This is a genomic window from Candidatus Acetatifactor stercoripullorum, assembly GCF_944382095.1.
Lineage (GTDB): Bacteria > Bacillota > Clostridia > Lachnospirales > Lachnospiraceae > Acetatifactor > Acetatifactor stercoripullorum.
Genome location: NZ_CALWMU010000002.1, coordinates 56,088 through 113,758, shown reverse-complemented (window position 1 = coordinate 113,758; position 57,671 = coordinate 56,088). Strand labels below are relative to the sequence as shown.

The window sequence follows — 57,671 nt, the reverse complement described above, 5'->3', positions numbered from 1 at the left end:
TGAAACACAGTCAGCTCATTGTCCCCGTAGCAGCAGTTCTCCAGGAGCATACAGATTTTTCCCGTGCTCTGACTGGTGTTCACCAAATCCCAGCAGTCTTTTTCACAGTAAGCTCCCCCCACTTCCATACCCACATGCAGTCCCGCCTGCATGGCCTCCAGAGCAATGGGGACATGTGTATTCCAAGTAGTACTCACAATCACAGCGTCTAAAGGACGTTCCAGAAGCTCCCTGTAATTCTTTGTGGCAAAGGGATGCAGCCCGTACTCCTCCTCGCACAGCCTCACATATTCCTCCACCCGCTCCGGATACAAATCACATACTGCTTCCACATGGAAAGCTGAAATTGCCTGAATACTGGGAAGGAGTACCTTTCCCCTTCCTCCAAGCCCGATAATTCCAAGTCTGATTTTTTCCATTTTCTCTCTTATTCTCCCGCCTCCTGCTTCCTGCCAGCCTTACAGACAAGCCTTCCTCTGCGGTATACCTCCTTTACCTTCACGCCCGGAGCAAATCGCACCATATCTGCATATTTTCCCGTCTCCAGGCTTCCGATTTCCCTTTCTCCAAGAGCCCTTGCCGGATTGTATGTCATCATCCTCACCGCCTGCCACAGAGGCACCTGCCCCTGTTCATTCATAACTCTGATGAGCCTGTCTGCGGTAGCCACGCTTCCGGCAAAGGATATCCCATCCTGCAGTCTTGCAATCTCTCCATCCGAGATTACCTCCTGCCCGTTTTTTTGGCTTCCCAGACGGTATCTCCCCGGTCCCATTCCCGCTCCCCGCATGGCATCCGTAACCAATATAATATGTTCCACTCCTTTTGTCTTGACGATCAGCTGCAGCAGGGAGGCCGGAAGGTGCATTCCGTCCGCAATCACTTCCACGTCCAGTGCGTCCATAAGCAGGGAGGCCTCCAAAACCCCGGGTCTTCTGCAGCCGTTTTCCCGGATAATAGTGGACATGCTGGAATACAGGTGCGTCGCCATGGTATAGCCATCCCTTACCGCCTGTTCCACCTCTTCTATTCTGGCGTCACTATGCCCCACAGACAGCAGCACACCGGCTCTCCTGGCCTCTGCGGCAAATGCAGAAGCCCCTGGAAGCTCCGGCGCCGCCGTCCAGATTTTCAGCTCCCCTGCAGCCATTTCCAAAATTTGACGAAAGCTTCCATCCCTGGGGTCCCGGATAAATTCAGCATCCTGGGCGCCCTTCATGGGCTCTGCAATATACGGCCCTTCCATATGCACGCCTAAAATACCGGGGAGGCCTTCTTTTGGGTTTTCCGCCAGCCGCCTCATGGCCGCACTCTGCCCAAAGACCTGTTTCAGTTCCTCCATGGTTGCCGTAAGGGTAGTGGGACACAGTCCGGTAGTCCCATGTGCCAAATGAATTGCCATCGCTTTCCGGAAGCTGTCCTGTGTCCCATCCATAAAGTCGCCGCCTCCGCCTCCGTGTACATGGATATCCAAAAAGCCGGGGGCAAGATAGTCCCCCTCCAAGTCTACAGTCTCATCCGCCTCAAGGGGAATCCTGGTTCCCCCACCCTCTGAAATGATCGCAATCCGTTCTCCCCGGGTAATCAGAGTTCCTCTCTCCACATATCCCCAGGGGGTGATAATACATCCATTGATATATCTTACTGTTCTCATACGATTCCTTTACCTTTCTCCTCTCTCCGGCTCCCCCAGCCTGCCTAGGAGACGTTTTCCATACCACAGTGCAAACAAAAAGCACAGTCCTCCCTGCAGGAGCAAAAGCTGCTGGGAAGGTGACACGCTGATGCCCCCAAGCTGAAGCGGGTTGCAGCAAATCTTCAAAAATGCAGCCGCCGTTCCCTGTCCTGCCAGAGAGCCCAGGGCCACAACCATAAGATGCCAAGACAAAAATACGGTGCGTTTCTCCTTGGGCGTACAGATATAAGCCATATTGCCAAAGCAGAAATTTCCTCCGGCCAGCACTGCCTGATAAAACAAAATGGTCACAGGCAGCATCCAAAGCCAGGTTTGCTCCGTTACAAAGGCATGCAAAACCGGATACAGGGAAAACAGCAGAAACACTCTGCGAAACACCTTAAACCAGCCCTTCTGCATCTGCCATTTCAGCCAGAAAGGCATAACCAGAGCAGTCACAAAAATATTGCAGGTCTGCAGGATGCTGAGAAATGTATAGGATACGCCTACCTCATCCAGCAGATAAGCGTTTGCTGCATATAATGTCATGGTGGAAAATGCCATCCAAGCAAACACCACTATCATGGTCATCAAAAATCTGGGATGTTTTGCCGGCTCTGCCAGCAGAGAAATCCCCTGTCCCGAAGAGGGCGCATAAGGAAATTCTTTGGGGATCAGCAAGGCTGCCAGCTCTAAAAGGGCCAGCACAAAGGCAGCCATGCGCACACACCCAAGCCAAAACAACTCGTTTCCCGAATCCTTTGCCATATCCGAGAGCACACTGGCCGCCAGTGATGCAAGAGCCGTGGAAATGCTGTTAATCATGCCGGAAGCCGCAAAAAAACGTCCTCTGATTTCGTCTGGAAGAAATTGAATATGCCAGGCAGGAAAGCCGCTGGCAACCAACACGTTGGCTACATTTCCCAAAAGAATGGCAAAAATCAGCAGCCCACCCAAAATTCTGCCCTGAAAAAGGAAGGGAAGCAGAGTTACTGCAAAAATATTCAGGCTGTGAAATAGAAAACGAAAGCTTCCTAAAATCGCCTTCCTCTTTTGGAAGCGCTCAAGAAAGAGCGGCGCAATGGGATAGAGAATGCCGGATACCAGGGGGATGGATGTGACAATGCCGATGTCAGCGCCGTCAAACCCTCCCGCCAGCAAAAATCCAGTGAGGAAAACCCCTGTAGTCAGGGCCGTGTAGACAGCCTTTAAAGCTTCCGATACAAGAATACAGACCCTGGCTTTTCCCTCCTGCGTCCCTGTGGAAAAAATCACTTTCCACTGTCCCCGTTTTTCACCTTCCATCTGTTCCTTCCCTTTGTGTCACAAAATCATCCACATCCAGGCATTTGCCGCCCAGCTGACGAGAGCGTTCTGCTGCCAGCGCCATATAATGGCTGGCCAGAGATTCCTCCAATCCCGTAAGGGAATCCCTTCCTTCCCGTCTTGCCTGAAACATTTCCGAAAGCATGTGGTAATCTCCGCCTCCGTGCCCCGATACCGTTTCCTCTACACTCAGGCGAATCTCCTCAGGCTCCTTCCCGAATGGTTTTAACAGGATTTTTTCTTTTTCCAGCTCTCCCCACAGGTCTCCTTTGGTACCCATTACATGAATGGTTCTGTAATTGTCGCTGTTAAGCCCACACATGGCAAAGCTGATGCTGACGCCGTTTTTCATCACCGCGGAAAGTGTCTGGTGATCCACCACATTGTTGTCGCAGCGAAAAACGCAGCGTCCATAAGGGCCCGTGCTCAGAGCCTGGTACAGGCTCTCCCTGTCTCCAGACGGCGTGACCGCTTTCTGCATCCAGCCCGCACCGTTGGCGTCATATCCGGTAAGCGCATCCGTCACGTATATTTTCTCCGCGTCAAAGCAGCAGCTTTCCTTTACCGGGCAGCCCCCCAGACAGTGGGACGGCGCGCCTTCCGGGGCGTTTTCCTTCCGGAAAAACGTAAGCGCTCCAACGGAGGAAACGGTTTTGCAGGTGCTGCCGGTGAGCCAGACCAGAATATCCATATCATGGCAGCTTTTGGCCAGAATCATGGGACTTGTCTTATCCGCATCCCTCCACTTTCCTCTTACATAGCTGTGGGTCTGATGCCAGTAGCCTACGTTTTCCGCAGCTTGAATACAGACCACTTCTCCCAGTTCTCCTCTGTCAATCAATTCTTTGATTTTTTGGTAAAAGGGAGCATATCGAAGCACATGGCATACTGTAACAAACCTTTTCAGCTCCCTTGCTCTTTGATTCAGCTTCTGGCATTCACCGATATCTGCAGATATGGGTTTTTCCAGCAAAATATCATAGCCTGCCTCCATGGCAAGCAGCCCGTGCTTTATATGCTGGTGATCCTGGGTGCAGATAAATGCCATGTCCGCAAACCTGGGAGCAGAAAAAAGCTCCTCTGCAGTGGAAAAGCAATTCTCGAGAGAAAGCCCATATTCCTCCTGTATCATCTTCCGCCGTTTCTCATCAGGCTCTGCCACGCCCACAACCTTCATCTGTTCCGGATATTTTTTTGCATAAGGAGCATAGGTCAGATAGCCCCTTCCACCTGCTCCTATAATGACCACCGTTACCGGCTTTCTGGTTTCCTTGGATTCGCTCATGCCTTTTCTCCTTTCTCCTCTGGGATCCTCAAAGACCCTTGAGCCGGTCAAGCTCCACCAGGTCTGCAATTTTCACAATTTTTCCCTCTTGGATACTTTTGTTGGCGGCAATACCAATCGAAATTGACAGGGCTCCTGCCCTCAGGCCTGCGCGCTGCCCCAGTGGATCGGCTTCTTCTCCGCAGGAATTTTCTGCCCGGAAGAGGTTGTCCAGAAGTTTAGTATCCGCTCCCCCGTGGCTTCCGGTTCCTTTTTTCATATCGTAGGTCATAACGCCGTCTTCTCTGTCAAATACCTTGATATGAAAGCATGTATCCTCCGCCTGGGGGCCTGTGTCAAACTGCTGGGCCTCCAATCTGCCCTCAGAGCCGGTTATGGACAGCTTCCAGCCCTCATAGGGGCCATAGGCAGTCAGAGAATACGTCATAGAAGCCCCCTTGCTGTAGCGCACATTCAGGGACATGGTATCATAAATATTTATTTCAGAATCAAAAACACAGCGGTCTCTGAAATAGCCATCCTCTTTTTCACAGTCAAAATACATTTCCCGTACAGACGGCTCTGATAATCCCGGGTACACAAAGGGGCATGTGGTCTGCTCCGTGCAGGTGCTGCACCGCAGTCCCTTCTGCCTTTTTTCATCCCCATAGAAGCGCAGAGCCCCAAATGCGGACACTTCCTCCGGGTCCTGCTCAATGAGCCAGTTCACAATATCAAAATGGTGGGTGGATTTATGTACCAGAAGCCCTCCGCTGTTTTCTATCCTGCGATGCCATCTCCGAAAATAGTCTGCGCCATGCACGCAGTCCAGCATCCATTCAAAGTGGACGCTGTAAACCTGTCCTACTGCCCCTTTTGCCAGCAGCTCCTTGATCTTTTCAAAATGAGGCATATACCGGCAGTTAAAGGTAACCCTTACATTTTTACCGGTTCTTTCTCTGGCATCCAGAATCTGATTCAGCTTGACTTCATCTATGGTTAAAGGCTTTTCGCAGATTACCTCCACTCCCATATCCAAGGCCTGTACCACATAATCATTGTGATATCTGTCCGTAGTAGTGATAATGGCGCAGTCCGGCTTAACCTCCCGGAGCATTTTGGCAAAATCCGTATACACAGGAATGTCCTGCCCCATCTGCCTTTTTACATACTCTGCCCTCATTTTGTTCACATCCATAATTCCTGCCAGAACGGCACAGTCTGCATACTCATCCCGAATGGCTTTCGCGTACATCCAGTATCCTCTGTTTCCGGCTCCCGCCAGAACATATTTCTTCATGACAATCTCTCCTGTCCGCTTTTTCTGTAATTTTTCCATATTTTCTTTGTCTTTCTATTCTGCTTCCTTGCGGTGCCTTGCAGCCCTATAAGTACTGCCGGAAAAAGGCAGCTGCTTTTTTCCCTGAGAAGGCGTGGCCTCCCGAATGGATATCCTTCCAAAGCTGATCGCCCGCCCCGGCATTCTCATAAATATTTTTTACGCTCTCGTACCCCTTCCACAAATCCTGGAAGAAGAAGCATCTGTCCCCAGTGCCCATTTCCAGAAGAAGAGGTCTGGGTGCAATCAGCCCGGCAATATCCGATGTATCCAGATGGCATCGCAGGCCAGGCAGAATCTGAGAGCCACAGAAATTCCCCCTTGCAATCCCAAAACGGTCCAAGGGGTTGATATAGGCAATGATATCCGCCGCCTTAATTCTTGGCTCCACAGCGGTGGTAAACGCCGTCATGGTTCCCCCCATGCTGAGTCCCATCATGCCGATTCTCTGAGGATTCACATCCTTTCTGGTGCACAGATAGTCAATGCAGCACTTCATATCCCAGATATTCAGCGCCAGTGGATACTTTCCCAAAATTTCTCCCTTCAGAAGGTTTACATTGCAGGTGTCCCTTCCCAGCCAGTCATCTCCGTCTCTTCTCTCTCCAAATCCCCTTAGATCCGGGCATATGGTCAGAAAACCCGCCTTTGCCATCTGCGCGCCGTAATCATAATTCATCTCCGCTATATCTGCCCGGCATTCCGGCGTTCCAGCCAGCCCCGCCACGGGATCCTTGCCAAATTTCCCGTGCCCATGGCAGCACAATATTGCCGGAAATCCCCCCTGGGGCTGCTCCCCTTTGGGAATCAGCACCTGACAGGGAACAGACATCTCTTCCTCCGAATCAAATACAACTCTCTGCCTGATAAAGTCCTCTTCCTCCACGGAATATTCCACATCCGACATAAGAGGAACCCTCTTTGGAAAATCTCCAATCAGCTCCCGGAGCTTTGCGCCGGAAGCCTTTTTCCACTCTGCAAAGTCCCATTCCTCGTTCCAGGAAAGGGCAGGACTTATTTTCTCCGCCTGCATCCGCCAGTAATACTCCATGGAAAACTGATGTCTGCTCATAGTGCTACTCCTTCACCGCCCCAAGGGTCATCCCCGTGGTAAAATATTTCTGCAGGAAGGGATAGACGCAAAGAATCGGAACCAGTGCCACCACAATCACCACATATTTCAGCTGTGTGCTGATCATACTTTGAGCCGCAGAACCCATGGCTCCCCCGTCCACAGCGGATTCGTTATTAATCAATACCTTCATCAAATAAATCTGAAGGGGCTGCAGGTCTCTCCGTCCCGGCAGGTAAATCATTGCGTTGAAATAGCTGTTCCACTGCTGAATTGCATAGTACAAAATCAGAACGGAGATTACCGGCTTTGAAAGAGGCATATAAACCTTCCACAAAATTTTCATTTCTCCTGCGCCGTCAATTCTGGCCGAGTCATACAGGCTGTCGGATATTCCCGAAAAAAAGGTCCGGGCAATAATGATGTAATAGGCGGCCGCTCCTGTTGGAAGCACTATGGCCCAGCGGGTATTGTACAATCCCAGATTATTAATCAGCAGATACATGGGAACCAGTGTTCCCGTAAAAAACATGGATATGGAAAAGAATACCGACAAGGGCTTCCTTAGGCAAAACTGTTTTCTGGAAAGCGGGTAGGCCGCCATCAGGGTCAGCAATACGCTGATAGCCGTTCCCACTACAGTGTACCATATGGTATTGTAATAAGATCTCCATACCTCCATATTGGAAAATACCAGTTTAAAAGCCTGCAGGGAGAATCCCTTGGGCAGAAGCTTCACCGTTCCCGATACCACCGCTTCAGGTCTGCTGATGGACATGCTGAACACATAAATCAGCGGGTAGGCTGTAATGCAGGCAATTATAAAGCAGAGCACATAATTTACAATGGTCACCACTTTGTCCGACACGGACATTCTCTTCATGCTTTCACTCCTTTCTTCCCTTACCACAGCGAGGTTTCCGATACCCTGCGGCTGATTTTATTTGCAGCAAACACCAGAATCAGATTGATAACGGAATTGAAAAGCCCCACCGCAGATCCGAAGCTGTAATTTCCCTCCACCAGGCCGGTGCGGTATACATAGGAGGAAATCACATCCGCCGTCTCCAGGTTCACAGGGTTATAGAGAAGAATTATTTTTTCATAGCCTACGCTCATAAGAGTTCCCAGGTTCATAATGAAGGTAACAATAATGGTGGGCATAATGCAGGGTATGGATACATGCCAGACCTGCCGCAGCTTTCCTGCTCCGTCCACCCTGGCCGCTTCATACAGCTCGGGGTTCACCCCCGTAAGAGCGGACAGGTAGACAATGGCAGACCAGCCAAACCCCTGCCAGATGCCGCTGGCAATAAATACTGTCCGAAACCAGGAAGGCTCCATCAAAAAATTAATGGCTTCCCCGCCCAAAGCCTTGATAATGGAATTAATGATGCCTGAGCTGGGAGACAGAAAATTTACCAGCATACCGCACACAACCACGGTGGATATAAAGTAAGGGATATAGCTCACCGCCTGCACCAGCTTCTTGTATGCCCCAGCCTTCAAATCATTGGTCATCAGCGCAAAAATAATGGGAATGGGAAATCCCCACAAAATACTGTAAACGCTGATTAAAAGCGTGTTGCGCAGCACACGGAAGAAATAAGGGGATTCAAAAAACTGAATAAAGTATCGAAAGCCAACCCAGGGGCTTTTGGTGATACCCAATACGGGTGAATAATCCTTAAAAGCAATGATATTGCCGTACATGGGGTAATAGATAAAGACGAGATAGTGGATCACTACCGGCAGTACAATCAAAATCAGTGCCTTATCCCTTTTCAGCTGCGCCCAAAAGGATTTCTTTTTTATCTTTTTATCTTTCATATTTTCTCACACTGCTTTCTTTTTCGGGCGCCTTTTTGGGGCGCCCGAAATCTGTTTCTATTCCGCCATCGCTTCCTGCAGTCTGTCATACTGAGCCTGCTTTACAGCCAGGAGCTGATCTACGCCAAGGGTATGCACATATTCAACATAGCTGTCCCATTCTGCTTCAATATCGGATACACCTACTGTAAACTTACCGGTCATTTCCCAGATATAAGTGCTTAAGTCACCCGCAATTCCTTCTATGGAAGCGCTCTCCTCCGCTGTAGCGGGAGGAAGCGTAAGGCCCGGCACAATATAGGGTCTTGTAGCGTCGCTGACTTCAATAATGGTTTCTCTCAGCTCCTCCGGATAGCTGAAAAGCATTGCTTCCTCTCTCTTTTCAGATTTGATAAAGGGGCCTCCCACCTGACATCCATAAGCCTCCAGAGCCTCTCTTGCCGACAGGCCGTTTGGATCATTTGTCACCTTTTCTGTAAAAGTATAGGTTCCATCCGCCTCCTTTACATAGGTATCGCCTTCAATGCCAAAATTCAAAAGCTCAGATCCCTCTTCACTCATCAGATAATCCATAAATGCCACTGCAACGTCAGGGTTTTCACAGGAGCTTGTAACTACGTAACCGTTTACAGACATATCGCCAATGATTTCCACCTGCCTTGCGTAAGGACCCTGGGGCGGAATCACAGGGATCAGCTCTGCACCCTCCACGCCGTTTGCCTCAAGGGCCGCTTCAAGCGTAGGGATATTGGACGCATATGCGGTGAACGCTCCTACCTCGTCCCTTGCAACCTTCTCAAACATCTTGCTTTCGTCGCCCAGCGTCAGAAACTCAGGGTCCAAGAGCCCTTCCTCATAAAACCCGTTCAGCCAGGTATAAAATTCCTTTGCTCTGTCGCTGATGAATTCATACTGTATCTGACCGTTTTCGTCAGGATACCAGCCGTCTGACTGGAATAAATGCAGTCCCCAAGCATTTCCCCAGAAGGTTGGATACCAGGCATGTCCGCCTGCAGAATAAGGCACCTCATCATCAGGATTGCCATTTCCGTTGGCGTCCTCATCTCTGAATGCTCTCAGCACCTCCATCCAGTCATCTATCGTGTCAGGAACCTCCAGGCCCAGTCTGTCCAGCCAGTCCTTTCTGATAATAAACGTATAGGGAGAAAAATATGCCGATTCATTCAGCTGATTAATAGAATAAATATGACCGTCTGCCGAGGTAAGCGCTCTTGCATTGGGAAATTCCTCATAAGCCTTCAGAATATTTTCACCATTTGTCTCAATATAGCTCTCCAGAGGAAGAATAATTCCCTGCTCTCCCAGTTCAGAAAGGCTTAAGCCATTGGGAAGCAGCATAATATCCGGCAAATCCCCGCCTCCGGCTGTCACTCTCAGTTTCATTACCTCTACATATTGAGCCGAAGCCGTTACGTCCCAGTTAATTTTGATGTTCGTCCTCTCCTGGATTTCCTGCCATACTGGAAGCTGATCCGCCAGACTGGCCACCGAGCTGTCAGGCGTGGCGATTGTCAATTCCACCTGTTCCGCAAGGGGAAAGGTTATTTTGGAAGCTTCGCTCTCCTGAGCGCCCGCGCTTTCAGCTGCCGCGCTTTCTGTGCCGGCCACAGACTGCGGCTGGCTGTCTGCAGCCTGCTGACCCTCATTACTTCCGCAGGCTGTCAAGCTTCCCGCAGTCATTACGAGTGCCATGGCGCCTGCCAATAGCTTCCATTTTCTGCCTTTTTTCATAAAAAATATACCTCCTTTTATTTTGCCTTCTGCATTCGGTATTTTTCCTCCCGCATCCAGCAGTTTGCTCTTGTGATATGTGAATTGTAAATTTGCAAATGGTTGTTTGCAACAATTTATTCTTGAAAAGCATTTATTTTTTGTATCATATGACCAATCAGCAAATTTTGTATCCCTTGCAAAAAAGCATGGGTTGCCAACCCTGATTGTCTATATTACGCTGAAATTACTGCATGGTCAGTATAAATCAACAATACAACTATTTTAACAAGGAGGAATTCCCTATGAACATCCATATTCAGGAAACAGCACAGCAGCTTGGACAGCAGGCAGCCCATCTTACTGCACAGTATTTAAGAGAAGCCATCTTAAAAACTGGAAGCGCCCGTTTGATTTTATCCACCGGCAGCTCCCAGTTTGAAACTCTGCATGCCCTGGTGCAGGAGGATGTGGACTGGAGCAAGGTAGTTATGTTTCACCTGGATGAGTACGCAGGACTTCCCGAAGCCCATCCCGCCAGCTTTCGCAAATACTTAAAGGAACGGTTTATCTCTCTTGTGCCATTGGGGGCTTATCATCTGGTGGACGGAAACCCTGCGTCCATCCCTGATTTGACCAATGAGCTTCGCAAGGCTCCTATCGATGTGGGTCTGATCGGAATCGGTGAAAATGCTCATATTGCTTTTAATGATCCACCGGCCAATTTTGAGACAAAGGAAGCCTATATCACTGTAAATCTCAATGAAAGCTGTAAGCGCCAGCAGGTGGGAGAGGGCTGGTTTGCGTCCATTGAAGACGTTCCCGCTCAGGCCATTTCCATGACCGTCTTTCAGATCATGCAATGCCGTCATATTATTTCCAGCGTTCCCCACAAGGTTAAGGCCAAAGCTGTATATGACACCTTATGCAGCAGTCAGGCAGTGCCGGAAATTCCGGCCACAATTCTAAAAACCCATTCCAGCTTTGATCTGTTTTTGGATAAGGATTCTTCATCCCTGATTACAGGGCCGGTTGTCTGGAGTCTTTGAGGCTCCTTTGAGCAGCCGCAGTCATAACTGCAGTTTGTTGTGCGCCTCTCTGCCCAGAGCAATAGAAGCAGCTTGCAATCAGGTTTGACAAACTCTGTGGTCTGATATTATGATGACAATGACATCTATTGACGGGAAACGCAGAATAAAAGGAGGCGGTCTCTTGCTGCATAAATATATTACGAAATGGAAAAGTATACCGAAAATTTTTCTTCGGATGTTTCTTTATAACTATATCTTTTTCCTTTCTTTGCTCTTCGTAATCTGCGCCGGCGTCTGGGGCTTTGCCACGCATCAGCGCCGGCAGGTCTTTCGGGAGAGAGCCTCTTCCCATTGTCAGGCTCTCTCAGAATATTTCGACAGCCTTTTTACATCCTTCGACAGACTTTCTGTCACGGTAGGGCATAACGCAAGACTTCGCTCGCTGGCATCCGATCCGGTGTCAGAGCTTGATTTTGATCTGATAGATTCCACTATGCTGTTTTCCGCCCAGCAGGATATGATTACCTCCCTGGCTATAAACAGCAGCATTTCCAATCTGGCCATCTATTTATATGGAAAGGATTATGTGATTTCCAGCTACGGCACTTCCACACTGGAAAGTTTTTACCAGAGCCTCTTCCTTATGGAGCCAAACGCTCTGTCAGAATATCTCCGGCCCCTGGACGCAGGCTCTTTTCTTTTTCTGCCTCGTTCCGAGGACAGCAATTCCGTATTGTCCCAGAACTCTGTTTATGTTATCTCACTGGTTGATACCAATGGAACACGATATGCCAATCTTTTTATTTTTCTGGATGACAGAGAGATCGGGCAGCATCTGGAGCGTTTAGTGGATTCCAGCGAAAACTATTACATTTTCACAAATCAAAATCAAACTGTTCTGACAAATGGGGAAGCTGCCAGTGAGGAGGAGCTGCTGTCATTGGGCCATGCAGCGTCTCAAACGCTCTTTTTACTTGAGAATGCAGATGACTGGAAATTCTATGTGGGAACCTCTCCCGAATATCTGAAAAGCCAAATGCTGCTTATTACACTGGTTCTGGCGGCTTTGTGGTTCGCCGCAGCTTTCATTGGCATTCCTGTAGTATTTACCCTGTGCCGCAAAAATTATAAGCCGATCCGAGAGCTGGCCGATCTTATCTCCCAACAGGCTCAAAATTCCAAAAACGCTTCCTTGGAAAAGAAAACGCAAATGGAGTATGAGACTTTAAAGCTTGCTATTTCCTCTATTTTTAAGGACAAGCATCTTTTAGAGGAGCAGCTTTCCATTTACAAGCCTGTGCTGATCAACAGTCTTCTTCTACAGCTTTTGGAAAATACAGGAAATTCTGACTCTGTGATAAGCGGCCTGGCGGCTCTGGGAGTGCCCATTCCGTATCCATGCTATAAGTGTATCTCCCTGCAGGCCGTCTCCATTCATCAGGAGATTTTTATTAACCGGGCGCTTTCCATGAGAGAGCACGGAGCGCTTTCCTGCCTTTTTATTTCCATAGACAGGCATACCGGATATTATCTGGTAAATGCACCTGACTGTGAAAGCTGTCTTGCAGCGGTTTCATCCCTGACTGCATTGCTGGACAAAACTGCTGGAGTTTCCTGTATCGGGATCGGATGCTGCGTACAGAAAGCCGACAATATTTCCCACAGCTACCGGCAGGCTAAAGAGGCTTTGCGCTATTTAAACTTAAGCGCAGGCAGCAAATGCGTGTCTTGGGAAGTCCTTGAACCCATCCAAGCCCAGTCCGCTTTATTGCCGTCCTTGAGCGCCTTTTCCTCTCTGCTGTTATCCGGACAATTTACCGACGCCGACAAAGAGCTGCAAAAATACTGGAAGAAAAATATCTTGCAGGAATATGTTCCTAAATCCGCTCTGGTACACTTTCAGCAAGGCCTTCTGTCCGTGCTGCAGCAGCTGAAAAAGGATCATGGCTTTTGCTGTGATGATACCTGTATCCATTCTCTGCAGTCCTGGAGCGTAAATATGCCAGAGGCCTTTCCGGAGCTGTGGCAAATTTGGGAAAATATCAGAGAAAGCCTGGCCCGCAGCTTCTCTGATTGGAAGGAGGAACGAGATTCTGAGGATATCCGCCTTTTTCTCGACTATCTTCATGAGCATATTTACGAAGAGGATATGTCCTTAAGTAAGATGGCTGCCACCTTCCATATTTCAGAGAGCACCGTAAGCAGGCGGATCAAAGCCTTCACCGGATACAGCTTCCTTGATTATGTATCCAATAAGCGTATCTCCCATGCCTGCTCCCTCCTTGCCGAAACTAATATGTCCGTCCAGGAAATCGCTGTTGCCACAGGCTATTTAAACGATGTCACATTCCGCCGTCTCTTTAAAAAACAGATGGGAATTACTCCCAGCGAATACCGTCAGATGAATCGAAGATAACGTTATTAAAATATGGAAATTGTTGTTTTTCTTTTGAACGAATGGTATTATAATGAATTTGAAACACTAAAAACAAATCATGACAGGAGGCAGCATTATGAAAATATTGTTTTACGATACCAAAAATTATGACAGGGATTCCTTTGACGCAGCTTTGAAAAAAGCAGAGAATAACCATATTGAAATCGAATATATCAAATCTGATTTAGACCCGAGAACCGCCGCCCTTGCGGAGGGGTGCGATGCAGTCTGCGCCTTTGTAAGCTCTGATGTGGGCGCTAAAACCTTAGAAATTCTTCATGAAAAAAAGGTGGGACTGGTGCTCATGCGCTGTGCAGGCTTCAACAACGTGGATTTGGAAAAGGCGCAAGAATACGGTATCCGCGTTATGCGGGTTCCCGGCTATTCCCCCGAGGCCGTGGCGGAGCATGCCATCGCTTTGGCACTGGCATGCAACAGACGCCTTTATAAGGCTTATAATAAGGTACGGGAAAACGACTTCAGCCTAAGCGGCCTGATGGGCTTTAATTTTTATGAAAAGACCGCAGGCATTATCGGCACCGGAAAAATCGGAGCGGCTATGTGCCGTATCTGCCAGGGCTTCGGCATGCGGGTGATCGCCTATGACGTATATGAGAATCCTGCCTTGAAAGATTTTGTGGAATATGTATCCTTAGACAGGCTGCTTCAGGAAAGCGATTTAATTTCCCTGCACTGCCCGCTCATGGATTCCACTTATCACTTGATAAATATTGACACCATCAAGAAAATGAAGGACGGTGTCATTTTAGTGAACACCTCCCGGGGCGCCCTGGTAAAAACCGACGACCTTATCGAGGGCATTCGTATGCACAAGTTTGCAGGAGTTGGACTGGATGTGTATGAGGAAGAAACGCAGAATGTGTTCGAGGACCGCTCCGACGAAATTCTGGAGCATTCCACCACTGCCAGACTGCTTTCCTTCCCCAATGTAATGATTACCTCCCATCAGGGCTTCTTCACAAAGGAGGCGCTCACCGCCATCGCAGAGACCACTCTGCAGAATGCCAGAGATTACCTGAACGGACATTCCAGCCAGAACGACGTAAAATAAATGCCTGTTTCTTATGGGCGGTGAGGTTACTCATAGCGCAAAGCTTCAATGGGATCCATTTTTGCCGCCTTATTGGCGGGATAGTATCCAAAAAACACCCCGATTGCCATGGAAAAGGTAAGGGACAGGATAATGCTGGAGACAGAAGGCGACGCCGGCGTTCCCAGCAGATCTGCCGCCGCCACTCCAAGCACTATGCCCAGCACAATGCCGATCATGCCTCCGATCAGGCAAATCACAATGGCCTCCACAATAAACTGCAGACGGATGGAGCTGTTGGGCGCTCCCAGCGCTTTTCTGGTGCCGATCTCTCTGGTTCTCTCCGTGATAGAGACCAGCATGATATTCATTACGCCAATACCTCCCACCAGAAGGGCTATCCCGGCGATTACCGCTATGGCTGTGGTAATGGTGGAAAGCATGCCGGACATACTCTCCACCATGGATGCCATGCTGAAAGCGGAAACCTCAAAATCCCTGTTGTTGCGGTAATAGGTATTGAAAAACTGTTCTGTGACGGAGGCAAAGCGATCCGCATCCTCGGACGGGGAGGTCACTACCGTAAACTGGGCATACCCTTCCGAATGGTTCATCTCCTTGGCAGTGGTCAGCGGAATATAAAAGTTTGTGGCCACATCTCTATAGGAGGCGGTGGAAAAGCTCATAATGGTCTGCTCGTATTCATAGACCCCCACCACGGTAAACTGGTAGTAAGCGTCTCCTATGTTTACCTGCAGTATGCTTCCCACCGCTTCCTCCGGACCGGCCCCCTCACCCAGCAGATTTTCTACCGCCCGGTCTGAGATAATGGCCACCATTGACGCCTCGTTTGTCTCTCTTTCCTCAAAAAAGCGTCCCGCCAAAAGAGTGGTATCCTGGGCCAAAAAATACCCAAGGCTCACCCCCTGGGCTGAGATATTGGCGTACAGATCTCCATCCTGAATCTGTCCGCTTCCCACTGCCTCCGACGCGGATATGGCAATCACCGAATCCCCATAGGTAGTGCAGTAATTTTCCAGCATCTCCTTTGTAAAATAATCCTCCTCTGAGGCTGCCGCCACAGTATTTCCTTCAGAAAAGGAGAGGCCGGACTCCGTGGAATCCTCTCTGGTCTTCTGCTGAAGTCCCACCATAATGTTGGAAGCTCCCATGGAGGACATGGTATCTGTCACATACATGGTCATGGAATCTCCCACTGTCATAATGGCGATCACCGAGGCAATTCCGATAATAATTCCCAGCATAGTCAAAAGCGCCCGCATCTTATTGGCCTTCAGGCTAAAAAGCGCCAGCCGGATATTTTCATATATCATCATATGGCCGTTCCCCTCCTTTCTCCCAAAATGCAGCCGTCCTTTATGGTAATGACTCTCTGGGTCTCCTCCGCCAGCTCCGGGGAGTGCGTGATCAGCACAATGGTCTTTCCCTGTTTTTTGTGAAGCTCATGGAACAAATCCATAACCATTCTGCCTGTTACAGAATCCAAAGCTCCCGTTGGTTCATCTGCCAGAATAATGGCAGGATTATTTGCCATGGCCCGGGCAATGGCCACCCGCTGCTTCTGGCCTCCCGAAAGCTCCTCCGGCAGATGCTTCATACGGTCGCCCATTCCCACCAGCTCCAAAAGCTCCTTAGCCCTCTGAATTCTTTTTTTATTGGGCATTCCTGCATAGAGCATGGGCATTTCCACATTTTTCAAGGAATTGGTCTTGGGAATCAGATTATAGGTCTGAAAGACAAAACCAATTTTGCGGTTTCTGATTCGTGACAGCTCCATATCCTTGGCCGCCGTCATGTTTACTCCGTCCAGTATATAGGTTCCGGACGTGGGGCGGTCCAGAGATCCGATAATATTCATCAACGTGGATTTTCCAGAGCCGGAGGCCCCCACAATAGCCACAAATTCGCCCTCTCGCACTGTCAGGTCGATTCCCTTGAGCACCTCCAGCTCATTGGGCGTTCCCACATAAAAGCGCTTTCGTATTTCCTTCATTTCGATGATTATGCGCCCTTCCATCTAAAAGCCTCCCATAGCGCCCTGGCTCTCCAAAAGCTCCTGCAGCGTCGTTCCTGTATTTTCCGTTCTCGGCACGATCACCTCCATGCCTTCCTCAATCTCAGAGCCGGATACCTCCGTATAATAATCGCTCTCAAGACCCTTCGTCACTGCAATCCGTCTGGTCTGGCCGTCCGCCGTAACCGCTTCCACATAGTATTCTCCATTCTCGTCCTCCTGCACAGACGCATAAGGAACCGTCAGAACATTTTCGCTTTCCTCCAAAATGATATTCAGTTTTGCCGTCATATCCAGCTTTAGCAATTCATTTTCCGTTTCTATGGAAACCAGCACCTCGTAGGTCACCTCGGCGCCTCCCTCCGTAGCTTTTGGCGCAATCCAAGTGACCTTTCCGGAAAGCTCTTCCTCTCCGGTTCCATTGGTACGAATCACCACGCTCTGGCCTTCTTTTATTTTCCCAATATCATACTCGTCGATCTGAGCGGATACCTGAAGGGCGTCCGCATTCTCAATGGTTGCCAGAATGCTGCCGTTGTACACATCTCCGGGATCCACGTTGACGGCTGTGATAATGCCGCTTATGGGCGCGCTGACAGTACACTGCTCAAGCTGCTTCTCATATTGACGTATCTGCTGCTCACTGGTCAGCCCGCTGGTAGACGCGCTCAGCCGGGCGGTTGTCAGGCTGTCCGATCTGGTGTTTACCGTGGTCTCATTGTTTCTGGCCGAGTCATCCTTTGCCCGCACCTGTTGGTAATAGGCGTCCAGTCTGGTGTCTGCGGCAGTGGAAGCGCTGTCATAGGCCGTCTTGCAGGCGCTCTCGGTCTGCATGGCGCTATTGTAGCGTAAAAGCAATACCGCCCCTTCCGCATCTCCGCTGCTGACAGAAGCGCTTCCCTGATATTCTTCATAAGCCTTTTTCGCCTCGCTGGAAGCCGTCTTTGCGTCATTATACGCCTTTTCGGCGTCCTGCAGGCCGGAAAGAGCGTCCTGATAGTCCTCCCAGGCGGAGGCTGCATCCTGATCTGCTCTCTCTGCATCAATGTTTCTTACCTGCTGTGCCTCTTGAAGACTTCTCTCCGCCGCAGATATGTCCAGCTGGCTTCTCTCGCTTGACGCATTCAGCGAAGCACGTGCATCCTCGAGATTTTGCTCAATGTCTTCTGTGGACAGCATACAGATCAGGTCGCCTGCCTGTACATAATCACCCACCTCCACATTCACGCTCTCCACGTCTATGCCGCTTAAGTGAACCGTCACTTCCTTTTCCTCCATGCCGGTTACTTTCCCTGTGGCGGATATTGTATTCACCAGGGTGCGCCGCTCCACAAGGGCCGTCTCTGGCTGGTTTATGGCCTCAGTCAGCTCCTGTCCGGCTTTCCGTAAACGGGCTGCGGCATAAAAAAATACGCCCAGCGCCGCCGCAATCAGAATTCCTGCAATCAGCAGCTTTCTGTGTCTTGTGATAAAAGCTTTCATTCTATTCTCCTCTTTACGCTTTCTTCCTCTGCTGCCATTGCGCCGCCCTTTTTGTCTGCAGACAGCAAAAAAGAGTGAGGCCATGCGCCCAGCGCTGCCCCACCCCGTCAATATGCAGCTTGCCTCTGAATCCTAATCCAAATGGAAAACCGGCTTCAAATCAATGCTCACCGGGCTGTTGTCCGGATTAGTCTCCATAATATCCGCCATAAAATCCCACCATTTGCGGTTTATGGCGGTATCCGCTCCCTTGGCCCAAAGCTCCTCATCCTCGATCTCGATATAGCCAAACAAGGTCAAGGTCTCCTGATCCAGAAAGATACTGTAGTTTTTGCCCCCATGCTCATGGATCATATCCTGCATTTCCGGCCAGAGCTCATTATGCCTCTTCTCATATTCCGCTTCCTTGCCGGGATATAGCTTCATTTTAAAACCCTTTATCATAGCTGCCTCCTCCTGTATCTCTTTTTAGCTACTTCTATTTTATCATGGATTCTGAGAAACACAACCGGTATCTTTCCTCCGGGAACAGCTTCTAAACAGCAGGAGCAGCAAAGCAACGGACAATGCGCCCGCCGCTGCGGTAATCAAAACGCCCGCTGCCGGCGTCCCCCCTATGGGAAGATAAGGAAGCACCACCCCTCCTAAATTAAACATCATATGTAGCACCACTGCCGCAAGGACAGAGTCTGTTTTCCACGCCACTGCGCAAAACAAAAGCCCCAACAGAAAGGCATATGCCATCCACAGTATCTGTCCGTGCACCAGACCAAAGGCCGCCGAGCTGACTGCTGCAGCTGCAGCCACAGGCACCGCTTTTCTCATTCGGGAAAAAATCATGCCCCGGAAAATCACCTCTTCTGCCACGGGAGCCGCCACGACCTGCGCTGCAACCGTCAAAAGCGTCACGCTTCCAAAGACCCCTGTGACCTCCTGCATATAATCTGCAAGCATCCATTCCGGCAAAAGCGCCAGCCCAAAGGAAACAAATACGTTCAAGGAAAGTCCCAGTAAAAGCAAAAGAGGAAGAAGCTGCAAGGAAAATGGCGTAAGATTGGCCTCCGCTGTTAGCTTTTTTTTGCGAATCAAAAAGAACAGCCAAAGAGCAAACAGCGTCAAACCGTTTGAGAGAATCAAAATCAAACCGATGTTTGCATAAATAGCTTCCACTACACGCTCCGTTATGGCCTGAACGTCAAATTCCGCACCCACTGCCGCCAGCCTGAACGCCTCGGTGAAAATAAAAATAAATTGAAAGGCAAAAGATACCAAAAACTGCATCCCCACAAAAAGCAGCAGGTAGCAGACAGCCTTGCCAAATTGTTTGAAAAAGTTTCTCATAGCAAATCCTTTCACACGATTCCCCCCTTTTTTGAAATACCATTCTGTGCTGTATGCCTTATATCCCTGGTGGAAGCCCTGACCGTCAATTCTCCGGCAAAGACCCTGTGCTGATGAGCCGACTTCCCTTCGATAATGTCAAAGAGGATATGGATGGTCTCAAGAGCCATCTTTTCCACCGGCTGCTTTATGGTGGTCAGGGAGGGCGTCACATATTTTCCGATCTCCACTCCATCAAAGCCAGCCAGGGAAACCTCCCCCGGCACATCAATTCCAGCCTCTGCCAGCGCCTTTTGGGCTCCGATAGCCAGTGCGTCGGAAATGGCATACAGGGCGGTACAGGGAAGCCTTCTCCCATTCCCCCCTCTGGCCGCTCTTTCCAAAAACTCTCTGGCCACCACATAGCCGTTTTCCAAAGAGTAATCCTCTATGTCAGGCTTCATGGACAGGATCAAATCCTCCCGCACAGGAATTCCATTATCCCTTAAGGCTTTTTTATATCCCTGAAGGCGAAGCCGTCCAATGGACGCGTCCGTGGTTTTGGCACAGATAATGGCGATATCTCTGTGACCGCTTCGGATGAGATAATCCACCATTTTATAGCTTTCCTTTTCATCGTTTACCGTCACCGAGGAATAGAAATGTCTGTTGTACTCTCTGGGAAGCACTCCGATGGTGCTGAGCACAAAGGGCACATGAAGCTGGGAAAGCTTTTCCTCACTGTGGTGAAAATAGCCGCCCAGAAAAATAATTCCCCGAAGCCTTTTTTCCTTTACCAGCTCAAGAGCCACATCCACCTCGTCCTCATTAAAATCCACATGCTGAAGCACCATGGAATACTTTTTCTTTTTGATCTGGGCCTCCATAATCTTAATCATCTCGCTGAAAAAGGAGTTGCCGATTCCCTTTACCAGCACCGCAACGGCCCTTGCATCCTGACGCTTCAGGTTTCTTGCGCTGTTGTTGGGAACATAGTTATATTCCCTGATAGCGTTTAAAACCTTCTGTTTCGTCTCCGGATTGATGTCAGGGTGATTATTTATGGCGCGGGATACCGTGCTGACACCCACTCCACAGATGCGGGCGATGTCCTTTATGGTAATTTCCTCCATAATGCTCAAACCTTTCTAAATCCCTGGCAGCCGCAGCCCCTTTCACTTTGGACTTAACCAGCTTCAGGCCCTAAGACGGCCATACAGCCTTGTCAGCTCCTTGATTTTTTCTGCCAGCTCTTCTGTAAAATCTCCGTCCTTCATTCTCCATTTCCAGTTATCCCCTATGGTGGACGGTGTATTAATACGGGCCCTGGAATCCAGCCCAAGATAATCCTGCATGGGAATCACCGCCAGAGACGCAACACTGGCAAGGGCTGCCCGTATCAGTTCCCAGGCTGCGCTCTTGTCAGGCTCCTCTTCCTTCAGGCAATGATACAGATTCAAATAATCATCGCACAGCCTTCGATCCTCCCCCGGCAGCGACTTGTACCAGCCCAGAATAGTGTCATTGTCATGAGTTCCCGTATACACCACGCAGTTTCTGGTGTAATTATGGGGAAGATAATCGCTTTCCTCTCTGGAATCGAAGGCAAACTGCAAAACCTTCATGCCGGGATAACCGGTTCTCTCCACCAATTCTATCACAGAAGGGGTCAAAAATCCAAGATCCTCCGCAATTACTTCCTTTTCTCCCAGCCTCTTTTTCATGGTCTCAAAAAAGTCATAGCCCGGGCCCTTTTCCCAAACGCCGTTTTCAGCCGTAGGCTCGCCATAGGGGATGGAATAATAAGCGTCAAAGCCCCGGAAATGATCGATTCTCACCACATCATACCGAAGATAGCAGCTCTCCATGCGTTTCATCCACCACTCATATCCCGTTTCCTTATGATATTCCCACCGGTAAAGGGGATTCCCCCAAAGCTGTCCTGTTTCTGAAAATGCGTCAGGGGGACATCCTGCTACCGCCGTAGGCTCGCAGTTTTCATCAAATTGGAAAAGCTTGGGGTTTGCCCAGGCGTCTGAGCTGTCCAGCGCCACATAGATGGGAATATCTCCAATAATGCCAATGCCCTTCTTGTTTGCATAGCTTTTCAGCTTTTCCCATTGTGTGAAAAACAAGTACTGCACAAATTGGTAAAAGCACACCTCATCCGCAAGCTTTTCCCGGTACTGCTCCATGGCCGCAGGCTTCCTCAGCTTAATGTCGTCCTCCCACAGAATCCAGCTGATACCGCCAAAGGAATCCTTCAGGGCCATAAACAGCGCATAATCCTCCAGCCAGTAGCGGTTCTCCTCCACAAAGCCCGCAAATGCGGCATCCTTTTTTATTTCACTATTTTCATAGGCCTCCCTAAGCATCTGAAACCTGTTTTCATAAATTTTGCCGTAGTCAATGCTTTCTTCGTCCCCTCCAAAGTCAAAAGCACTGCACCTTTCTTTGCTGAGCCACCCTCTTTCTATCAGTTCTTCAGGATCAATAAAATAGGGATTGCCTGCAAAGGTAGAGAAGGACTGATAAGGCGAATCCCCATAGCTGGTGGGGCCTAAGGGAAGTATCTGCCAATAGGATTGGCCCGCCTCCTTAAGACGATCTACAAAATCATATGCCTCCTTTGAAAAACACCCGATCCCATAGGGGGAGGGCAGGCTTGCAACAGGCAGTAAAATTCCGCTTTTTCTCATAATTTTCTCCGTTCCGAAGCATTCAACTAAGCTTCTATACTTCTTTTATCATAATACACAAAAAGCGATGAGATTGGAAGCAGTTTTCTTTTTCCAGTCTGCTTCTAAAAAAGACCGCCCTGCATTGGGATGCGCCGCTGCAGAGAGGTCTTTTCCTTATCTCAGTTTCCAGATATCTCGATTGTATTCCGAGATGGTGCGGTCCGAAGAGAAAAATCCTGCCTTTGCAATGTTTACCAGCATCATTCTCTTCCATTTCTGACGGTTCTCATAATCCTTCAGGGCCTGATCCTTCACGCGGATGTAATCCTCCAGATCCAAAAGGGTCATAAACCAGTCCTTGTTCAAAAGCTCCTTGTAGAGACGCTCCAGATTCTCCGCATGTCCCACTGCCAGAGCCTCCTTGCTGACAATAAAGTCAACCGCTTCTTTAATGGCGGGACTCTTCTCATAGTAATCCCTCGAAACATAATCTCCCTTGGCATAGTGATCGATGACAGCCTCGCTCTTTTCTCCGAAAATATAAATATTTTCGTCTCCCACCAGCTCATGGATTTCCACATTTGCGCCGTCGCTGGTTCCCAGGGTGACTGCGCCGTTTAACATAAATTTCATATTGCCGGTGCCCGACGCCTCCTTGGAGGCCAGTGAAATCTGCTCGGAGATATCGCAGGCCGGAATCAGCTTTTCCGCATAGCTTACATTATAGTTCTCCACCATCACCACCTTCATATAAGGGCTGACCTGGGGATCATTGTTAACGATCTCCGAGAGCACTAAAAGCAGATGAATGATATCCTGAGCAATCACATAAGCCGGCGCCGCCTTTGCTCCAAAAAGGAAGGTGACCGGTGTGGACGGTTTCTTTCCAGCCTTAATCTCCAGATATTTATGGATAATATACAGCGCGTTCATCTGCTGGCGCTTATACTCATGGAGACGCTTCACCTGAATGTCAAAAATAGAATTGGTATCCAGCTCCACCCCTTCCTTTTCCAGAATATGGGCTGCCAGCTGCTCTTTTTTCTCCTTCTTGATCTGGGCCAGTCTGTCCAGGACAGCCTCATCGTCTATCCTGGTCAAAAGCTTTTCCAGTTCCCTTGCATCCTTTTTGAAGCCATCTCCAATGGTCTGTGTCAAAAAGGCGGAAAGCTCCCTGTTACAGGACAAGAGCCAGCGTCTAAAGGTGATTCCATTGGTCTTGTTGTTGAATTTTTCAGGATACAGCTTATAAAAATGGTTCAGCTCGGTTTTCTTTAAGATATCCGTGTGAATAGCCGCCACTCCGTTTACGCTGTAGCCATAATGGATATCAATATGAGCCATGTGCACCTTATCGTCCTTGTCGATGATCTGTACCTTTTCATCCTCATATTTTTCAGCCACCCGCCTGCTTAACTCCTCAATCACGGGAACCAGCTGGGGAACCACCTGCTCTATATAGGAAAGGGGCCATTTCTCCAGCGCCTCCGCCAAAATAGTATGATTGGTATAGGCGCAGGTTTTACTCACCACCTGAATGGCCTCATCCATGGTAAAGCCCTCCTGCCCGGTGAGAATCCGAATCAGCTCGGGAATCACCATGGTCGGATGGGTGTCGTTGATCTGAATGGCCGCATACTCATTCATTTTGTGGAGGTCGCGGCCCGCTTCCTTTAATTCTTTTATAATGAGCTGGGCTCCGCTGCTGACCATAAAATATTCCTGATAAATGCGCAGCAGATTTCCCGCCTTATCGGAATCGTCCGGATACAAAAACAGCGTCAGGTTTTTCTCCACTGCCTCCTTGTCAAAATCAATGCCTTTCTTCACAAGACTCTCGTCAACGGAAGCAATGTCAAACAAGTGCAGCTTATTTCTGCCGTTTCCATAGCCGATTACATCAATATCATAGAGAACGGAGGTCACCTTCCTGTCCCCAAAGGCCACCTCAAAGGTACTTCCCTCCTTCTTCAGCCAGGAATTGCTCTCAATCCACTGATTTTTCTCCGCTCTCTGCAGATGATCCTCAAACACCTGCTTAAACAGGCCAAAATGATAATTCAGCCCGATACCGTCTCCCGACAATCCAAGAGTTGCAATAGAATCGAGAAAGCAGGCAGCCAGACGGCCCAGACCGCCGTTGCCCAAAGAGGGCTCCGGCTCCTCCTCCTCAATTCTGGAAAGCTCCTTGCCATTTTTTGCAAGAATTTCATTCAACTCCTCGTAAATTCCCAGATTGATCAAATTATTGGATAAAAGCTTTCCGATCAGAAACTCCATGGAAATATAATAAACCTTTTTCTCTCCTGCAATCACAGGAGTTTCCTCCATCCTGTTTTTCGCAAGCTGGAGTATGCAGTTATACAGCTGGGCGTCGGTACATGCCGCAATGTTCTTGCCATACATCCTTCCCGTAATCTCGTTTAACTGTTGTTCCAAATTCATGGTTCTGCCTCCTGTCATAAATCTCTTCTCTCAATATGTCTTGTAGGGTTCTTCGATTTTTCGCCGGCGAATATTTTACGCATTGGTAAATATCGCCCACGCTGTCAGCATATCACAGGAAAACGTTTTCCGCAAGTGATTGTTTTTAATTTGTGCAATATCACCTAACGAATAATATCCTTATAGTACATTTTGACAATGCTATGGGGCATGACCACCTGACGGCCTGCTTCCCCGTCCATCAGACGTTTTACCTCCTCCACAGCCCGGCTGGAAATACTGTAAAAATCCTGCTTCACCGTATTCATCTGCTTTCCCACATATCCCATCAGGGTGATACCGTCAAAGCCGCATACCGGGCGGAAAATATCCATATCGATCAGCGCATTCATGGCTCCGATTGCCATTAAATCCGATGCGCACACCACTACATCCTTATTCTTGGCATATTTCAGGGTAATATTCCTGGCCGCCAGCTCACTGAAATTTCCCGGACGAACCAGCATAGACAGTGAAAGCTCCTGTGCCAGACGCTTCATGCCATTCAGACGCTGTTTTGTCACATAGCCGTCCTTTTTTCCCGCAATATAGAGCACCCTTTTGCAGTTGTCACCCAAAATGGTTTTTTTTGCCACATCATACTGGGCCTGTTCGTGATCAATCCCCACGCAGGTGGTTCTTTCGTTGATCACCGGCGCATCGATCACCACACAGGAAAACTGGCGATCGTCTATCAGCTTCTGAAAGACCTTATCTTCCCTGGAAAGCCCGTATATGATCACACCGGCCACACTCTGGGACAAAAAATACCGGGTGATCTCCTCAGCGCTCATTCCCGCCAGCATGGAGGTAAATACAGTCAGCGCCTCCAGATTCAGCTCCTTGGCCTTGTCCAGCGCTCCCAACAGATACTGCATGAAAATCTGATCTATGGCCTGGGTCTGCTTCTTTGGGTCTAAAATGACAGCAACCCTTCCAAACTGCTTGGAGGAAAGGGCCGATGCAATGGAATTGGGAATATAATTCAATTCCTTTATGGCGTCCTGCACCTTTTTTTTCGTTTCCTCACTGATATTGGGATAACCGTTCAGCACCTTTGACACGGTGGAAATTGCCACACCGGCATGTTTTGCCACTTCCTTAATGGAAACCATACTCTGCTCCGTCCTCTATTTATTCTGCTCTTATAGTATATGGCAAAAAGTGAAAAGTCAATCGGGCGATAATAAAAAAAGATACTAAGGTACAAGTCAAATCATGGCTTAATATCTTTTTTCACTATTCAAGTCAACTCTTCATCCTCGTGCTCGTAAATTCTCGTCTCCTGTTCACTGCAGCCAGACAAAATAAGAAAGCAAAAAGGGGTTCCGAAATTCCATATCAATGGGATACTTCCTCCAGCAGACGGTTTTTCTTTATCACGTTTCCCAGCGCTCTCGCCATGGAACGAAAGCCCAGATCATTTGGATGGACGCCGTCCACGGTTCCCTCTTCCTTGCAAGCGTTCATTAATTCCCTTCCGGTCAGCAAAAATACGTTCTTATCTCCTGCAGCCTTTGCATCTTGAAAGGTCCTCTCTATTATGGCAAGTCGCTCCTTCTCATCTGAACGCAGTGTATACCGGGGCCTTGACAGGATAATAACAGGCGTTTGCGGCTTGGCCCTTCGGACTGCCTGGAACATTCTTTTGTGCGTATTCTGTAAATCCGCAGGAGAAGGAGCATTGTGATCATAATCATAGACAAACAACGACATATTCAGCGTTTTAATATAATCTGCCATGCGCTCCTCCCCTCTTGCACTTCCGGAGAAGCCCAGATTAAGATAATCACAGTTAAAGCGCCGGGATAAAATGCTTTGGTACGTCAATCCCGGCCGGGATGCGCATCCTCCCTGGGTAATCGAAGAGCCATAGTACACGATTGGCGTCTGACAGCGATAGGGCCTGGCCTCAGAGAGCCTTGCTCTTTCATCCAGTCCGATATATAATTCCCGTACAGCGCTGTACAGGGGAAAATGAATTGTAAATTCTCTGTTTTTTGAACCCTCAAGCTCTATGAAGCTCTCATAGCCCTCTGTCATATCCATAGGCGGCACAAAGCTCCCCTCGTATTTTTCCCGATTGCCTTCCTTGCTGTACAGGTCGAATCCCGCAGAACCCAGCAGGGAAAAAATCGGCGTCCTTGTAATGCAATCCATTTTTGCAGAAATCGCGATGTAAGCACTGTTTGTGCAAAAGCGCAGACGCCCCCCTGCCGTATTCGCATGAAGTGCAGCGACTCCCTCGCTTATCCTTACTGCCACCTTCTCAGGAAGCCTTCGGAATTTCCCATTTTCCATTGAAATCCCATAGATGCAAAAGGGCTTTTCCAAGACATTGTAATACTTTATCCCTGCTTTTTCTGGGGATTTGCCTGTCTTGAAATTTTCATCAAAATACTCTATTTTTTTCATCCCATCCCTCCCATCCTCAGACAAATACGCCTCCATCCTGTTTCAAGCCGCTTTGCAGGCACATTACAAAAACAGGCATGTGCCGATACAGCAAAGCAGCAATGCCATGCGCATCCGCCGCGTCAGCTTTTCCTTGAAAAAGCATTGTCCGAACAATGCGCCAAAAACGATGGTTCCCCCGGTCACAATTGGATACAATACAGTGGCGGGCAGGCTTTTTGCCCCGATCAGCTGAAGCCAATACGAAACGCTTCCCAGAAGCGTTGCCAGCAAAACCAGCCATATTGCCCGAAAAGAAAGCGCCGGATGTCCGGCGCCTTTCTTTCCAGCAGTCCCCAGAAGCGGCAGACAGAAAACAATTCTTGCCAGATTGCTGAGCAAAACAAAATCAGTTGACGGCACCGCCGCCGCGCTGATCTGATGCTCCTTGGAAATTACGCTTACCAGACCGTTCAATAAGAATACAGCGCCGCAAAGAAACGTAGGCTTCCTGCCTTCCTTATGCACTCCCTTTCCGGAATTTGACAGACAAATAGCTGCCGCAATCATTATAAGTCCTGCCGTGCGGGCATACGAAAAGGATTCGTCCAGTCCAAAAAGGCCCCACAAATAAGGAACTGTCATCCCCCCTGTCATGAGAAACAGAGTGTACAGCGTCATCTTTTCTTCCTTCATCAGAAGAAATCCAATTAACGTATAGCCTGTGGACAGCAATGCCATCAGCCCAGCCATCGCCAAAGAATACGCGCTGACCTGGAGCCGGAATCCCTTCACAGCCCAAAATACCAGAGAGGAAAAGATGCCATAAAACACCATATAGATCATACCGGCCCACAGGGATACTCCCATCTTCTTTTGATACAGCCGGTTGGCCGCAAGATTGCCCGCCCCTAATATAACGGAGACCAGTAACAAAATATAATTACCCATTGTTTTTCTGTTTCCTTACCATTGATAACAATCTCTGCCAAATACGCTTTCCCAGCGGGCCGGGCTGTCCGTCTCCAGCCAATCCAGAGGCCTGGAAGCTTCGGCGGCCTGGCAGCTTTTCCTGAACGCGTCAGAAACACCTTTTTTTACCTCTTCAGAATAGGCGTCCTCCGCTATGGACACAAACAACGGCGTTCCGCTTTTTGCCAGAACATCCAGCCACTGTCTGTTTTTCTCCCAGGGTATCTCATTGGTAATGCCTACGCAGTCAGCGTCGGCCAAGTAAAAGCGCTTGTGCTGGGGCAGCCGGAACGCCAGCGTATTGACACCCATCTTCTTAGTCCGGCTCCAGTCCCTGCCGCTTGTGTCATCTCCGGTACGCTGTACTTCAAAAATACCTGCCGACAAATGGCTGAAGGTGTTACATCCCATAATCAGCACGTTGTCTCCGGCAGCCTCGCGGATGGCAAGATACAATTCCTTTATAATCTGCGCTGTGGTTTTCCTGGAATCGTAAAATTCCATTCCCTCAAGCTGCAGCTCGTCTGTCACCTCAAATCCCCATTTTCCCCAAAGGTCAAAGGTTGAAAAATCATGCTTGATCAATTTATAGCCCCAGGACGCCAGTGTCCGGATGTCTTCCTTTATCATTTCAAGCGCCTTGGGATGGGAGGGATCTAATATGGCTGTGACGCCATTCTTTTTCAGTACGCACTCTGAGGGCACATATTCCACCGTTTCCAGCGGACGCATCCAAATCCCGGGAATCACCCCCTCTGCGCTGATGGCTTCAGCCAACTTCCTCATGTCCTGAAATTTTCCATTGCAATATTTCCACGGGCCGCCATTGTACCCGGAAAATTCACCCTCCCCCGGATGATACGCAAGCTCCCATCCGTCGTCCACTACCATATAGGGGCGGACGGGACACCCCTTTGCGCACTCTGCAATTCTCTTTGTATGCAATAGAATCTTTTCAAAGGAATTGTCTCCATAATTACAATACCAGTCATTTCCTCCATATATATGCGCATTCACCGGTCTGAGCTGTCCGCACATCGCCTCGCAGAACAGGCACATGGCGGAAAAAGCGTCCGTATCCCATTCTCCAGTTACAAGCTCACACAGCAGCAGACAACAACCGTACAGCTCCAGTCCCCTGCTTCCGTTCCTGACGTCCAGTGTCAGGGTGATCTTACTTTCATCACACTGCCAGAAGCACATTGCATTGGGAAGCGTCTTAACTCCGAACCCGTAATTACATTTGTCCGTTGTCCGGTGCGCCATAAAATACCACGGCATTTGCTTTTTTCCATCCGGTCTTTCCCATTTCAAATCACCATAGGCCCTCTCCCAGGCGTCTCCCAGAATAAGACAATCCGCGCCTGCAGCGCTGTCCGCTCTCAAGCGGACGGCGTAAATGCCTTGCTCCTTTCCAGACAAAAAAACCCTGCCCTCTGCGTCAATCATTACTTCAAGCTTTCCCATAGAAAAGGCATTCTGCGCCGTTCTCTCCATAGAAATCCAGCGTCCATCCCTATTGATGTCAGCCTGTTCAAAAATCATTGCCACACCTCCCCGAAGGCTCCTTCGTAAGATACAATACAGAAAACTCCCAGGCCTTCATGGAATTCAGCTCCATACGCGCCCTTCCGGTTTCCTGATCCACCTGAAACAAAAGCGGTCTCAACAATCCATCCTGTCCAATCTGATATGCGCCCGCCGCGTTTTTCACATTAACATCCAGCGCAAAGGGACCTGTTTCGTCCAAAGAGCCGTTAATCAACACCAGCAAGGCGCTGCTGCCATCCTCAGCGCATGCAATGAACGGAATCACTTTTACGCACTCCCTGATGGAAACCGGCATTTGTCCGCGACTCACCCAGCTGCACACAGCCTGAAGCTGATATCTCTTTTCCGGGGAACCCACAAATTTCCACGGCATAATTCCCATGACCGCAATTCGGCCGCCAAGGGAATTTTCATACAAGGACATACAGGGGCCTGCAGGCGTACCGCAGATCGTCTCCAGCCCGCTGATAAATTGCGCAGCTTCATCCGTCTTTTCAAGAACATAGCACTTGCTGTCCTCTCCCCAAAAAGTAATATAGGGGTCTCGTTTGCTGCCCGCAGCCATACCATTGAAGGGGTGGTCGTAAATTCTCTCATAGACGCCGTTATCCACTGTTTTTATGATTTTTACACCGCAGAATTTGTCCAAGCCGCGCTGTGCGAGAATAGAAAGCGCCTGCCCGTCCATAATCGCTCCCTGTGCGAGTATCTTTTTAAGCGCTTCTTCTTCGTAAGCTTCCGGCATGCTTCCAATCAAAAGGTTCGCACACGCCCCCTCAGGCCGCATTGTCAGAGGAATCCCTATTTTGTTCCATTCATACGCCTGATCCACCTTCTGTGCCGCCCGAAAGCTGAACCAATCCCCATCCACTCTGCGTTTTGCCGCATATGCCAGGCTAAAGCAGGGGTACAGGCCGCCCGGTACAAAGCCCCGCGTCAATCTCTCCATGGTATCCCACATAGCGCCGTACTGCCGGACAGCCTCCATCAGCTCCGGATAGTCCCCGCTGGAGATAGCGTTAAACGCAATTCCGCTGTGTCCGACAGCCAGACTTGCGGTACACTCCAGAATCACCATAGCCACTGATTTAGACAAACGCTGATAGGGAAAATTTTCCAATTCATACTGAATATCAGAAATCTCTTTCGGATACAGCGCAATCTGACGCGCACATTCGTGTATTTTCCGGACAATATCCAAAGGCTCATCATCGTTGGAAAAGCCTCCTCCCGGGCGCGCCATGGACGCCCCCAGCGCCTCCATCCACTGCCCGTACTCCGGGTTTGAATAGTTTCCCCACACAACACCGCTTGTCATAAGGCCCAGTCTGATTGTAGGAGAAGCTTCACTTACACTGCTCCCAATCCATTTCATCAGTTCTGTGATCGTATGACAATTCCAATCCAGCCAGGCGCGCCGCTCCCTTTCTCCCTCCGGGGAATTCAGCATTTGAACCAGCTTCTCCCGGTCATAGGTAGTATGGTTTCTTTGATTGAACCGCTCTATGCAGCGAGGGCAGAAGCACGCGTAATCCACTGTATGATGATGCATCCGGATGTCGTCGTCCACCCAGATAAAATCAGGCCCTGTCTCAGCCAGCAGCTTATATTTCTCCTGAATGTACTGTTGATATCCCGCTCCATTGGGGCACAGGCAGCTTCGTGATACGCGGCCGTCATGTCCCATCATTCGTTCAAGGGGCGGCTCTCCCCACACATCCCACGCCTCATCTATATGCCCCAGCGTATCCAAAACGTTCAGGCCTACACTGGGAATTCCCAATTCTCTCAAAGCGGGAATACGCCGCTTCAATACCTGGCACAAATCTTGAAAATAGGACAGCGGATAATAGCCATGATGAGAATACTCTGTAAACAGAGCCAGCTCATCCACGCAGTCCCTGTACCGCTCAAGGAAACGAAGCAGCGCCTCAAATTCAGCGTCCTCATAATAGCGCCAATATCCAATCCGATAGGCTTTTTTCATTTTTCCTCTCATTCTGCCGCATAAGCGGCTTCCCTCCTAAGATTTTACAGCCCCAGAAGTAATCCCATCTATGAATGTCTTCATATTCAGAGAAAACAAAATCACCATGGGGACGGAAGCCAGCACAAACCCTGCGAACATCGGTCCATACAATACCTGCTGGACGTCTCTGAAGGAATACAGTCCCAGTGTAATGGTTTTCAGCTCTTTATTGCTGGACAAGGTAAGCATCGGCCAGATAAAATCATTCCAGCTGTTTAAGAAGGTCAGAAGCACCTGTGTAAACAAAGCCGGCTTGATTAGCGGAGCCGCCACATACAGGAAGGTCTTGATGCCCCCCGCGCCGTCCAGCTTAGCCGCTTCAAACAGATCCCCGGGCAGGCTCTCGATATATGGCCTCAGCACCACAATAAAGGAAATCTGCGCCGTCGTCACGAAGGGGAAAATAGCCGCCCAATAGGTTCCGATAATTTTCATATCGCTTACAAGCACATACTGTGGAATCAATGTCAAAACTCCGGGAATCATCTGAAACATTAAAACAAACACATACAAAAACTCTTTTCCCGGAAAGCTCGTTCTCGCAAAGACATACGCGCTGGAAACAGCGATTGCCGATGTAAGAAAAACGCTGATTCCACTGATGATCAGCGAATTTTTAAAGTATTGCAGGATCATCCCCGCAGAATCTTTGTAATTTTCAAATCGAAGGGGCATCGTTACCCAAAATGGCTGCGCGGCAATCTCCACATTATTTTTGAAGCTGGAAATAATCATAAAATAGTACGGAAAAAATGTACACACAACGATTACTGCCAGAAAAACGATAATGCCCCCTCTGCAAAGTAACTTTTTCGTTTTATTCATTCTCCGCTGCCTCCTGCTATTCATCTGCCTTTTTAATATACTTCTGCTGCAAAATGGTAATAATCAAAATAATAAGAAACAGCACGGTTCCCTGGGCCGTGGCATAGCCATAGTTTCCATTTTCAAAGGCGTTTTGGTACATTGCGTACGCCGGAACCATCGTATGATACCTTCCCTGCGTGTACACGATCTGTACTGTGTAATCCTGTAAGCCGCCGATCATTCCCAGGACAGACAGCAGCTTGATCTGGGGAATAGACAGCGGCAGATAAAGTCTGGTAAAAACATCCCAGGCATTCGCTCCGTCAATCTGCATTGCCTCTTCCAGCGCCGTATCCACATTCAAAAAGCCCGCAAGAAAAATCAGCATTGCAAATCCGCCGGCCCACGGAAATCCTTTAAAGAGCATTGCCGGCAGTGTAAAACGGTTATCCGCCAGCCAGATATGGATCCATTCCTCTTTTCCCAAATAGTTTAGTATGGCATCCAAAATACCCGTATCATGCTTGTAAAAAAAGCTCCAATACATCGTTCCCACCATAGCTGGGATCATCATGGGAACCACAAACGCTTTCTTAAAAAATCTTCCCGCCCTGGTGTCCTTTAGACGGAAAATAAAATAGGTAGTAGAGAAATTGATCACAAAGGTATTGATAAATCCCCATACAATAAAAACCAGCAAAACCCCAAAGGATTCCCAAAAATCGGAATCTCCAAGCAATCGGACATAGTTATCCACACCTGCAAATTTCGGCGTAAAATAGTTGTTGGTTTTCCACCGAAACAGCGACCGGTAAATCCCCAGCAAGGCCGGATACAGCGTAAAGGTAAACAGAAATGCAAAGGTAGGAATCAGCGCGGCATACGACCACCGCGCCTTCCATATGCGCTTTCCCAAAGATTTCTGCCCAAAGGCAGCTGCTTTTGTCTTTTTCCCGTTCAAAATCTTTCCTCCTTTCCCAAGATACAGGGCAGTATATTCTCCAGGCGCTCTTCCATGCTCCAGACAAGATCCGTCAAGCCCGCCGCTTCAATATTCCCATCCCGCATTCCAATCACGTCAAAGCCGGCCAGACGCGCCGCTAAAACTCCCGCTGCGGAATCCTCCAAAACAATCACGCTGGAGAACTCCTCTTCATGGATTCCAAGGCCCACTTCGCATATTTCCCTGTACAGCCATGGGTGAGGCTTAGCGCACAGCTCCCCCAGAGTACCCGCACACCCGTCTCCAAAAGAGGTTCCCGCCGTAATCACGGCATCGTAAAATTTCATGGGGTCGCCCAGATAAGGCTTCCGGCAGTCCATTTCCCGGAATCCGGATATGATTTCCGGCATTGCTTTTTCATACAGGCCGCTTGTGACCAGGCCAATCTTAATATGGCTTTCCTTAAGCCTCTGCAGAAATTTTTTTAATCCGGGCGCCGGCATATAAGCGTTTTCTCTGCCCTTTCCCTCCAGTATCTCTCTCGTTTCTCTGTGAACCACATCCATATAACACTTTCTTGCTGTTTCCATATCTGCATCCAGACGATACTTTGCAATGCAGTACTTCAGATGTTCTGAAACAGAAAAACCGGATACAAATGGGATATCCTCCTTTGACAGCCGGAAAGAGGGATTGCCCATAAGAGCGCACACCGTCTGCTCAATGACGCCGATCCAAAAGCCTTCGCTTTTGATGCTTGTGCCGTCCAGATCCATCAGCACCGCTTTTGCCGGCCCCCGAAAGGGATGGCTGATCAGCGGATAATATACCGGCACGGCGGAATTGGGCAGGGTGACCAATATCTTTCCCGTTTGAAACACAACAAACTCCGAACGTCCGTCCAGGGGAGAGAGAATGCTTTTCACGCCATTGCGTCCGGCCCGAAAAATGCCATCGTATGTACAATCCAGATTTTTCCATTCAGCTATTGTATTTCTCGCCGTCATCTTCTTCACTCCATTCCAGGGATACCGTGACTATCTCTCGATCACCCGCCGAGAATGTAACATAATGTCCGTCCCGGACAGTTAAGCTTTCCAACAGGCAATTCTCCAGCGTTACTTTTTCTGCCCGCAGCAGTTTTTTCCAAAAGAACAAGGTTACGCAGCTCTCCGCGCCGGCCAAGCTATAGCCCCGCAGCAAAAGCTGATTTTTTTCTCTGCCTTTGGTGACAGAGGTAAGCAGGAAGTCTTCCCCCTTCCCTCCAAAAAAGCTGAGCCGTCCGGGCAATTCTCCACAATGCTTCGTGGTCTGCATCACATAACAGGGCTGTACCGCATCCAGCGCTGCTTTAGCCAAATCAGCATCCCTGACTTGCTTTGGGTATACTGCAAGCCAGTAATCAAACTCTGATTTCCCCTGACACTCTGCCAGCTCCTGATACTCATAGGTTTCTGTGGGATTGCCTGCATTGCTGAAGCACCGCAGAAGGGTCAGTGCAATCGCCCTGGTATCATCATCCAGCACCTCGTATTCGCAAATCCCCTTATGATATACCGCCGCGCAAAATTCCTTTTCGGAGACCGCCACAAGCGAATGACTGGGCCATGTCCGCGCGGCCGCCTCATACCACTGGCTGGAATCGGGCACTGTGATTTCCCGCTGTACAATATCAAATGGGGAATCTGCCCTGCAGAGCATGGCTCCCGAAAGCCCCGTCTCAAATAAAACCCTCAGCCTGTGATCTTTTATCGTATTATCCACAACCGTGTGGAACTGCAGCCATCTTGCTCCTTTTTTTAAAGTAACATCCGTTGTGATGCAAAGCTCCTCCCATTCGTCGCTTCGCTGCATACGCCCCTGATCCACCCATTCGCTTCCATGAGGCACATGCACCTTCAGCGCGGTCTCCACACGCTTAGGGAGCCTCCAGCGCAGCATAATCCGATAAGTCGCCTGCAGCGGTCCGTTATATACCAGTGCGGCAGACGCTGGTTCATTCAGACTGTACATTGTCATCCGCTCATATACAGGACTGTACACCAGAGGACCGCCCTTGTCAGAAGAATCCTCAAAAAAGTGCACCTGCTCCATGACCCTTCCGGTTTCCTTTTCCGTTACCGTAAGCGTTCCGTTCCAGTTAATCTTTACAGAAAGATATTCATTTTCCAGCATATTGGCTTTGGGAGAAATCCAGTCAACCGGCCGCTGCTCCCCTTCCTTTGGCCGCAGCCTCAAAGCAAGGAACCCATTCTGCGGGATGTCCTGCAGCCGCATCACCAGCCTGCATCGGCTCACATCAAAATCAAAAGTGTCGCCATATTTTAAATACGCATAAACCGTATCGTCCTCAATATTCAGCATCTGTGCCGGGATTGAATTTCCCTCCAAATCCGCCACATCTATGGAAATTTCTCTTCTCCCCTTATTGGCATAGCGCAGATTCCAGGAAAGGGGCACGTCAACCGTGCATGTCACCATTCCGGTACGCTCAAAGGGAAGTGTATTGTACACTACGGCGCCGATTTCCTGCGCCTCCAGCATGGAAAAATCAATTTCTCCCGTGACCTGCTTCAGCGATTTCTTAAGGATCGTTTCGGAAATATCCATTGTCTCACGGAACCGCTCCATCATGGCATCCGTCACACGATCCACATGACATCCGCCAATTCCGTCATGCTGCTGATTCTGCAGCAGCTGCTTCCAGGCACGGCCAAGCAGCAGCGCCGGATACTCATTGCCAAGCAAAGCCGACCATGCAGCCGCAGGCTCCGCGCCATTGATCAGCTCATATTCTGCCTGCGCATTTTTCAGCTTTATTGGCATTCTTGCTGAAAATACACCGTTATACAGCGGACCGAAGGGATCGCCCTTTTTCTCCACCTCCAGCATTTCCCCGCTTTTGACCGGGAGCGCATCGTAAATCTGCGGAGAAATATGGTCGCGCACCTTGCTTATATAATTTTCCAGAGATGCAATTTCAATCCTGCCGTCATCCAGGGTTTCATTCAGGCGATCCACCAGCTCTGTTATAATAGGATCCGGATTTTCCTGATCAAACCCCTGAAAAAACAGCAGCTCGTCTGTCACTGCCTTGTGGATTACTGTTTCAATCAGCCGCTTCAAGCCATCCTTTGCACTTTCAAAATCTCTGACCGGCGTCTGATTGGACAGCCAGTGATTATTCTCCGCAAGGCTCTCTCCGCACATCTGTGTCAGATACGCATCACCTAAGTCGTCCCTGGAAAAAGCATTTTTCAGGCTGTTCCCAATCATGCGTCCTCCGCCCAAAATATAAGGCTTGTACACAAAGCGCCAAAAATTCAGCCTGTGATACTCCCCAAATGTAATTGCAAGCGACTCTTTCCCGTCCGCTCCCTTCCAGCGGAATTCCAGGGTATTCAGCTCCGTTTGATTGATGCCCCGATAGAATGTGATCGTATCCATCCCGAACTGCCGGTACAGCTGCGGAAGCTGGGAAACCTGACCCCAGCTGAAAATATTATGCGCTGCTTTCATGGTTCTTCCCAAAGCGCCCGATATCTGATGCCCCAGCAGGAGATTTCGGACAAGACATTCTCCGTTCACCAAAAATTCTGCCGGCAAAGTATACCATGGTCCGGTAAGGATGCGCCCGGCGCTGACAAGGTCTTTCACCTCCTGTGTTCTCTCAGGACGCATCTTCAGATAATCATCCAGCATAGATACCTGGCTGTCCGTGTGAAAATAGCAAAATTTTTCATCCCTCTGCATGATGTCCAGCAATTCATCCACAGCCTCCACAAGACGATATTGTGTCTCTCTCAGAGACCAGCGATATTCCCTGTCCCAATGTGTATTGATAATAAGATTCATGTTTTTCATCAGAAACGCCTTCCTGCCTGTTTTGACAGGCCGTACATTTTAAAGAATTTCTCACGTCCTCCGGCCAAGCTGATCCTGCTCCCGTAAGCGGGCAGGCCGTTCAATTCCATAGTTTTTCAAGCTGCGCAACATCTGCCGGTATCCGCTAAAGCCCGCTTCCGCGGCAATTCTTTCCATGGAATAATCTGTTGTCTGCATAAGTTTTATCGCAACATTCACCCGCGTCTTTGTCAGCATTTCATGAAAAGTTTCATTATATTCCTTCTCCAATATTCGGTCAATCTGCCTTGCGCTGAGATAAAAGACCTGTGTACAGTCTTTAATCGTGATATTTATTTTATAATTTGCCTCCAGATAATTTTTGATACTGGAAGCTCTCTGATAATTGATATTGTTCTGATTTCTGGAAATGCTTTGGATTCCCAGATTTGCAGTAGAAAAAATCAGCATACTCAATATAGTCTGCAGCATTAAAGCTTTTACCAGCAAATCGCTCTGAAATCTCTCAGCTTCTTTGTATCTGCTGAATATGGCATCCATCTGTGAAAAATTTTTTATCAAAATGCCGTCGCTGTCGCTGTATTTGCAATACAATATTTGACTGAGCCTTTGAAGCAGCAGTACGCTTTCCTTCTGGCTTCCATTTGCTTCCCCGCAATTCTCGGTTTTCAAGGAACATTCAATGCAATACTCTTTCATTGGATGCTGGCAGTCCGCCTTCTGGCTGTGATCAATGAATGGCGGGCAGATATAAAAATCCCCCGCTCCTACTCGGAACACATTGTCGCCAAGCCCAATCGATCCCGTTCCGTCATAGATATAGTGCATCTCATAATTCATATGAGCATGCGCAGGAATCTCCCATTCGCAATCGTCATCTATTCTCGTAAATCTAGTTACTGTAATATGAAGTCCCTCAAACTCCATATACATTTCCCGCTCCAAATACACATGTGTCTTTATCGCTTTGGTAGGAATCATACGCACACTCCTGTCAACATAATAAAACGGGCGTTCCGGCGCTCCGGCTGTTTTCCGGGGAGCCGGAGCGCCCTTCTGTGCAATCAATGCACACCGATTTTATCCTTGTACCTGATCCACATAAGACATTACATCCACCGTACTGTCTTCAATGGCCTCATCCAATAACGGAAGCACCTCTTCTTTTAATTCGGCAATGAGCTCCGCTGCAGTCTGCGTTGAAGACGGATCCAGGTATGCCACATACAGCTCCCTGTATTTGCTGTAAGCTTCATCAGAGAACTGGAAGGCAAGCTGTACCCAGGTTGTCACTGCGTCCCCTGTCTCGGCATTCGCCAAAGCGCCTACCTCCTCCGGCAGGGTTACGCCCTTGATGCAGCTTCCCAGCATGACTGCGTCGATATACATCTGCGCTCCGCCTTCGGGACATGTCATAAACTGAAGGAATTTAACGGCCGCATCGCCCCGGCCTTCATCCGCACATTTCTGAGAGATAAAAAATACTGCTTCCCCTGCTGGAGGCGCATATAAAAGAGGCTCGTCCAAGCCAAACTCCGAATATGCCGAATCCACATAGGGCATTGGTGCCGCACCATAGTTTACTTCATATCCGTTTTCGACCACCTGACCAGGATACCACCCGCCGTTGACATTGAAAAGCACTTCTCCGTTATTAAATAAGCCTTCATATTCCCATCCGGCGGCATTGTAATCCTCATTCCAGTATTGCGTCAGATCTTTCATTAAAGTAAAATACTCCTCAAACCGCGGATCATCGTAATTTAAAACCCCCGTTTCCAATCCCAGCATCGCTTCCGGGTAATCAATGGCTCCGTTTGGAGTTATGATGTCCAGTTTTTCCACCACATCTGTATTATGAAACAGGTCATCCATAAAAATCCGCTCCAGCCAGCCTACATTGGTATCATTGAGATTCTGAACGCTCATGGGGATATATCTGCCATCCTCTTTGCAGACCTTCATCATTTCAATCATCTCAGTGAAAGTCTCGGGCGGTTCTGTTCCCAGGCCCAGCTCTTCCATAATGTCCTTGTTATAATACAGGTTAAACGTAAAGCCAGTCATTGCCGTGGAAATATATTTTGTTCCATCGGTGCTCATGCTGTTGACCAGTGCGCCGTCAGTGAAGCAGTCCTTCCACGTTACCCCGTTAAACACATTTTCCTGATCATAATACGCAGTCAAATCCATGATCTTTCCCTGATCAAAGTACTCCTTTGGTGCATTCCAGAAAATATCCGGTTCTGTTCCAGCAGCAAACTGCGCCGTTACCCATGTGTCATAATCCGTTGCCGGAAGCTCAATCCACTCTACTTCAATTCCTGTCATCTCCGTAAATTTATCAGAAATCTCATAAAAGCTTTCGTAAATATACTCGCCCTGACAGTGCGCAACCGAAATCGTTGTGCCTTCGTCAGCCCGCAGAGGATCTGCAGCGGTCTCTCCGGCGGCTGTCTCTGTGCCCGCGTCCGCTGCGGCCGTACCCGTTGTTTCCGCACTCACTGTGTCCTGGGAAGCCGATTGATCAGTCTGTTCCGTTGAACATCCTGCCAGGCCTGCCGCTGTCAAAGCTGCACACAGTCCCAGGCATAAAATCTTTTTCATCATAATTTTCCTCCTTTTCTCCTTTAAATCGTTATTTTGTGTAATTTTTTTAATAAAAGCGCGCTTTTTATTTGAACTTATTCTATAATCATATAATATTCGACAAATTTTATCTCTGCAATACACATCTTTGCCAGCAATATGTCAAATTTAGACGCTCTGTTGTTCTCCGGTATTTCAACGTCCAAAACCGTCTGCTTTTTCATATACTGGAATAAGATCAGTCTCTACACTGAACCAGCCGCTTTGTATCCTCTCCTTGGTATAGAAATCCCGCCACTGCCCGTCCGGCAGATAAACCCGCCTCGAGGAGGCGCCCACAGGCATGGGCGCTACCAATAAATTGTCACAAAACAAATATTCATCGTCCAGCTGATAGGTTTCTGTGTCATCCGTGTAATCGCTCACCAGTGCCCTGACCGGTGGAATTCCCGCCTTCCGGTATCCTTCAAAGGCTCTCATTAAGAGCGGCTTCAAGGTTTCACGCAGTGCCAAAAGAGCCTTTGTCTCTGCCTCACAGTGCAATGTTTCCCAGGGAAATTCCTTGCAGTACCACGCATTCAGCAGACATTGAGGCGAAAACACGCCGATCTGCAGCCTTTTTAAAAATTCCTCCTTTGAAGCGGCGTCCCTTACCTCCGGCGTCCACAAAAGTCCGCCGAAGCCTGCGGTGACACAGCCTCGGATAAAATCTGTGTAATCATAAAGATCACTGTATAAAACAAAGGGATACGGCGCGCAAAGCGCCCCCGCGTTTCGCACTTCGGAAAAGGCGGGCTTCCCATCCAGCGCCTCCAATATCGTCTGCATATACAAGACGCCGAACAGAGCATGGTATTGCTCCCCGTCCATTCCAGAGGGAAAATCCGCCATATTGGGAAAGGACCAGCTTCCCGTATAATCACTCCCATCGCACTCATCCAGCTTAAAGCCGTCCACTCCCATTGCCACCAGCTTTTTATGGTAAGCTGCAAAAATACTGCGGGCCTCCTTCAGAGAAAAATCCGGCACTCCCCCTCCCCAGACCGTGTAATTTCCCATCAGAGGGTACAATTCCTTATAAATCGGCGAATCTGGATGTACAAAGCCATGCTCCCACAAATTTACATGAAAGCCGAGCCGTCTCAGCGAAGCAAGCAGGAAATCTGGATTCGGATACAGCTCTTTGTTCCACACATATGAGCAGGGATAAGCCTTTGACTGCCAGCCCGGCTCCAGCCCGATGCAGCCCACTGCAAATCCCCCTTCTCTCAGTCTTTTGGCCGCACGAAGAACCTGCTCCTGGGAATATCTGCTGTAGCAGCGGTACACGGCGGAAAGCCCCCACTCTGGAACTGCGCAGCCTCCTCCCGACAGCATATTGTATTGCGCAACGATATCCGTAATGGTCCCGCCCTCTATCACATAAAGGGTTACACCCTGTGCCGCTGGAATAAAAATACTGATATTGGAGCTTCCCAAGTCCCTGAAAGCATATAAATCCTCTGTCGAAACAGCGATATCTCCGGCCTCCCGGATTCCCCCGTCCGCTCCTTTCAAATCAGAAGAGCCAAAATAAAATTCCGCCTGACGCGCTGTGTCCACATAGATTCCATATCCTGCGGTGCTGACAAAAAAAGGAACCGGCGCATGGGAATCCCCCGTAGCGGCCACTGGATCGGCGTTTGGCCGCAGGGTAAGCTTCTTTCCCCGCAGTGCAAACGCCTTCAGCTGCAGGCCCAGTCCATAAATCTGCTCCTTTGCCCCCAGCGGCAGCGTCAGGGAGCACCCCCTGGCGCTGCATCGAAATTTAATCTGATCTGTATGATAATTTATCTTCGTTTCTATATATGTAAAATTTTTGCAGAACAAAGCCGGAGTAATTGATTCCGGGGTTCCAAATACGATTTTTTTCATCCCTTCCCCTCATCCTTTCCAGCCGGCGGCTTTTCCAAATCACATCTGATTCCCGCAAATGCGAAGGGATACAGGGACGTATCCAATACAATCCTGTTTCCATCCTGGTGTCCGCTGCAATTTGCGTACGAAACATGCTTTATCGGCAGCTCCACAGTAACCTCAACGTTTACAGCCTCGTCCTCAAATAAATTCCACAATCCTATGGTAATGCCCTCCTGGTCCCTTTTTGCCATAAGATACAAATACGGATAATTTCCAACAGCATACACCTCCATTTTCCTTCTTTGCAGCCATGGAATCCTCTTTATGAGCTGCCGCTTCCGGGCGTAAGAATCAAGCCACCCCAGGCGTTCCCTTGCCTGCTCTGCATCAAAGGGGAAAACCAAAAAACGCATTCCGTCAGCATTTTCGTATGTAAACACACCCGCTTCCATTCCGGCTGGATCATGATATTCCGTAAGAATTTCCGCGCCATTCTTATGATTGATTTTTGAGATTTCCACGCCGTCAGAAAGGCGGGTATATATTTTTTCTTCTCTAAAAAATTCCTGGGGCACTGCGGTAAAGCCCGGTTTTACATACGCGTCCCTGGAAAGGATCGACTGGATTCCCACATCGATCTCTCTCTCCATTAAAATCTTCGCCGCAGGCAGATCCAAAATGGCGCCATCCTTTAATGTCTGCCAAGGGATATAACGTGCATTTTCGCCAAACACTATATTCACATTCCCCTCTTCATACGAAACCGGAAGGGAATTCGCCGCCGCAAGCCTGATGGACGGATAGCGGACGCTTCTGGTCTGAATTTTCTCCCAAAGCTCCGGTTTTTCCCCGTCCAGCCGGGAATGCTCCAGCAGATGCGTCACGTTATAGGGACGAACCCCAAGACATTGGCCGGATTTAAAATTTCTGCCGATCCACTGATACAGCACCTGATTACGCACTGCTGCGTCCACATAGCCCGTTTCATAGTCTGCATCCGAAATGTAGTCAAACGCATATTTTAAAATGCCCTCTGCATTGCCGTCCGAACGCAGGATCATATCAAAGCATTCCAGATACGAAGCCGGGGTGGCAAATCTGGGCCGCGGATAGGTGTCGCCCTCCGTGATCACGTCAATTTCCCGCGTACGGCACCATGCAAGCTGTGTCCGCGCAGCCTCTATCACATCCCCCAGCCGATTGTGCTCCGGCTGCTGCGCAGCCCAATAGGGCGCTCCGCAGATTCGGATAATCGGCCTTGTTCCGCCCGCTAAGATTTCTGCTAATTGAAATACGTCTATCCCCTCGGCATCCCAGCTTCCCAGGGAGCAGCACATTCCCAGCCTGATGCCAGGATCAACAGCATCCACTGCTTTTCTCAGTGCATTTGCAAAACGATACATAGATTCTCTTTGAACCTTCATCCATGCACTGCGGTACCTGCTGCCTCCTCCGTGAAATATCTTTTCACGAAGATGCTCTACAGATATCGCTTCCCCCAATTCCCGCTTCAGTTCCATCAGATGCAGGTCGCAGCAGCAGCCCAGTCCTGGACGCAGTCCTAGGCGGAAATCATCATCCAACAGGATCATTTTTGCACCGCATTCTGCAATTTTCGTGATCCACGAGCACATGTCCCGCTTAAAAGACTCATCCAGAGGGCAGAAAGCTTTGATATCTCCTTCGTCAATCAGCCGCATATTGGCATAGGGCTGATCTCCTTCCGGTTTTCCCCCCTCATGACCAAAGGTTTCTCCCAGCCACACAAGGACATCCAGCCCATTTTCCTGATAGTACTCTATCAGTTCCCGCAGCAGCTGCAGATTCTCCGGAGAAGAAAACCGATACTGCAGTTCCCGCTCCACTGCCAGAGCCACAGAGTCTGCTCCAATCCGTTTCAGTTCCTTCAAGGTAATCTCCCGATTAAAATGTCCATTCGTTATTAGGGTCGGTATGATCGTCTTATACATTTTTCGTTTTCCCTTCTTTTTTGTCTGGCTGCTTTGCCATGTTTTCACAGTGGAGAATCAATCGCTTTTCCTGTCTTTCTACCGTAATCTGCGGAATCGTTACAAGCCCTCGCTCATCCGCCGTTACACTGCCGCCGCAGTTGCCAAACTTCCAGGTCACCTGGCCGCCCGGTGGAAAATGGCATTTTTGCAAGCGCCTCAATGTTATGTCAGTCTTTGCAGTCTGCGGAAAGACAAACTTCGACATTCTTTCATCCGGCGACAGGAGTCTCAGCGGGATTTCTATATGCTTTTCGCCCTCTTCGACCTTGCCCCATCGGAAATAAGCGTTCACCTGTCCAGCAGCATCACTGATGATGGAACCATCATCAGCCCACGGAACGGTATCGTCCGTATCTGCATTTGTAAATGCTGGATATGGCTGGTTTAAGGCTACCTGAAAGAGATCAAATGAGTGTACTAAATCATTTTCCTTTTCAATTACTTCGTCATCATTGGCGTGTCCGAAATTGCCCCAATATCCCAAGATGGCATAACGATTCTCGCTCATCAGCCTGTACAGATGCTGGTGTCCCGCGGACCAGGGGTCATTCTGCGCCGAGTAATCTACCAAGACAGGCGGATCAGGAATAGAGAATCCGTTCAAAACCGTATGCTCTAAATCACAGCGGTCCACCAGATGCCGCACGCCTGCCGGAACATTCACTTTTACCGCCGCAAACAAATCTCCACGACACATCGCTATTCCCAAAGCGCCGCTTCCCCCCATGGAATTTCCCACCGCATAGATACGGTTCCGGTCGATGGGATAATGATCCGCTACCCATTCCACAGTGGCAATGCACCGCATCTCGACCGGCTGTTTTTTAATCCCCCTACGGTCTTCGCTTAGAATTTCTAGTGCAGAATTTCCTCCCCACCACCAATCATCTTCATTTTGGCGGCAGTCCAGGTATAAGGCGTACATCCCCACAGGAGCATGATAAATACTATGATTGCCCTTTTGCCAGATGCAGGCCACCGCCGAAAACACGTCATGGCCAGAGGAATGAAATACAACATACAGAGGATATGTTTTTGTGCTGCTATATTTCTCCTCATCCAGCGGATGCAGCACGGCAAATGTATCTGTCTGCGTTTTCTTATATCCCCAGGCTGCCAGAGATTTATGATGAAACCATTGAATTTTTCTTCCCATCAGCACTCCGTCAGGTTGAGGAGCCATTTTCAGATAATTGTTATCACACCTGTGAGTTATTCTTGTATTACTGTTCTGCATCATTGCCGTCCCCCTTTCCGCAGAAGATCACAGCATTCTCAAAAACATTGTTCTACAATCTATTTTGATATTATAAAATAGACATAAATATAATACAAAGCCAATTTGTGCCATCCTACTGACATATTCAGTCAATTTCGAAAAGGAGAGTCTTTATTTCGCACATAAAAAGTGCGTTCCCAGAATCGGAAACGCTTTCCCCAAAGTGTATCTGCCGTTCTCCTAATCTTTCATAGCATTGCGTTAAAATGTGTGGTAAAATAATCCCCGTATAGAAATGCCCTACAGCTTCCTCTCTGGGAAGTACAACGGGCAGCAAAAAGGTGAGGGAAAGCATGGCACAGATAGGTAGCATCTCGGAAAAATACATGAGGGAAGCCTTAAAGCAGGCGAAAAAGGCATATCAGCTGGGGGAGGTTCCCATCGGCTGTGTCATCGTGCACCAGGGGCGTATTATCGGCAGAGGCTACAACCGCCGCAATACCGACAAAAATACGCTATCTCATGCTGAGATCACCGCCATTAAAAGAGCCAGCAAGGTCATGGGCGACTGGCGGCTGGAGGACTGCACACTCTATGTGACGCTGGAGCCTTGCCAGATGTGCGCCGGAGCCATCATACAGGCCCGTATTCCAGAAGTAGTCATGGGCTGCAGAAATCCCAAGGCCGGCTGTGCCGGGTCTGTGCTGGATATTCTGCAGAATCCCGCCTTCAACCATCAGGCCAAAGTGACTCAGGGCGTGCTGGAAAATGAGTGCAGCGAAATGCTGAAAACCTTTTTTGCCGAGCTTCGCCTGCGAAACAAGGCGGAAAAGGAAGCAAAAAGGCAGAACAGCCCTTCTTGAAGCGTTCTGCCTTTTATGATTACCAGGTTTTTTCCAAAACCGTATTATAGTCTACCGCATAAGGATTATCACTTCTTGTCTTGAGATCCGCGTATACCGCACGGCGGTCATCCGCACTTTCCTCCGCCCAATATACATATCCCCGCATGTAGCTTTCAATCAGCTCATCCCAGGATGTAAACTCAGGCTGCACGGCCAAGGCAATTTCCAGAGACGTATCCAAAGCCTCTTTCTCTGTGTAATATCCTGCCACATAATAGTAGCCCAGAAGATTTAAGGCTCTGCAGTAATCCCAGCCGTCTATGGCAGTCTCGCCGCACTCCAGATACATATCATACATATCTGCGTAAAACTGTGCGCTTGCCTCATCTAATCCAAACTCGCTTTTCAGGAAGCTTATTCTGTCCTGTGCAGAGACGCTGCCGATTCCGGCATCCTCCAAAATCCCGATATCATCCCGGAAACCGACTCTATGCCCCTCCGACAAAATCCAATCCAGCGTCTCATCTGCGGAAGCCCGATCCGTCACATCCCACCATTCCACCAGCAGCTGCTGTACCGCCGCCTTAGATTCTTCATTGGCAGGAAGTCCGCCAAAACGATTGTAATCCCAGCCGTTTAAATCTGTCAGCACCGCATAAGAAGCATTAAACCAGCGCACTGTATCCGTAAGCTCTGCGGTGGTATAGTCCACCTCCTCAGGCACATTTTCCTGAAACTGGCTGCAGGAAACCTTTGCACTGGCCAGAAAGCTGTCGTTCATATTATCCGCCCCAAAGAAAAGAGCATAATAGGCGTAGTCTGTCTCACCGAAAACAGCATAGCCGTCAATGGTGCCCAGGTCAGTATTCATCTGCCCCTGCTGTGCCGTCACTCCGGTCATAAGAGGAATTTCAGGAGCCTCCACGCTTTCCCCTGAAAAGCCGTAGGATTCCTTGAACAGCTCCTTTAATTCCTCCATATTGGAAGCAAAACCGTCAAAGCCGTTTTTCGGCGACTGCATCATGATAAAAACCTGATTTCCCAAGGTGTTTCCGGCACACAGCCAATAGTCAACGCCCAAATCCTCTACCGTCCAGTTTTCGTTCAGATAAATGGACGCAGTTCCATCCTCTGTGGAAAATTCCTTCATGGATTCCAGCATTTTCTCAGGAGACTGTGTCCCCGCACAGCCCTGGAGCATCAAGGTACCGAATATCACTGCCGTGCATAAAGCCAGCCATTTTTTCCATTTGTTTCTCATATTTAATTTTCTCCTCCCTCATCCTTTTCCCCTGGATTTATTTTTTTACAAAAGCCGTTTTTGGCTGTCTGCACACAGGGCAGGTAAAGCTGTCCGGCAGCTCCTCAAAAGGAATCTCCCCGTCATACACATAGCCGCAGACGCTGCACACATACTTTACCTCTGTTTCGAAAGCAGCCCCTTCCTCCGCAATATAAGTGGGCGCATTTTTCGGACTTTTCCCTTTGATTACATTGTGATAATATGCGTAGGTCATTGCGTCATCCTCCTTGAGAATGTCCGCATCCGTTACCCTACCCAGAAAAACCGTGTGGGAAGAGGTCTCCATTTTGTCGATAACCTCGCACACAATATAGGCGCAGGCGTCAGCCACCACCGGCATGCAGTCTTTGATGAGATGCTCCGTCCCATCAAACTTGTTGTGGTCTCTGCCGCTTTGAAAGCCAAAGGTTCCGATAATGCCAGGTTCCGATTTCTCCCCCAATATGGAGATGGCAAATTTCCCAGTTTCCTGAATGCACTGATTGGTATAGTTGTCATGATTAATGCTTACGGCAATGGAAGCGGGTTCCGAAGTGATCTGCATGGCGCTGTTTGCCGTGCATCCGGTAGCCCGTCCCTTATCCCATGTGCTGATCACATAAACTCCATATGACAGCTGACGAAACGCATTTTTGTTCATTTCCTTCCTCCTTGCGTGAGCGCACATATAATTTGGGTTTCCCCCTTTTATTCAGCATAGCATAAAAGCGGCCAAGATACCACTTTTATTTTGTATTTGCCTTGACAAATGCCCCGGAAACCGATACACTAAAAAAGCCGTACATTATCCGGGGTTTGGAGACGACAATGATGAAGTTCGGTCTCACGCAATGGAAATCTGTGAACCGTGTCAGGTTGGGAACAAAGCAGCACTAAGCAGAACCTTCCATGTGCCGTGAGGAAGCCGGGCGGAGCTGCCGTCTCTCCCCGGGGTGTGCGGCCTTTGTATCTCATCTGTTTAACGAGGAAGCCTATGAATATAGATGTAAGTTCTTTTATGCAGGACTGCACCCTCTGCCCTCGTCTCTGCCACGCCGACAGATTAAACGGCAGAACCGGTTATTGCGGTCAGACTGCCCGGCTTACTGCCGCCAGAGCCGCTCTTCATTTCTGGGAGGAGCCATGTATCTGTGGTCCTAATGGGTCAGGTACTGTATTTTTCTCCGGCTGCAGCCTGCAGTGTGTCTTTTGTCAAAATCATGAAATTGCCGTGGGACGACAGGGACAATTTCTTTCCGAAGAACGCCTCTGTCAAATATTTCTGGAGCTGCAGGAGCAGAATGCGGCTAATATCAATCTGGTGACTCCCAGTCATTTTATTCCACAAATCTGCCATGCCCTTAAGAAGGCCAGGGAAAAGGGCCTGTCCATTCCCATTGTGTACAACACCTCCGGCTATGAAAGAGTTTCTTCTCTGAAGCTTCTTGAGGGCTTGGTGGACATTTATCTCCCCGATTTCAAATATTTTTCTCCTGAGCTTGGCCGCTTTTGCGCCCAGACGCCGGATTATTTTGAATGGGCCTCCAAGGCGCTGCAGGAAATGCTGCGGCAGACAGGCCCTCCTCAGTTTGACCAAAAAAGCGGCCTGATGAAGCAGGGAATGATTGTGCGCCACCTGGTCCTGCCGGGACAGACAAAGGATTCCAAAAAAATTCTGCGTTATCTTCACGACACCTTTGGAAATCAGATTTACGTGAGCATTATGAATCAATACACTCCTCTTCCTCATGTTGCCCATATTCCCCAGCTCAACCGCAGGGTCACGCCCTCCGAATATGCCAGAGTGGTAGATTTTGCAGAAAAAATAGGAATCGAGCAGGGATATATTCAGGAGGGAGAAACCGCCGCCGAGAGCTTTATCCCCTCCTTTGATGGCCAGGGGCTGTAGCCTAAAGCTCAATGCGCATCAGGTAGTACCCGAATTCCCCCTGCCTTGCAGGTTCCTCCTTGCACTCAAAGCTTTCAAAGCCAAACATAACAGCAACCTGTTTTTCTCTGTCGTAAAAATTTCCCGGAACTCCTACATAATACAGAATGCGCCCTCTGCGCTCCACTCTGGTTAATATCAAATGCTCATAGTTATAGTAGCCGTGGAGCAGGAAGCTGTTGTTGGCCATGCGGTAGTATTTTTCCGGCAGAACCACAAAGTCAGCCGGGCCTATCGAAAGATAATCTCTTTCGTCACGAAAGGGCTTAATATGAGGATATACAGCGGAAAGCTGCTGCCATTTGCTTTCCGCCAGCCGCATATGCTCTTTTTCCACTTCTCTTTCTCCAAGAGCTGTCTGCACAGCTTTCTGCAAGGTTTTTAAGTCCTCCGGGCCGGCTTTTACGGTCTCTGTCTCTCCTGCACAGACATCCTCTTCTTTTTCTGTATCCTCTGAATTGTCAGGCAAAACCTCCAAAACCTCCCCAGCCTCCGGCAGAGTGCTTTCCGCTGCCGCAAGGGACTCCCCCGGTTCTTTTGGCACTTCCGCCTTTTCGCTCTTGGCAAAGGCACCGTAAATTTCCCTGCCGCTCCCAAGAGGAATCCTGATTCCCGCAAGGCTGTCATAGGAAATGCCCGTTTTCCCAATGGATGCTCTGTTCAAATTCCTTAGCAAAAGGCTTCCCTTTCCTCTCTCCAGTCTGATGCTCCCAAGCTTTTCCTCCCGCTGCTCGTCCAAAAGAAACACATCCCGCTCAAAGGTGTCTCCCTGACGCAGGCCGCTCACCTGAACAGTAAGATGCAGGGCTTTATCCCACACCTCCATTTTGACAAATCCCGCCCCCTTACAGCGTTCCTTATTTTCCAGATAATCCAGATATTTTATTTGTCTGTCATAAAACATAAAAAATCCCCCCGAATATCTCTTAGTCAGGAAATGAAATCACGGCATTTTGGATTTTATTTCTTACTACAAGTATATTCGGGAGGTTGTCTCTAATATTCCAAGGAGTCTAAATACTTCATATAATTTACCACCATAAGGGCAATCTTAAAGGTCAGCGCATCGTCAAAATTGCGCAGGTCCAGACCTGTGCTTTTTTGTATCTTTTCAATCCTGTAAACAAGCGTATTGCGATGCACAAACAGCTGTCTGGAGGTTTCCGACACGTTCAAATTATTTTCAAAAAACTTATTAATAGTGGTCAGCGTCTCCTCATCCAGATCACTTGGCACATTTTCTCCAAAAATCTCCTCGATAAAAATCTTGCACAGGTTCACAGGGAGCTGGTAGATCAGGCGTCCGATTCCCAGTGTGCTGTAAGCCACTACGCTTCTCTCCACATAAAATATTTTGCCCACATCCAGAGCCATCTTGGCTTCCTTGTAAGACTTGGACACATCTTTCAGCTCCTGGACTACCGTGCCATACGCAACCTTTACATTCATCATGGCCTCTGCATTCATCATTGCCACAATCGTATTGGCCACACTCTCAAGCGCCTCCGGCTCCGCGTCCTGCTCCAGCGCCTTGATCAATATGACGCTGCTTTCATCCACCGCCGTAATATAATCCCCTGCCTGGCTGGAAAACATGCCCTTTAGCAGTTCCGTCACAATACCGTCCTTTTCCAGCTTTGTCTCCACAAGAAACACCGCTCTGGGCGCCGTCACCTCCACATGAAGCTTCTTGGCCCTGTTATAAATATCCACCAGGAGAAGATTGTCCAGCAGAAGATTCTGGAAAAAGTTGTTGCGGTCAAATCTCTCCTTATAGGCAATGACCAGATTCTGAATCTGGCACACTGCGATCTTTCCAACCATATATACATCATCGCTCATGCCTCGTGCCACCAGTACATAAAGAGGGTCTCCCTCGTCCAATATCTTTAACAGATGATGGGCTCCGATCACCTGGCTGTCCGCCGGAGAATTTGCAAATCCCACAATCAAGTCTACCGTAATCTCCGTCTGGCTCATGGTGGAGGCTACCAGAATTCCCGTCATGTCATATACGGCCAGGTCTACTTTTGTAATTGCCTTAAGTTCATCTATGCTTGTTTGAATAATCTGACCTGTAATCATTTTCCCTTTCCTTTCTTTCAGCCTGTCAAAGTTTGCGGCGCTTCTTTAAAAAACCCCTTTGGCCTTTCAAACAGCCAAAGGGGTTTCTATGCTTCCTTTACATAAGGATGTCCCGAAAAACGCGGCAGCCTTTATTTTACTAGTTTGTGATAACCTGCTCAGTCTCTTTGTCGAATACATGAATCTTCTCAACATCAAGCGCAAACTTAACGGTGTCACCAGGTCTTGCAGTGGTACGAGGATCTACTCTTGCAGTCATAGCGTACTCATCCAGATCAAAGTACAGATAAACCTCTGCACCAAGCAGCTCGTACACCTTGATGGTGGATTCAAATACACTCTGAGGAGAGGTCTCAATGTACATCTCAGAATCATACACATCCTCAGGACGGATACCAAAGGTAACAACCTTTCCGTCATAACCGCCGTCAATAATCTTCTTAGATTTTGCGGGAGGAAGAGGAATGCTGTGGCCTGCGATCTCCAGGTTTGCGACATCGCCGGTAACCTTAACAGTAGCATCCAGGAAGTTCATCTGAGGAGATCCCATGAAGCCTGCTACAAACAGATTACAAGGCTTCTCATACAGATTCTGAGGGGTATCTACCTGCTGGATTACACCGTCCTTCATAACTACGATTCTGGTACCAAGGGTCATAGCCTCTGTCTGGTCATGGGTAACGTAGATGATGGTGGTGCCCAGTTTCTGATGCAGCTTGGCAATCTCAATACGCATCTGCACACGCAGCTTTGCATCCAGGTTGGAAAGAGGCTCATCCATAAGGAATACCTTAGGATTACGAACGATAGCACGGCCCATGGCAACACGCTGTCTCTGACCACCGGACAAAGCCTTGGGTTTACGATCAAGCAAAGGAGTCAAATCCAGAATCTTGGCAGCTTCCTTAACCATCTTGTCGATCTGATCCTTGGGAACCTTTCTCAGCTTCAGACCAAATGCCATATTGTCGTATACAGACATATGAGGATACAGAGCATAGTTCTGGAATACCATTGCGATATCTCTGTCCTTGGGCTCCACATCGTTCACAACTCTGTCGCCGATTTTCAGCTCGCCGGAGGAAATGTCTTCCAGACCTGCAATCATACGAAGGGTAGTGGTCTTACCACATCCGGAAGGTCCTACGAAAATAATGAATTCCTGATCTGCAATCTCAAGATTGAAGTCCTTAACCGCTTCAAATCCGTTGGGATATACCTTGCAGACATTCTTTAAAGATAAACTTGCCATACTGGTAAACTCCTTTCATGTTTACAAAATACTTTTCTTCCTGATAGTTTGACTTTCGTCATTTGAGTCTGAATTAAGTATATCTAAAATCCTGTTTTTGCGCCATACCACTATTTCACAAAGATTTTGCTTCCTATTGTAAGAATTGCTTATAAACTTGGACTTTTTTTCGTCCATTGGTCATTCTGAACAAAATATGATCTTTTTCCTGTGCAGAATACACAAGAATGGACCTTACTTACGATCCTCTCTGTCTATCAGCGTCTCATCAAGCTCGTCTTTAAAGATTCTTTCATCCTCTTCCGGGTTCTGATTCTCCTTTGGACCGCTGTTTTCCTCCATCTGGGCCTCCAGCTTTTTAAAAAATTTATTGTACATCAAAGCAGATAAAAAGGCTGGCACCGACAGTCCGAACAAAAACACCACTGGCGTGGCCGCCGGAACAAAGATATACAGCGCAATGGGAACCACAATTCCAAGAATCAGCATGGCAATGGTCTTGGGAAACTGCAGGATGCTCATAATAAGGGCATTTTTCAATGTACGGTATATGGTATTTTCAAATTTTGCAAGCACCGGAAACACAAAGGTAGCGGTAAACAGCACCAGCACTCCCACAGCAGTAATCACAATCTGAAGAGCCTGGGGAAACTCCATGCCGGAATTTCTCATGATATAAAAATCTCCAAGTAAGACGGCAAACAAAAGCAGAAGCAGAAGCCAGATCAAAGTTGCCTGTCTGAAGTTTTCCTTAAAGGATTTAAAAAACCCTCTGGTGATATAGCATTCCTCATTTCTCACCATTTTTAACGCCATATAGTGCATAGCGGTCAGAGAGGCGCCAATGGTAACAATGGGGATGCAGCAGATAAAGGTCAAAATATTCAGCCAGAGCAAATCTGCCATCTTATTTAAAAACTGCATCAACGGGCTGTCTAAGTCAAAAATTTTCATTTTCCGTCTAATCCTTTCCTCTGTACAAGCCTGCGTATTACAAGCTCTTTCTGTCAAAAATTTTTTCCATGGAGGTCACCCGGATCCCCGAGTATTCCTCCTCCCCATTCACCGCGTTAAAACCAAGCTTCCGGTAAAATTCCACCGCATAGGGCGCCGCCTTTAACGACATATAGCGCTCCCCTTCCTCTCTTTGCAAGTACTGGCAGAGCTTTTCCAGCAGGGTTTTCCCCACTCCTCTTCGGTGATAATCCTCATCTACAAACAAAAGGGACAAATGGTTCCTGTTTCTGATGGAACCTGCGCCGATCACCCGGCCCTTGTCAAGGGCTACCATCATCTGGTAATCCCCCCGCAGAAAAGCCGCATGCAGCTTGTCATCCGTTATAAAATCAAAAAAATTCCGAATTCCCTCTTCCGTATAGTCATTCCCCTCAAACTTCAAAAAGGTTTTCCAGATCATCTCCATAGCAGGCGCCCATTCGTCCTCTTTCGCCCACCTGAATTCATAGGACATTCGCTTTTCACTCATCACAGAACACCGCCCCTATCTTTTACACCATTTTTTCATCCACTGCCAGATATCCTCCATGACAGCGTCCCTGTTGATTTCATTCAGAAGCTCGTGCCTGGCTCCCTCGTACAGCTCCAGGGTTACATTCTGCATGCCTGCCTCCTTCAGAGAATCAAATGCTCTGCGTACTCCCTCACCGTAATCCCCTACCGGGTCCTTGTCGCCTGACACAACAAGCAGTGGAAGCTCCTTGGGCATCTTCTCGAGATTTTCCTTTTTCTGGATTCTGGAAATCAACTCAAAAAGCGTCTGAAAGCCGTTTACGGTAAATACGAATCCGCACAGAGGGTCTGCAACATATTGATCCACCCGGCTCTCGTCCCGGCTCAGCCAGTCAAAGGATGTGCGGGGATTTTCTATTTTCTGGTTATAGCCTCCAAAGGCAGCCTTATCCAGCGCCCTACTCACATGCCTGGAGCCGAAAAACAGCTTCTGCAGGCAGGCAAACGCCTTAGAGACCCTGATCAGCCCAGACGGCTGCATTCCCGTTCCCATGATAACCGCCGCCGAAATGCCTGACCCATAACGGCACAGATAATTGCGCAGAATAAAAGAGCCCATACTGTGCCCTGCAATGATGTAGGGAATCTCAGGATAAATCTGCTGGGTAAGCTTTTTCAGCCGGTGAGCATCCCGCACCACCACCGTAGCCGGGTCCTGCTCACAAAAATATCCGTAAGGCTCTCCCTCCCGCACGCTTTTCCCGTGCCCCAGATGATCCTCTCCGGTAACTACACAGCCTCGTTCTGTGAGAAACGCCGCAAATTCCTCATACCGCTCCACATATTCCGCCATGCCGTGGATGATCTGCACCACGCAGACAGGCTCCTCCTTGTCAGGCAGGTATCGCAAAGCATGAATTTTGCTTTTCCCATCCCTGGAGTCGAAATAAAACGCTTCCTTTCTCAAAATGCACCTCCGGCCTTCTTTTAAAAAAGCAATCAGCATCTGTCGCTTCTTTTGTGCAAAAATACATGGTTCTTTTATCAGAACCATGTATCCATTATAACCTATTTTCTACGGGATTTTAACCCCTTTAGAAAAAATTAACAGATTTCAGCCCCGGCAGGCATATCCTTCTCAGGGGTCACCAGTGCAAGGCGTCCTTGTGCGTCCTCTGCGCACAGAAGCATTCCCTCAGAAACCACGCCCGCAAGAGTGGCAGGCTTTAGGTTCACTAAAACCATCACCTTTTTGCCTACCATTTCCTCCGGAGTATAGTATGCCTTGATGCCGGACACAATCTGGCGCACCCTGCTTCCCACACGCACCTGGCTGCACAAGAGCTTTTTGGATTTCGGCACGGCCTCACAGGCTATGATCTCTCCCACCTGAAACTGCAGCTTCGCAAAATCATCGTAGGTAATCTCTTCCTTATCCTCCACATCAATCACAGGGGCTTCTGCCTCCGCCTCCTGTGCCTGTGCCGTTTCCTTTTCCTGCTCTGCGGCAGCTGCAACCGCTTCCTCCCTGGCAGCCACTTCCTTCATATCCAGACGCGCAAAGAGAATTTCCGGCTTTTCCGTAGCCTTCGTTCCGCTCTCATAAAGTCCAAACTCCTTCAGCCTGTCAAAATCCCGAAGGGAGGTATTTAACTGAGCTGCAATCTTTTGTGCGGTCTCGGGCATAAAGGGCTCCAGCAGAGAAGCGCCGATTACAATCCCCTCCACCAGGTGATAAAGCACCGTGGAAAGGCGGTCTGCCTTGGCAGAATCCTTTGCCAGCACCCAGGGCTCAGTTTCATCAATATACTTATTGCATCTCTTAAATACGGTAAAGATTTCCGTCAGGGCGTCCGCCACCCGGAGGGTCTCCATTTTTTCACAGACCTTTTCATAAGCGGCTGTCACTGTGTTTTCCATATCCTCATCTATGGCTTTGTCCTGGGGCGTAAGCTGTACGCCCTTATTTTCCACAATCCCGCCAAAGTACTTATTGCTCATGGATATAGTACGGTTCACCAGATTCCCCAGGGTATTGGCCAGATCGGAATTCAGCCGCTCCGCCACCAGCTCCCAGGTGATGCTGCCGTCATTGTCATAGGGCATCTCGTGAAGCACATAGTAACGCACTGCATCCACGCCAAAGTAATCCACCAGATCGTCAGCGTACACCACATTCCCCTTCGACTTGCTCATCTTTCCGCCGCCCGTCAAAAGCCAAGGATGTCCAAATACCTGCTTGGGAAGGGGCTCTCCCAGCGCCATCAGAAAGATAGGCCAGTAAATGGTATGGAAACGGATAATGTCCTTGCCGATCAGATGCAGGTCTGCAGGCCACAGTTTTTTATACTGCTCAGAGCTCTCCCCGTCGGCGTCATAGCCTATTCCCGTAATATAATTGGTCAGGGCGTCCAGCCACACATAAATCACATGCTGATTGTCAAAGTCCACCGGAATCCCCCACTTGAAGGAGGTACGTGACACACACAAATCCTGCAGTCCCGGAAGCAGGAAGTTATTCATCATCTCGTTTTTGCGGGATACGGGCTGGATAAATTCCGGGTGTTCATTGATGTGCGCAATGAGCCTGTCCGCATATTTGCTCATGCGGAAGAAATACGCCTCCTCCTTGGCAGGCTTTACCTCTCTGCCGCAGTCCGGGCATTTCCCGTCCACCAGCTGGGACTCTGTCCAGAAGGATTCACAGGGAGTACAGTAAAGTCCCTCATAGGAGCCCTTGTAAATGTCTCCCTGTTCATAAAGCTTTCTGAATATCTTCTGCACCTGCCTTTCATGATCTTCATCGGTGGTGCGGATAAATTTGTCATAAGAAATATTCAAAAGATCGCAGAGGCTCTTTATGATGCCCGCCACCTTGTCCACATATTCCTTGGGCGTGACCCCGGCTTCGGCCGCCTTCAGCTCGATTTTCTGGCCATGCTCATCGGTGCCGGTCTGGAAAAAGACGTCGTACCCCTCCTTGCGTTTGAATCTTGCAATGCTGTCCGCCAGCACAACCTCGTAATTATTGCCTATGTGAGGCTTTCCCGAGGTGTAGGCGATGGCTGTGGTAAGATAATATTTCCCTTTATTCTCCATAATTTATGCTCCTTTCTTCTGGAAAAACTGACTCTTCCTCCATGAGCAGGTCCCGGTCGCTTCGCTTCCGGGACTCGCGTTGCTCGTCATTTTTTCCGGCTTTCGTCCGCTCACGCTGGCGTGGCAGACTTCCTCCGGAAAAACTGACTCTGCTCATTCGCGGAAATGAAAAAGCTCGTCTCCTATATTTATTATATATAGAAGACGAGCATATGCCCGTGTTACCACTTCTCTTCATCTGCTTTTCGCAAAGCAGACCTCTTCGGGTCAGTAACCCTATCCGCTGTAACAGGCGGAACCTGTCGCAGCCTTACTTCTCCTGTCCCGGCCGCTGATAAAGATGGGGTGCCGTTTTTAGTGGAAAAGCTCGGTGCGCTGCTCGGAAGCCATGTTCCATTTCCTTAAGCTCCATTCCTCTCAGCTATGCCGAAAATGATTTTCTCCGGCCGGAATGCTCTCTGTAAAGCCTCTGTGAAATGTACTCTCTTCGTCACTGCCTTTGTGTGTTTTTAAATTAAAGTTAGAATAGCACAGGAATCATGGAAATGTCAATCCTTTGCATCAACAAACTGGTAGAATTTGAGCCTTTTGCATGGTACAATGTAGCATAAGACATAGCGGAAAATCGGAATTTGACAAAGGAGTGTGATTGC

The 57,671-nt window shown here is 48.8% G+C and carries 45 protein-coding genes and 1 other RNA gene (1 of these 46 only partly in view); 6 read left to right on the top strand and 40 right to left on the bottom strand.

The features are described 5' to 3' along the window. The 9 genes from SHK35_RS01245 to SHK35_RS01205 all read right to left on the bottom strand — a co-directional run. Positions 1-419: the 5' end (the start) of a Gfo/Idh/MocA family protein gene (locus tag SHK35_RS01245; RefSeq protein WP_318703101.1), read on the bottom strand. The gene continues 841 nt to the left of window position 1, outside the view; only the first 419 of its 1,260 coding nucleotides appear in the window; it begins with the start codon at positions 417-419; its stop codon lies beyond the left edge, outside the window. Positions 420-427: 8 nt separating this feature from the next. After that, on the bottom strand, positions 428-1,654 hold the full coding sequence (nagA, locus tag SHK35_RS01240) for an N-acetylglucosamine-6-phosphate deacetylase (protein ID WP_318708162.1): 1,227 nt from the start codon (positions 1,652-1,654) through the stop codon (positions 428-430). Between the two features lie 9 nt (positions 1,655-1,663). Then, a complete protein-coding gene (locus tag SHK35_RS01235; protein ID WP_318708161.1) occupies positions 1,664-2,980 on the bottom strand; it encodes an MFS transporter in 1,317 nt (438 codons plus the stop codon). Next, a complete protein-coding gene (locus SHK35_RS01230) occupies positions 2,970-4,286 on the bottom strand; it encodes a Gfo/Idh/MocA family protein (RefSeq protein WP_318708160.1) in 1,317 nt (438 codons plus the stop codon). Before SHK35_RS01230 ends, SHK35_RS01235 begins: the two co-directional genes overlap by 11 nt. A gap of 28 nt (positions 4,287-4,314) precedes the next feature. After that, positions 4,315-5,565 carry a Gfo/Idh/MocA family protein gene (locus SHK35_RS01225; RefSeq protein ID WP_318708159.1) on the bottom strand — a complete coding sequence of 417 codons (1,251 nt, stop codon included), beginning with the start codon at positions 5,563-5,565 and terminating at the stop codon, positions 4,315-4,317. An 85-nt stretch (positions 5,566-5,650) separates the two neighbouring features. Next, positions 5,651-6,676, bottom strand: a complete 1,026-nt coding sequence (locus tag SHK35_RS01220; protein WP_318708158.1) for an alpha/beta hydrolase — start codon at positions 6,674-6,676, stop codon at positions 5,651-5,653. A 4-nt stretch (positions 6,677-6,680) separates the two neighbouring features. Then, a complete protein-coding gene (locus tag SHK35_RS01215; RefSeq protein ID WP_318708157.1) occupies positions 6,681-7,559 on the bottom strand; it encodes a carbohydrate ABC transporter permease in 879 nt (292 codons plus the stop codon). 20 nt (positions 7,560-7,579) lie between these two features. Then, the gene (locus SHK35_RS01210; protein WP_318703109.1) at positions 7,580-8,506 is read right to left on the bottom strand and encodes an ABC transporter permease; all 927 of its coding nucleotides are present in this window, start codon (positions 8,504-8,506) and stop codon (positions 7,580-7,582) included. A 57-nt stretch (positions 8,507-8,563) separates the two neighbouring features. Continuing rightward, positions 8,564-10,258 carry an extracellular solute-binding protein gene (locus SHK35_RS01205; protein WP_318708156.1) on the bottom strand — a complete coding sequence of 565 codons (1,695 nt, stop codon included), beginning with the start codon at positions 10,256-10,258 and terminating at the stop codon, positions 8,564-8,566. 284 nt (positions 10,259-10,542) lie between these two features. Here SHK35_RS01205 and SHK35_RS01200 point away from each other — a divergent pair, with 284 nt between their 5' ends. The 3 genes from SHK35_RS01200 (at position 10,543) to SHK35_RS01190 (ending at position 14,777) form a co-directional block, all read left to right on the top strand. Beyond that, positions 10,543-11,286, top strand: a complete 744-nt coding sequence (locus SHK35_RS01200; RefSeq protein ID WP_318708155.1) for a 6-phosphogluconolactonase — start codon at positions 10,543-10,545, stop codon at positions 11,284-11,286. 163 nt (positions 11,287-11,449) lie between these two features. Further along, on the top strand, positions 11,450-13,684 hold the full coding sequence (locus SHK35_RS01195; protein ID WP_318708154.1) for a helix-turn-helix domain-containing protein: 2,235 nt from the start codon (positions 11,450-11,452) through the stop codon (positions 13,682-13,684). Positions 13,685-13,781: 97 nt separating this feature from the next. Next, complete coding sequence (locus SHK35_RS01190; protein ID WP_318708152.1) at positions 13,782-14,777, top strand: 2-hydroxyacid dehydrogenase; 996 nt, start codon at positions 13,782-13,784, stop codon at positions 14,775-14,777. 26 nt (positions 14,778-14,803) lie between these two features. On the opposite strand, the gene SHK35_RS01185 is transcribed toward SHK35_RS01190, so the two are convergent. The 22 genes from SHK35_RS01185 to SHK35_RS01080 all read right to left on the bottom strand — a co-directional run bounded on the left by SHK35_RS01185 (position 14,804) and on the right by SHK35_RS01080 (position 44,974). Further along, positions 14,804-16,093 (bottom strand): ABC transporter permease, encoded by a 1,290-nt coding sequence (locus SHK35_RS01185; RefSeq protein WP_318708151.1) that lies wholly within the window; start codon positions 16,091-16,093, stop codon positions 14,804-14,806. Next, the gene (locus SHK35_RS01180) at positions 16,090-16,794 is read right to left on the bottom strand and encodes an ABC transporter ATP-binding protein (RefSeq protein ID WP_318708150.1); all 705 of its coding nucleotides are present in this window, start codon (positions 16,792-16,794) and stop codon (positions 16,090-16,092) included. Before SHK35_RS01180 ends, SHK35_RS01185 begins: the two co-directional genes overlap by 4 nt. Next, entirely contained in the window at positions 16,795-18,273 is a 1,479-nt protein-coding gene (locus tag SHK35_RS01175; protein WP_318708149.1) for an efflux RND transporter periplasmic adaptor subunit, read from the bottom strand. Positions 18,274-18,405: 132 nt separating this feature from the next. After that, positions 18,406-18,717 (bottom strand): L-rhamnose mutarotase, encoded by a 312-nt coding sequence (rhaM, locus tag SHK35_RS01170; protein WP_318703118.1) that lies wholly within the window; start codon positions 18,715-18,717, stop codon positions 18,406-18,408. Positions 18,718-18,759: 42 nt separating this feature from the next. Next, positions 18,760-19,629 (bottom strand): CPBP family intramembrane glutamic endopeptidase, encoded by an 870-nt coding sequence (locus SHK35_RS01165; protein WP_318708146.1) that lies wholly within the window; start codon positions 19,627-19,629, stop codon positions 18,760-18,762. Beyond that, positions 19,626-20,726, bottom strand: coding sequence for a LacI family DNA-binding transcriptional regulator (locus SHK35_RS01160; RefSeq protein WP_318703120.1), 1,101 nt, complete (start codon positions 20,724-20,726; stop codon positions 19,626-19,628). Before SHK35_RS01160 ends, SHK35_RS01165 begins: the two co-directional genes overlap by 4 nt. Positions 20,727-20,789: 63 nt before the next feature. Beyond that, positions 20,790-22,292, bottom strand: a complete 1,503-nt coding sequence (gene malQ, locus SHK35_RS01155; protein ID WP_318708145.1) for a 4-alpha-glucanotransferase — start codon at positions 22,290-22,292, stop codon at positions 20,790-20,792. A 156-nt stretch (positions 22,293-22,448) separates the two neighbouring features. Beyond that, positions 22,449-24,719 carry a glycogen/starch/alpha-glucan phosphorylase gene (locus SHK35_RS01150; RefSeq protein ID WP_318708144.1) on the bottom strand — a complete coding sequence of 757 codons (2,271 nt, stop codon included), beginning with the start codon at positions 24,717-24,719 and terminating at the stop codon, positions 22,449-22,451. Positions 24,720-24,883: 164 nt separating this feature from the next. Continuing rightward, entirely contained in the window at positions 24,884-25,873 is a 990-nt protein-coding gene (locus SHK35_RS01145; RefSeq protein WP_318703124.1) for a LacI family DNA-binding transcriptional regulator, read from the bottom strand. A gap of 226 nt (positions 25,874-26,099) precedes the next feature. Beyond that, the gene (locus tag SHK35_RS01140) at positions 26,100-27,173 is read right to left on the bottom strand and encodes an SGNH/GDSL hydrolase family protein (RefSeq protein ID WP_318708143.1); all 1,074 of its coding nucleotides are present in this window, start codon (positions 27,171-27,173) and stop codon (positions 26,100-26,102) included. A gap of 63 nt (positions 27,174-27,236) precedes the next feature. Next, a complete protein-coding gene (locus SHK35_RS01135) occupies positions 27,237-28,103 on the bottom strand; it encodes an EamA family transporter (protein ID WP_318708142.1) in 867 nt (288 codons plus the stop codon). Positions 28,104-28,118: 15 nt separating this feature from the next. Continuing rightward, on the bottom strand, positions 28,119-29,669 hold the full coding sequence (locus SHK35_RS01130; RefSeq protein ID WP_318708140.1) for an alpha-galactosidase: 1,551 nt from the start codon (positions 29,667-29,669) through the stop codon (positions 28,119-28,121). Continuing rightward, the gene (locus SHK35_RS01125; protein ID WP_318708139.1) at positions 29,659-31,662 is read right to left on the bottom strand and encodes a hypothetical protein; all 2,004 of its coding nucleotides are present in this window, start codon (positions 31,660-31,662) and stop codon (positions 29,659-29,661) included. Before SHK35_RS01125 ends, SHK35_RS01130 begins: the two co-directional genes overlap by 11 nt. Before the next feature lie 36 nt (positions 31,663-31,698). Next, positions 31,699-32,529, bottom strand: a complete 831-nt coding sequence (locus SHK35_RS01120; RefSeq protein WP_318703132.1) for a carbohydrate ABC transporter permease — start codon at positions 32,527-32,529, stop codon at positions 31,699-31,701. A gap of 16 nt (positions 32,530-32,545) precedes the next feature. Beyond that, the gene (locus tag SHK35_RS01115) at positions 32,546-33,472 is read right to left on the bottom strand and encodes a carbohydrate ABC transporter permease (protein WP_318703133.1); all 927 of its coding nucleotides are present in this window, start codon (positions 33,470-33,472) and stop codon (positions 32,546-32,548) included. Beyond that, entirely contained in the window at positions 33,469-34,461 is a 993-nt protein-coding gene (locus SHK35_RS01110) for an HAD family hydrolase (RefSeq protein WP_318708138.1), read from the bottom strand. The genes SHK35_RS01115 and SHK35_RS01110 overlap by 4 nt, the downstream gene beginning before the upstream one ends. After that, positions 34,436-37,318, bottom strand: coding sequence for a glycoside hydrolase family 38 C-terminal domain-containing protein (locus SHK35_RS01105; protein ID WP_318708137.1), 2,883 nt, complete (start codon positions 37,316-37,318; stop codon positions 34,436-34,438). The genes SHK35_RS01110 and SHK35_RS01105 overlap by 26 nt, the downstream gene beginning before the upstream one ends. A 51-nt stretch (positions 37,319-37,369) precedes the next feature. Then, entirely contained in the window at positions 37,370-38,299 is a 930-nt protein-coding gene (locus SHK35_RS01100; protein WP_318708136.1) for a helix-turn-helix domain-containing protein, read from the bottom strand. 99 nt (positions 38,300-38,398) lie between these two features. Then, entirely contained in the window at positions 38,399-39,928 is a 1,530-nt protein-coding gene (locus SHK35_RS01095) for an ABC transporter substrate-binding protein (protein ID WP_318703137.1), read from the bottom strand. A 174-nt stretch (positions 39,929-40,102) separates the two neighbouring features. Then, a complete protein-coding gene (locus SHK35_RS01090; RefSeq protein ID WP_318708134.1) occupies positions 40,103-41,821 on the bottom strand; it encodes a TIM-barrel domain-containing protein in 1,719 nt (572 codons plus the stop codon). Beyond that, positions 41,818-43,716, bottom strand: a complete 1,899-nt coding sequence (locus tag SHK35_RS01085; RefSeq protein ID WP_318708133.1) for a hypothetical protein — start codon at positions 43,714-43,716, stop codon at positions 41,818-41,820. Before SHK35_RS01085 ends, SHK35_RS01090 begins: the two co-directional genes overlap by 4 nt. Positions 43,717-43,768: 52 nt before the next feature. Continuing rightward, positions 43,769-44,974, bottom strand: a complete 1,206-nt coding sequence (locus SHK35_RS01080; RefSeq protein WP_318708132.1) for a hypothetical protein — start codon at positions 44,972-44,974, stop codon at positions 43,769-43,771. A gap of 416 nt (positions 44,975-45,390) precedes the next feature. Between SHK35_RS01080 and tadA the strand changes: the two genes are divergently transcribed. Next, entirely contained in the window at positions 45,391-45,900 is a 510-nt protein-coding gene (gene tadA / locus SHK35_RS01075) for a tRNA adenosine(34) deaminase TadA (RefSeq protein WP_318708130.1), read from the top strand. Between the two features lie 19 nt (positions 45,901-45,919). On the opposite strand, the gene SHK35_RS01070 is transcribed toward tadA, so the two are convergent. Both SHK35_RS01070 and SHK35_RS01065 read right to left on the bottom strand, forming a co-directional pair. Then, complete coding sequence (locus SHK35_RS01070) at positions 45,920-47,143, bottom strand: DUF1266 domain-containing protein (protein ID WP_318708129.1); 1,224 nt, start codon at positions 47,141-47,143, stop codon at positions 45,920-45,922. 37 nt (positions 47,144-47,180) lie between these two features. After that, entirely contained in the window at positions 47,181-47,825 is a 645-nt protein-coding gene (locus tag SHK35_RS01065; RefSeq protein WP_318708127.1) for a flavin reductase, read from the bottom strand. A 174-nt stretch (positions 47,826-47,999) separates the two neighbouring features. On the opposite strand from SHK35_RS01065, the gene ffs reads away from it, so the two are divergent. Together ffs and SHK35_RS01055 are read left to right on the top strand one after the other, a co-directional pair. Then, an RNA gene (gene ffs, locus SHK35_RS01060) (signal recognition particle sRNA small type) lies at positions 48,000-48,099 on the top strand. A gap of 59 nt (positions 48,100-48,158) precedes the next feature. Beyond that, positions 48,159-49,073 (top strand): radical SAM protein, encoded by a 915-nt coding sequence (locus SHK35_RS01055; protein WP_318708126.1) that lies wholly within the window; start codon positions 48,159-48,161, stop codon positions 49,071-49,073. Between the two features lies 1 nt (position 49,074). Here the strand turns inward: SHK35_RS01055 and SHK35_RS01050 are convergent, their stop codons facing one another. From SHK35_RS01050 to metG, 7 genes are all read right to left on the bottom strand, one after another. Continuing rightward, positions 49,075-50,016 carry a DUF6128 domain-containing protein gene (locus SHK35_RS01050; RefSeq protein ID WP_318708125.1) on the bottom strand — a complete coding sequence of 314 codons (942 nt, stop codon included), beginning with the start codon at positions 50,014-50,016 and terminating at the stop codon, positions 49,075-49,077. A 92-nt stretch (positions 50,017-50,108) separates the two neighbouring features. Continuing rightward, entirely contained in the window at positions 50,109-51,197 is a 1,089-nt protein-coding gene (locus SHK35_RS01045) for a PucR family transcriptional regulator (RefSeq protein ID WP_318708124.1), read from the bottom strand. A 139-nt stretch (positions 51,198-51,336) separates the two neighbouring features. After that, positions 51,337-52,449, bottom strand: coding sequence for an ABC transporter ATP-binding protein (locus tag SHK35_RS01040; protein WP_318703147.1), 1,113 nt, complete (start codon positions 52,447-52,449; stop codon positions 51,337-51,339). 234 nt (positions 52,450-52,683) lie between these two features. Further along, positions 52,684-53,403 carry a YesL family protein gene (locus SHK35_RS01035; protein WP_318703148.1) on the bottom strand — a complete coding sequence of 240 codons (720 nt, stop codon included), beginning with the start codon at positions 53,401-53,403 and terminating at the stop codon, positions 52,684-52,686. Positions 53,404-53,440: 37 nt separating this feature from the next. Further along, positions 53,441-53,935, bottom strand: a complete 495-nt coding sequence (locus SHK35_RS01030) for a GNAT family N-acetyltransferase (protein WP_318703149.1) — start codon at positions 53,933-53,935, stop codon at positions 53,441-53,443. Positions 53,936-53,950: 15 nt separating this feature from the next. Further along, positions 53,951-54,886 (bottom strand): alpha/beta hydrolase, encoded by a 936-nt coding sequence (locus SHK35_RS01025; RefSeq protein WP_318703150.1) that lies wholly within the window; start codon positions 54,884-54,886, stop codon positions 53,951-53,953. A 137-nt stretch (positions 54,887-55,023) separates the two neighbouring features. Next, positions 55,024-57,018, bottom strand: coding sequence for a methionine--tRNA ligase (gene metG, locus SHK35_RS01020; protein WP_330638138.1), 1,995 nt, complete (start codon positions 57,016-57,018; stop codon positions 55,024-55,026). Between the last annotated feature and the right edge of the window lie 653 nt (positions 57,019-57,671).

Excerpts from the sequence above, each read along its gene's own strand:
- SHK35_RS01040 (WP_318703147.1), bottom strand. The coding sequence starts at position 52,449 with ATGGCAAGTTTATCTTTAAAGAATGTCTGCAAGGTATATCCCAACGGA.
- SHK35_RS01200 (WP_318708155.1), top strand. The coding sequence starts at position 10,543 with ATGAACATCCATATTCAGGAAACAGCACAGCAGCTTGGACAGCAGGCA.
- SHK35_RS01105 (WP_318708137.1), bottom strand. The coding sequence starts at position 37,318 with ATGAAAAACATGAATCTTATTATCAATACACATTGGGACAGGGAATAT.
- SHK35_RS01145 (WP_318703124.1), bottom strand. The coding sequence starts at position 25,873 with ATGGTTTCCATTAAGGAAGTGGCAAAACATGCCGGTGTGGCAATTTCC.
- SHK35_RS01130 (WP_318708140.1), bottom strand. The coding sequence starts at position 29,669 with ATGATTTTTGAACAGGCTGACATCAATAGGGATGGACGCTGGATTTCT.
- SHK35_RS01125 (WP_318708139.1), bottom strand. The coding sequence starts at position 31,662 with ATGAAAAAAGCCTATCGGATTGGATATTGGCGCTATTATGAGGACGCT.
- nagA (WP_318708162.1), bottom strand. The coding sequence starts at position 1,654 with ATGAGAACAGTAAGATATATCAATGGATGTATTATCACCCCCTGGGGA.
- SHK35_RS01150 (WP_318708144.1), bottom strand. The coding sequence starts at position 24,719 with ATGAATTTGGAACAACAGTTAAACGAGATTACGGGAAGGATGTATGGC.
- SHK35_RS01065 (WP_318708127.1), bottom strand. The coding sequence starts at position 47,825 with ATGAACAAAAATGCGTTTCGTCAGCTGTCATATGGAGTTTATGTGATC.
- SHK35_RS01030 (WP_318703149.1), bottom strand. The coding sequence starts at position 53,935 with ATGAGTGAAAAGCGAATGTCCTATGAATTCAGGTGGGCGAAAGAGGAC.
- SHK35_RS01135 (WP_318708142.1), bottom strand. The coding sequence starts at position 28,103 with ATGGGTAATTATATTTTGTTACTGGTCTCCGTTATATTAGGGGCGGGC.
- SHK35_RS01095 (WP_318703137.1), bottom strand. The coding sequence starts at position 39,928 with ATGATGAAAAAGATTTTATGCCTGGGACTGTGTGCAGCTTTGACAGCG.
- SHK35_RS01100 (WP_318708136.1), bottom strand. The coding sequence starts at position 38,299 with ATGATTCCTACCAAAGCGATAAAGACACATGTGTATTTGGAGCGGGAA.
- SHK35_RS01050 (WP_318708125.1), bottom strand. The coding sequence starts at position 50,016 with ATGTTTTATGACAGACAAATAAAATATCTGGATTATCTGGAAAATAAG.
- SHK35_RS01235 (WP_318708161.1), bottom strand. The coding sequence starts at position 2,980 with ATGGAAGGTGAAAAACGGGGACAGTGGAAAGTGATTTTTTCCACAGGG.
- SHK35_RS01160 (WP_318703120.1), bottom strand. The coding sequence starts at position 20,726 with ATGGAGGAAATTACCATAAAGGACATCGCCCGCATCTGTGGAGTGGGT.
- malQ (WP_318708145.1), bottom strand. The coding sequence starts at position 22,292 with ATGAGAAAAAGCGGAATTTTACTGCCTGTTGCAAGCCTGCCCTCCCCC.
- SHK35_RS01225 (WP_318708159.1), bottom strand. The coding sequence starts at position 5,565 with ATGAAGAAATATGTTCTGGCGGGAGCCGGAAACAGAGGATACTGGATG.
- SHK35_RS01110 (WP_318708138.1), bottom strand. The coding sequence starts at position 34,461 with ATGACGGCGAGAAATACAATAGCTGAATGGAAAAATCTGGATTGTACA.
- SHK35_RS01175 (WP_318708149.1), bottom strand. The coding sequence starts at position 18,273 with ATGAAAGCTTTTATCACAAGACACAGAAAGCTGCTGATTGCAGGAATT.
- SHK35_RS01055 (WP_318708126.1), top strand. The coding sequence starts at position 48,159 with ATGAATATAGATGTAAGTTCTTTTATGCAGGACTGCACCCTCTGCCCT.
- SHK35_RS01190 (WP_318708152.1), top strand. The coding sequence starts at position 13,782 with ATGAAAATATTGTTTTACGATACCAAAAATTATGACAGGGATTCCTTT.
- SHK35_RS01035 (WP_318703148.1), bottom strand. The coding sequence starts at position 53,403 with ATGAAAATTTTTGACTTAGACAGCCCGTTGATGCAGTTTTTAAATAAG.
- metG (WP_330638138.1), bottom strand. The coding sequence starts at position 57,018 with ATGGAGAATAAAGGGAAATATTATCTTACCACAGCCATCGCCTACACC.
- SHK35_RS01185 (WP_318708151.1), bottom strand. The coding sequence starts at position 16,093 with ATGATGATATATGAAAATATCCGGCTGGCGCTTTTTAGCCTGAAGGCC.
- SHK35_RS01070 (WP_318708129.1), bottom strand. The coding sequence starts at position 47,143 with ATGAGAAACAAATGGAAAAAATGGCTGGCTTTATGCACGGCAGTGATA.
- SHK35_RS01120 (WP_318703132.1), bottom strand. The coding sequence starts at position 32,529 with ATGAATAAAACGAAAAAGTTACTTTGCAGAGGGGGCATTATCGTTTTT.
- SHK35_RS01140 (WP_318708143.1), bottom strand. The coding sequence starts at position 27,173 with ATGAAAAAAATAGAGTATTTTGATGAAAATTTCAAGACAGGCAAATCC.
- SHK35_RS01180 (WP_318708150.1), bottom strand. The coding sequence starts at position 16,794 with ATGGAAGGGCGCATAATCATCGAAATGAAGGAAATACGAAAGCGCTTT.
- SHK35_RS01205 (WP_318708156.1), bottom strand. The coding sequence starts at position 10,258 with ATGAAAAAAGGCAGAAAATGGAAGCTATTGGCAGGCGCCATGGCACTC.
- rhaM (WP_318703118.1), bottom strand. The coding sequence starts at position 18,717 with ATGATAAAGGGTTTTAAAATGAAGCTATATCCCGGCAAGGAAGCGGAA.
- SHK35_RS01080 (WP_318708132.1), bottom strand. The coding sequence starts at position 44,974 with ATGGGAAGAAAAATTCAATGGTTTCATCATAAATCTCTGGCAGCCTGG.
- SHK35_RS01220 (WP_318708158.1), bottom strand. The coding sequence starts at position 6,676 with ATGAGCAGACATCAGTTTTCCATGGAGTATTACTGGCGGATGCAGGCG.
- SHK35_RS01045 (WP_318708124.1), bottom strand. The coding sequence starts at position 51,197 with ATGATTACAGGTCAGATTATTCAAACAAGCATAGATGAACTTAAGGCA.
- SHK35_RS01230 (WP_318708160.1), bottom strand. The coding sequence starts at position 4,286 with ATGAGCGAATCCAAGGAAACCAGAAAGCCGGTAACGGTGGTCATTATA.
- SHK35_RS01215 (WP_318708157.1), bottom strand. The coding sequence starts at position 7,559 with ATGAAGAGAATGTCCGTGTCGGACAAAGTGGTGACCATTGTAAATTAT.
- SHK35_RS01210 (WP_318703109.1), bottom strand. The coding sequence starts at position 8,506 with ATGAAAGATAAAAAGATAAAAAAGAAATCCTTTTGGGCGCAGCTGAAA.
- tadA (WP_318708130.1), top strand. The coding sequence starts at position 45,391 with ATGGCACAGATAGGTAGCATCTCGGAAAAATACATGAGGGAAGCCTTA.
- SHK35_RS01090 (WP_318708134.1), bottom strand. The coding sequence starts at position 41,821 with ATGAAAAAAATCGTATTTGGAACCCCGGAATCAATTACTCCGGCTTTG.